The sequence below is a fragment of the Microbispora sitophila genome (assembly GCF_014892245.1).
Classification (GTDB): Bacteria; Actinomycetota; Actinomycetes; order Streptosporangiales; family Streptosporangiaceae; genus Microbispora; species Microbispora siamensis.
In genome coordinates this window covers 114,862-172,532 of sequence record NZ_JADBGC010000001.1, presented here as the reverse complement: position 1 = coordinate 172,532, position 57,671 = coordinate 114,862, and the positions used below count along the sequence as shown (strand labels likewise).

At 70.7% G+C, this 57,671-nt stretch carries 46 protein-coding genes, 3 tRNA genes and 1 pseudogene (2 of these 50 only partly in view); 18 read left to right on the top strand and 32 right to left on the bottom strand.

Annotation, left to right across the window (positions count from 1 at the left end; all coding sequences use genetic code 11):
- On the top strand, positions 1–744 hold the 3' portion of the coding sequence (locus tag IL992_RS00735) for an AAA family ATPase (RefSeq protein ID WP_193201359.1). It extends 9 nt beyond the left edge of the window; the window shows 744 of its 753 coding nt (coding positions 10–753); its start codon lies beyond the left edge, outside the window; its stop codon occupies positions 742–744.
- A 3-nt stretch (positions 745–747) separates the two neighbouring features.
- Here IL992_RS00735 and IL992_RS00730 read toward each other — a convergent pair.
- The 4 genes and pseudogenes from IL992_RS00730 to IL992_RS00715 all read right to left on the bottom strand — a co-directional run.
- Positions 748–1,155, bottom strand: a pseudogene (locus tag IL992_RS00730) (ester cyclase); the annotation flags it as partial.
- 246 nt (positions 1,156–1,401) lie between these two features.
- Positions 1,402–1,474 (bottom strand) — tRNA-Glu (locus tag IL992_RS00725).
- Positions 1,475–1,487: 13 nt separating this feature from the next.
- A tRNA-Glu gene (locus IL992_RS00720) sits at positions 1,488–1,560 on the bottom strand.
- Between the two features lie 43 nt (positions 1,561–1,603).
- Positions 1,604–1,675 (bottom strand) — tRNA-Gln (locus tag IL992_RS00715).
- A gap of 228 nt (positions 1,676–1,903) precedes the next feature.
- Between IL992_RS00715 and IL992_RS00710 the strand changes: the two genes are divergently transcribed.
- Positions 1,904–3,886 (top strand): M3 family metallopeptidase, encoded by a 1,983-nt coding sequence (locus tag IL992_RS00710; protein ID WP_193201357.1) that lies wholly within the window; start codon positions 1,904–1,906, stop codon positions 3,884–3,886.
- 3 nt (positions 3,887–3,889) lie between these two features.
- On the opposite strand, the gene IL992_RS00705 is transcribed toward IL992_RS00710, so the two are convergent.
- Positions 3,890–4,429, bottom strand: coding sequence for a PadR family transcriptional regulator (locus IL992_RS00705; protein ID WP_193201356.1), 540 nt, complete (start codon positions 4,427–4,429; stop codon positions 3,890–3,892).
- 55 nt (positions 4,430–4,484) lie between these two features.
- Here IL992_RS00705 and IL992_RS00700 point away from each other — a divergent pair, with 55 nt between their 5' ends.
- Positions 4,485–5,822 (top strand): MATE family efflux transporter, encoded by a 1,338-nt coding sequence (locus IL992_RS00700; protein ID WP_193201355.1) that lies wholly within the window; start codon positions 4,485–4,487, stop codon positions 5,820–5,822.
- Here IL992_RS00700 and gltX read toward each other — a convergent pair.
- Both gltX and IL992_RS00690 read right to left on the bottom strand, forming a co-directional pair.
- A complete protein-coding gene (gene gltX / locus IL992_RS00695; protein ID WP_193201354.1) occupies positions 5,719–7,083 on the bottom strand; it encodes a glutamate--tRNA ligase in 1,365 nt (454 codons plus the stop codon). The genes IL992_RS00700 and gltX overlap by 104 nt on opposite strands.
- Positions 7,076–7,846: a fumarylacetoacetate hydrolase family protein gene (locus tag IL992_RS00690; RefSeq protein WP_193201353.1), complete on the bottom strand. Its 771-nt coding sequence runs from the start codon at positions 7,844–7,846 to the stop codon at positions 7,076–7,078. Before IL992_RS00690 ends, gltX begins: the two co-directional genes overlap by 8 nt.
- 82 nt (positions 7,847–7,928) lie before the next feature.
- Here IL992_RS00690 and IL992_RS00685 point away from each other — a divergent pair, with 82 nt between their 5' ends.
- Entirely contained in the window at positions 7,929–8,309 is a 381-nt protein-coding gene (locus tag IL992_RS00685) for an antibiotic biosynthesis monooxygenase family protein (protein WP_319018238.1), read from the top strand.
- A gap of 59 nt (positions 8,310–8,368) precedes the next feature.
- Here IL992_RS00685 and IL992_RS00680 read toward each other — a convergent pair whose 3' ends face one another.
- Positions 8,369–8,968: an HD domain-containing protein gene (locus IL992_RS00680; RefSeq protein WP_193201352.1), complete on the bottom strand. Its 600-nt coding sequence runs from the start codon at positions 8,966–8,968 to the stop codon at positions 8,369–8,371.
- 277 nt (positions 8,969–9,245) lie between these two features.
- Here IL992_RS00680 and IL992_RS00675 point away from each other — a divergent pair, with 277 nt between their 5' ends.
- Positions 9,246–10,916, top strand: coding sequence for a heparinase II/III family protein (locus IL992_RS00675; RefSeq protein WP_193201351.1), 1,671 nt, complete (start codon positions 9,246–9,248; stop codon positions 10,914–10,916).
- A 34-nt stretch (positions 10,917–10,950) separates the two neighbouring features.
- Here IL992_RS00675 and IL992_RS00670 read toward each other — a convergent pair whose 3' ends face one another.
- From IL992_RS00670 to cimA, 4 genes are all read right to left on the bottom strand, one after another.
- Positions 10,951–11,619 carry a DivIVA domain-containing protein gene (locus tag IL992_RS00670; RefSeq protein ID WP_193201350.1) on the bottom strand — a complete coding sequence of 223 codons (669 nt, stop codon included), beginning with the start codon at positions 11,617–11,619 and terminating at the stop codon, positions 10,951–10,953.
- Positions 11,616–12,737 (bottom strand): globin domain-containing protein, encoded by a 1,122-nt coding sequence (locus tag IL992_RS48145; RefSeq protein ID WP_193201349.1) that lies wholly within the window; start codon positions 12,735–12,737, stop codon positions 11,616–11,618. Before IL992_RS48145 ends, IL992_RS00670 begins: the two co-directional genes overlap by 4 nt.
- On the bottom strand, positions 12,738–13,208 hold the full coding sequence (locus IL992_RS00660) for a group I truncated hemoglobin (protein WP_226872041.1): 471 nt from the start codon (positions 13,206–13,208) through the stop codon (positions 12,738–12,740).
- Positions 13,209–13,512: 304 nt separating this feature from the next.
- Positions 13,513–15,087: a citramalate synthase gene (gene cimA, locus IL992_RS00655; protein WP_193201348.1), complete on the bottom strand. Its 1,575-nt coding sequence runs from the start codon at positions 15,085–15,087 to the stop codon at positions 13,513–13,515.
- Positions 15,088–15,341: 254 nt separating this feature from the next.
- On the opposite strand from cimA, the gene IL992_RS00650 reads away from it, so the two are divergent.
- Entirely contained in the window at positions 15,342–15,995 is a 654-nt protein-coding gene (locus IL992_RS00650; protein ID WP_193201347.1) for an O-methyltransferase, read from the top strand.
- Positions 15,996–16,189: 194 nt separating this feature from the next.
- On the top strand, positions 16,190–16,852 hold the full coding sequence (locus IL992_RS00645) for a hypothetical protein (RefSeq protein WP_193201346.1): 663 nt from the start codon (positions 16,190–16,192) through the stop codon (positions 16,850–16,852).
- 29 nt (positions 16,853–16,881) lie between these two features.
- On the opposite strand, the gene IL992_RS00640 is transcribed toward IL992_RS00645, so the two are convergent.
- The 5 genes from IL992_RS00640 to IL992_RS00620 all read right to left on the bottom strand — a co-directional run bounded on the left by IL992_RS00640 (position 16,882) and on the right by IL992_RS00620 (position 22,996).
- Entirely contained in the window at positions 16,882–17,973 is a 1,092-nt protein-coding gene (locus IL992_RS00640) for a branched-chain amino acid aminotransferase (RefSeq protein WP_193201345.1), read from the bottom strand.
- A gap of 144 nt (positions 17,974–18,117) precedes the next feature.
- A complete protein-coding gene (locus IL992_RS00635; RefSeq protein ID WP_193201344.1) occupies positions 18,118–19,164 on the bottom strand; it encodes a 3-isopropylmalate dehydrogenase in 1,047 nt (348 codons plus the stop codon).
- Between the two features lie 76 nt (positions 19,165–19,240).
- The gene (locus tag IL992_RS00630) at positions 19,241–20,449 is read right to left on the bottom strand and encodes an ROK family transcriptional regulator (RefSeq protein WP_319018237.1); all 1,209 of its coding nucleotides are present in this window, start codon (positions 20,447–20,449) and stop codon (positions 19,241–19,243) included.
- Between the two features lie 525 nt (positions 20,450–20,974).
- A complete protein-coding gene (gene serA / locus IL992_RS00625; protein ID WP_193201343.1) occupies positions 20,975–22,564 on the bottom strand; it encodes a phosphoglycerate dehydrogenase in 1,590 nt (529 codons plus the stop codon).
- Between the two features lie 135 nt (positions 22,565–22,699).
- Positions 22,700–22,996: a hypothetical protein gene (locus tag IL992_RS00620; RefSeq protein ID WP_193201342.1), complete on the bottom strand. Its 297-nt coding sequence runs from the start codon at positions 22,994–22,996 to the stop codon at positions 22,700–22,702.
- A gap of 271 nt (positions 22,997–23,267) precedes the next feature.
- Here IL992_RS00620 and IL992_RS00615 point away from each other — a divergent pair, with 271 nt between their 5' ends.
- Complete coding sequence (locus IL992_RS00615; RefSeq protein ID WP_193201341.1) at positions 23,268–24,155, top strand: hypothetical protein; 888 nt, start codon at positions 23,268–23,270, stop codon at positions 24,153–24,155.
- Between the two features lie 139 nt (positions 24,156–24,294).
- Complete coding sequence (locus IL992_RS00610; RefSeq protein ID WP_193201340.1) at positions 24,295–25,773, top strand: MFS transporter; 1,479 nt, start codon at positions 24,295–24,297, stop codon at positions 25,771–25,773.
- Here the strand turns inward: IL992_RS00610 and IL992_RS00605 are convergent.
- On the bottom strand, positions 25,666–26,742 hold the full coding sequence (locus IL992_RS00605; protein ID WP_193201339.1) for a sigma-70 family RNA polymerase sigma factor: 1,077 nt from the start codon (positions 26,740–26,742) through the stop codon (positions 25,666–25,668). The two genes, IL992_RS00610 and IL992_RS00605, sit on opposite strands and share 108 nt — an antisense overlap.
- An 89-nt stretch (positions 26,743–26,831) precedes the next feature.
- Here IL992_RS00605 and IL992_RS00600 point away from each other — a divergent pair, with 89 nt between their 5' ends.
- From IL992_RS00600 to dacB, 4 genes are all read left to right on the top strand, one after another.
- The gene (locus tag IL992_RS00600) at positions 26,832–27,470 is read left to right on the top strand and encodes a DinB family protein (protein ID WP_193201338.1); all 639 of its coding nucleotides are present in this window, start codon (positions 26,832–26,834) and stop codon (positions 27,468–27,470) included.
- A gap of 171 nt (positions 27,471–27,641) precedes the next feature.
- On the top strand, positions 27,642–28,550 hold the full coding sequence (locus tag IL992_RS45630; RefSeq protein ID WP_319018236.1) for a CAP domain-containing protein: 909 nt from the start codon (positions 27,642–27,644) through the stop codon (positions 28,548–28,550).
- Positions 28,551–28,674: 124 nt separating this feature from the next.
- Entirely contained in the window at positions 28,675–29,208 is a 534-nt protein-coding gene (locus tag IL992_RS00590; RefSeq protein WP_193201337.1) for a DUF1707 and FHA domain-containing protein, read from the top strand.
- A gap of 81 nt (positions 29,209–29,289) precedes the next feature.
- Positions 29,290–30,873 carry a D-alanyl-D-alanine carboxypeptidase/D-alanyl-D-alanine endopeptidase gene (dacB, locus tag IL992_RS00585; protein WP_319018234.1) on the top strand — a complete coding sequence of 528 codons (1,584 nt, stop codon included), beginning with the start codon at positions 29,290–29,292 and terminating at the stop codon, positions 30,871–30,873.
- A 116-nt stretch (positions 30,874–30,989) separates the two neighbouring features.
- On the opposite strand, the gene ilvC is transcribed toward dacB, so the two are convergent.
- From ilvC to IL992_RS00560, 5 genes are all read right to left on the bottom strand, one after another.
- Complete coding sequence (gene ilvC, locus IL992_RS00580; RefSeq protein ID WP_079312901.1) at positions 30,990–31,982, bottom strand: ketol-acid reductoisomerase; 993 nt, start codon at positions 31,980–31,982, stop codon at positions 30,990–30,992.
- Between the two features lie 56 nt (positions 31,983–32,038).
- Positions 32,039–32,563 carry an acetolactate synthase small subunit gene (gene ilvN / locus IL992_RS00575; protein WP_030506098.1) on the bottom strand — a complete coding sequence of 175 codons (525 nt, stop codon included), beginning with the start codon at positions 32,561–32,563 and terminating at the stop codon, positions 32,039–32,041.
- A 126-nt stretch (positions 32,564–32,689) separates the two neighbouring features.
- Entirely contained in the window at positions 32,690–34,504 is a 1,815-nt protein-coding gene (locus tag IL992_RS00570) for an acetolactate synthase large subunit (protein WP_193201758.1), read from the bottom strand.
- A 404-nt stretch (positions 34,505–34,908) separates the two neighbouring features.
- Entirely contained in the window at positions 34,909–37,545 is a 2,637-nt protein-coding gene (locus IL992_RS00565; protein WP_319018233.1) for a putative bifunctional diguanylate cyclase/phosphodiesterase, read from the bottom strand.
- 300 nt (positions 37,546–37,845) lie between these two features.
- Positions 37,846–38,766 (bottom strand): 2-hydroxyacid dehydrogenase, encoded by a 921-nt coding sequence (locus tag IL992_RS00560; protein ID WP_193201335.1) that lies wholly within the window; start codon positions 38,764–38,766, stop codon positions 37,846–37,848.
- Between the two features lie 64 nt (positions 38,767–38,830).
- Between IL992_RS00560 and IL992_RS00555 the strand changes: the two genes are divergently transcribed.
- Entirely contained in the window at positions 38,831–40,009 is a 1,179-nt protein-coding gene (locus IL992_RS00555; RefSeq protein ID WP_193201334.1) for a PQQ-dependent sugar dehydrogenase, read from the top strand.
- 16 nt (positions 40,010–40,025) lie between these two features.
- Here IL992_RS00555 and IL992_RS00550 read toward each other — a convergent pair whose 3' ends face one another.
- From IL992_RS00550 to IL992_RS00525, 6 genes are all read right to left on the bottom strand, one after another.
- Complete coding sequence (locus tag IL992_RS00550) at positions 40,026–41,990, bottom strand: VanW family protein (protein ID WP_193201333.1); 1,965 nt, start codon at positions 41,988–41,990, stop codon at positions 40,026–40,028.
- A gap of 306 nt (positions 41,991–42,296) precedes the next feature.
- Entirely contained in the window at positions 42,297–43,805 is a 1,509-nt protein-coding gene (gene gatB, locus IL992_RS00545) for an Asp-tRNA(Asn)/Glu-tRNA(Gln) amidotransferase subunit GatB (RefSeq protein WP_193201332.1), read from the bottom strand.
- Complete coding sequence (locus tag IL992_RS00540) at positions 43,798–44,988, bottom strand: AAA family ATPase (RefSeq protein ID WP_193201331.1); 1,191 nt, start codon at positions 44,986–44,988, stop codon at positions 43,798–43,800. The genes gatB and IL992_RS00540 overlap by 8 nt, the downstream gene beginning before the upstream one ends.
- Before the next feature lie 25 nt (positions 44,989–45,013).
- Positions 45,014–46,504 (bottom strand): Asp-tRNA(Asn)/Glu-tRNA(Gln) amidotransferase subunit GatA, encoded by a 1,491-nt coding sequence (gene gatA / locus IL992_RS00535; protein WP_193201330.1) that lies wholly within the window; start codon positions 46,502–46,504, stop codon positions 45,014–45,016.
- Positions 46,501–46,800 (bottom strand): Asp-tRNA(Asn)/Glu-tRNA(Gln) amidotransferase subunit GatC, encoded by a 300-nt coding sequence (gatC, locus tag IL992_RS00530; protein ID WP_030506108.1) that lies wholly within the window; start codon positions 46,798–46,800, stop codon positions 46,501–46,503. Before gatC ends, gatA begins: the two co-directional genes overlap by 4 nt.
- Before the next feature lie 96 nt (positions 46,801–46,896).
- On the bottom strand, positions 46,897–48,993 hold the full coding sequence (locus IL992_RS00525) for a putative bifunctional diguanylate cyclase/phosphodiesterase (protein WP_193201757.1): 2,097 nt from the start codon (positions 48,991–48,993) through the stop codon (positions 46,897–46,899).
- A 362-nt stretch (positions 48,994–49,355) separates the two neighbouring features.
- Between IL992_RS00525 and IL992_RS00520 the strand changes: the two genes are divergently transcribed.
- The 3 genes from IL992_RS00520 (at position 49,356) to IL992_RS00510 (ending at position 53,217) form a co-directional block, all read left to right on the top strand.
- Complete coding sequence (locus IL992_RS00520) at positions 49,356–50,759, top strand: glycoside hydrolase family 6 protein (RefSeq protein WP_193201329.1); 1,404 nt, start codon at positions 49,356–49,358, stop codon at positions 50,757–50,759.
- A 228-nt stretch (positions 50,760–50,987) separates the two neighbouring features.
- Positions 50,988–51,443, top strand: coding sequence for a hypothetical protein (locus tag IL992_RS00515; protein WP_193201328.1), 456 nt, complete (start codon positions 50,988–50,990; stop codon positions 51,441–51,443).
- 340 nt (positions 51,444–51,783) lie between these two features.
- Positions 51,784–53,217: an ATP-binding protein gene (locus IL992_RS00510; RefSeq protein ID WP_193201327.1), complete on the top strand. Its 1,434-nt coding sequence runs from the start codon at positions 51,784–51,786 to the stop codon at positions 53,215–53,217.
- A 92-nt stretch (positions 53,218–53,309) separates the two neighbouring features.
- On the opposite strand, the gene ligA is transcribed toward IL992_RS00510, so the two are convergent.
- From ligA to IL992_RS00495, 3 genes are all read right to left on the bottom strand, one after another.
- Positions 53,310–55,655 carry an NAD-dependent DNA ligase LigA gene (gene ligA / locus IL992_RS00505; RefSeq protein WP_319018232.1) on the bottom strand — a complete coding sequence of 782 codons (2,346 nt, stop codon included), beginning with the start codon at positions 55,653–55,655 and terminating at the stop codon, positions 53,310–53,312.
- 264 nt (positions 55,656–55,919) lie between these two features.
- Positions 55,920–56,375, bottom strand: a complete 456-nt coding sequence (locus tag IL992_RS00500) for a hypothetical protein (RefSeq protein ID WP_193201326.1) — start codon at positions 56,373–56,375, stop codon at positions 55,920–55,922.
- Between the two features lie 139 nt (positions 56,376–56,514).
- Complete coding sequence (locus tag IL992_RS00495; protein WP_193201325.1) at positions 56,515–57,519, bottom strand: methionine synthase; 1,005 nt, start codon at positions 57,517–57,519, stop codon at positions 56,515–56,517.
- 19 nt (positions 57,520–57,538) lie between these two features.
- Here IL992_RS00495 and IL992_RS00490 point away from each other — a divergent pair, with 19 nt between their 5' ends.
- A protein-coding gene (locus IL992_RS00490; RefSeq protein ID WP_193201324.1) for an MBL fold metallo-hydrolase crosses the window boundary here: on the top strand, positions 57,539–57,671 show its start. The gene runs 500 nt beyond the window's last position; only the first 133 of its 633 coding nucleotides appear in the window; the start codon lies at positions 57,539–57,541; its stop codon lies off the right edge, out of view.

Sequence of the window (57,671 nt, the reverse complement as noted above, 5' to 3'; positions counted from 1 at the left end):
ACCCGCCTGACTGTGCCGCCACCTCACCCGAACCGGTGGCCGTTCACCATCCCCGCCCTCCACCACCTCGCGAACGGGCTCGACATCACCGCCCCCGTGACGTTCCTCGTCGGCGAGAACGGCTCGGGGAAGTCCACGCTCGTCGAGGCCGTCGCCGACGTCTGCGGTATCAACGCCGAAGGGGGCAAGGCCGGCAGCCGGTACGCCTCAACCGGGGAGGCGACGCCGCTCGGCCAGGCCCTACGTGCCGAGTTCACCACCGCGGGGCTGCGCCTCATACGTGGCCCCCGCACGAAGCGGCGGGCGTTCTTCTTCCGTGCTGAGACCTTGTTCAACCTCGGGCAGAACGTGTCCGGCCTACACGGGTTCTGGGAGGAGGACCTGACCGAGCAGTCGCACGGCGAGGGGTTCTTCACCGTGCTGGACCGCATGGTCGCCGGGCCCGGCCTGTATCTGCTGGATGAGCCGGAGGCTGCGCTCTCGTTCACCTCGTGTCTGCGCCTCGTCGCTTTGATGGACCGCGTGGCCCGCGAGGGCGGGCAGATCATTTGTGCCACGCACTCGCCGATCTTGGCCAGTCTCCCGGGCGCGCAGATCCTCGAACTGGACGACGACGGGATCCACTGTGTCGCGTGGAAGGAACTCCACCTGGTGGACCACTGGCGGCGGTTCTTGGAGACGCCTGACGCCTATCTGCGGCACGTGCTCGACCGCGACGCGACGCGGCGCCGGGAGTTGCCGTAGGCGTCACACCGGGAAACGCCGGTCCACAGGACCGGGCGGGTAGAGCCCGAGCTGCGCGAGCAGCTCCAACTGGTCGAAGTAGACCTGGTAGCTGACCACGAGCCCGTCCTGGACGGTGATGATCTCGCAGGAGCGCACGACAATGCGCCGCCCGGTCGCCTGGGCCTCCTCGCCGTCCGGCAGCAGCAGCGGGCCCTTGTGCGTGCCGGTGAGCGTGACCTCGTCCACCGCGCAGTCGCCGACGTCGATGGTGCGCCAGGTTGATCTGCGGTAGTCCGGGAAGGCGCCGAAGAACCGCGTCAGGTAGGACCCGATCTCCTCACGCCCGTCCGCCGTGCCCTCGGGGCCGACGAGCGCGCATCTCGGGTCGAACAGCCGCATCGCCCCGTCCACGTCGTGGGCGTCGAAAGAGACGGCCCATCTGGTCCATGACCTCCCGTGCCTGTGTCACCGCGTCCATCACCCCCGTCCGGTCAGTTCCCAGCGTAGGCGGCGGTGTTCGAGCGGCGTCGGCTCGCTCAGCCCGCTGCGCCATGTTGAACGCGGGCATGGGCGGGGTGCGGATTCGCGCCCGCGCGGCGGGCCATGGGCAGGGTGCGGCGTCCCGTAACGGCGAGAACCCCCGGCACGGGGAAGTGCCGAGGGTTCTCGATGATGTAGCCCCGACCGGATTCGAACCGGCGCTACCGCCTTGAGAGGGCGGCGTCCTAGGCCACTAGACGACGGAGCCGAGTGCAGTGAAGTAGTCCCGAGCGGATTCGAACCGCCGTTACCGCCTTGAGAGGGCGGCGTCCTAGGCCACTAGACGACGGGACCTTGCACTGCGCTGTTTCCAGCAGAATCCCTTGGGGGGATCCAGCTGGGGTACCAGGACTCGAACCTAGACTAACGGAGCCAGAATCCGTCGGGCTGCCAATTACCCCATACCCCATCTGCTTGCGGGGGCCTCGCGGCTCCCGCTTGCGACTCCGAAAGGATAGCCCAGCTTGCGACCCACTACCAAAACGATTGCGGCGCGCCTCGCGATCTCGTGATCCGATCGCCCGTACGGAGGGTCCGATCCTCCCGTGCGGAGGGTGTCGGTCCTCCTGCGCGCAAGGCCCTGTCCTCCTGTGCGAGGCTGGGACAAACGCCAGCACCACGTGAGGAGCCGCCAGCCATGACCTCGGCCGCGAACCCCTTCCTCAGCCCGAGCACCCTGCCCTACGGGCTGCCTCCCTTCCAGGAGATCAGGGAGGAGCACTACGCGCCGGCGTTCGAGCAGGGCATGGCCGAACACCTCGCGGAGGTCGAGGCGATCGCCGAGAACCCGGAGCCTCCGACCTTCGAGAACACGATCGAGGCACTGGAGAAGTCCGGCGCTCTGCTCGAACGCGTCTCCGCGGTGTTCTTCAACCAGACGTCCTCCGACACGACGCCCGGCGTCCAGGAGATCCAGAAGGACGTGACGCCGAAGCTCGCCAAGCACGCCGACGCGATCCACCTCAACGCCACGCTCTTCGCGCGCATCCAGGCGGTCGAGGCGGCCGACGAGGAGCAGCGGTGGCTGCTGAAGCGCTACCTCACCGACTTCACCCGCGCGGGCGCCACGCTGGGCCCGCAGGACCAGGCCAGGCTCAGGGAGATCAACGAGCGGCTGTCGGCCCTGGGGACGGCGTTCCAGCAGAACCTGCTCGCCGACACCAACGAGCGGGCGGTGGTGGTCGAGGACGCGGCCGAACTCGACGGGCTGTCGCAGGACGCGATCCAGGGGTTCGCCGATCAGGCCAGGGAGCGCGGGCTGGAGGGCAAGTATCTGATCACGCTGGTCCTGCCCACCGGCCAGCCCACCCTGGCCGAGCTGACCAACCGCTCCCTGCGTGAGCGGATCCACCGGGCCTCGGTCGGGCGGGGCGCGGCGAACGCCGAACTGATCAAGGAGATCGCGATCCTGCGCCGGGAGCGCGCACGGCTGCTGGGCTACGAGAACCACGCGGAGTACGTCCTGGCCGACCAGACGGCGGGCACGACCCGGGCGGTCACCGAGATGCTCGACCGGCTCGTGCCGCCCGCCGTGGCCAACGCGCGCAAGGAGCAGGCGGACCTGGAGGAGATCGCCGGCCACCCGATCCAGCCGTGGGACTGGGCGTTCTACTCGGAGAAGGTGCGCAAGGCCCGCTACGACATCGACAGCCGGCGCATGCGGCCGTACTTCGAGCTGAACACCGTGCTGGAGAAGGGCGTCTTCAACGCGGCGTCGCGCCTGTACGGCGTCACCTTCCACGAGCGGTCCGACCTGTACGGCTACCACCCGGAGGCGCGGGTCTTCGAGGTGCGCGACGAGGACGGCTCCCCGCTGGGCCTGTTCCTCGGCGACTTCCACGCCAGGGCCTCCAAGCGGGGCGGGGCGTGGATGAACAGCCTGGTGAAGCAGTCGGGCCTGGAGGGCACCAGGCCGGTGGTGGTCAACAACCTCAACATCGTCAAGGGCGAGCCGACCCTGATGACGTTCGACGAGGTCAACACCATGTTCCACGAGTTCGGGCACGCGCTGCACGGGTTGTTCTCCGACGTGCGCTACCCCCGGTTCTCCGGCACGGCCGTGCCGCGCGACTTCGTCGAGTACCCCTCCCAGGTGAACGAGATGTGGGCGACCCATCCGGAGATCCTGGCCGAGTACGCCAGGCACCACGAGACGGGCGAGCCGATGCCGCAGGACCTCGTCGACCGGATGCTGGAGACGCAGAAGTTCAATCAGGGCTTCGCCACGCTGGAGTACCTGGCCGCCACCCTGCTCGACTGGGCGTGGCACACGGCGTACGACGGCGAGGAGGACGTGGAGGAGTTCGAGAGGCGGGCGCTGCGGGAGGCCGGGGTGGACCTGCCGGCCGTCCCGCCGCGATACCGCAGCACGTACTTCGCCCACATCTGGGCGAGCGGCTACAGCGCCGGTTACTACTCCTACATCTGGAGCGAGGTCCTCGACGCCGACACCGTCGAGTGGTTCAACGAGAACGGCGGGCTGCGCCGGGAGAACGGCGACACCTTCCGCCGGGCCCTGCTGTCCCGGGGCGGCAGCGTGGACTCCATGGCGGCGTTCCGCGACTTCCGCGGCCGCGACCCGGAGATCACTCCCCTGCTGGACCGCCGCGGACTGCTGTAACGGTCACGACCGGGTGAGCGCGGAGATGGCCTGCCTGAGCCAGTCCTTCTCCGCGGCGCTTACGGCCCGGGCGACGAGCACCATGCCGCGGCGGAAGGGATCGGGCATCTCCTCGGCCCTGAGGGGCCTTCCGCCGCGGTAGAAGAAGCTCGCCGGCGTCTCCAGGAAGGCCAGACGCCGGCGCAGCACCCGCACCTGGTCCTCGGCGTCGGGGAGCCGGGACAGGAACGCCAGCAGCGTGAAGAACCTCGCCTGGTCGCTGATCTCGACATCCGACGGCTCACGCAGCCGCCTGAACAGTTCCTCCCGGCCCCGGGCGGTGATCGAGAGCACCTGGCGCCGGGCGGCGCCGGAGCCCTCCTCCTCGTGCCGCTCCAGGAGGCCGGCCGCCTCCATCCGGGCGATGGCCGGGTAGAGCGCGCCGTCGCTGACCGGCCGGACGTGCCCGCTCAGCCCGGCGATGCGCTGCTTGAGCTCGTATCCGTGCATCGGCTCCTCGTCCAGGAAACCGAGGATCGTCAACGCCAGGTCACCGCTTGCCACGGTGGCATCGTATCGTTATACCTCTAATCGATATAGCTCGATTCGAGGTAAGCACATGAGACTGATCAGGCTCGCCCTGCCCGTCTACGTCGAACTCCTGACGGCCGTCGTGGCCGTCGGCCTGATCGACACGCTGTGGGTCTCCGGACTGGGCAGCGAGGCCGTCGCCGCGGTCACGGTCGCCACCACGACCGAGAACCTGGCCCTCGGCGTGATCCTCTGTGTCGGGACGGGCACGACCGTCCTGATCGGACGGCGGGACGGCCGCGCCCCGCTGGCCCCGGTCATCCGTACGGCCTGGCTGCTGCTGGGCGCCTTCGCCCTGGCCGTGGCGGTGCCCGGCCTACTGCTGCGCGAGCCGGTCGCCCGCCTGTTCACCGACGATCCCGTCACGGTGGGGCTGGCCGCGGGCTACTACGCGGTGGCGTTCGCCGGGATCCCCGTCTTCTTCGCCCAGAACCTCGTCGACGGGATCTTCAAGGGCCTCGGCGACACCCGGACGCCGATGCGGGCCGCCCTGCTCTGCAACGCCCTGGTGATCGGCCTGGACCCGCTGCTGATCTACGGGCTCGGCCTGGGCGTCCGGGGAGCCGCGCTGGCCACCGTGGCGGCCCGCCTGGCCGCGCTGGCCGTCTCCGTCCTCCTGCTGGCCCGGCGGCTGCCCACGGAGAGGGGGACGGCGAAGGTCTCGGCGAACCGCGCGGACGCGGCGGCGATCCTGCGCACCGGGCTGCCCATGTCCGGCGACTTCCTCGCGCGTGCCCTGGTGGGCATGGCGCTGGCCGGCGTCGTCGGCCGGCACGGCGTGGCCGCGCTCGCGGGGTACGGCATCGGCCTGAAGATCATGATGGCCGGGGTGATGTCCTTCTACGCCCTCCGCCAGGCGGCGATGATCCGCACCTCGCGCGCAGGCGAGGCGGACGGCCCGTCTTCACGGCGTGATGACGCCGTCGCCGTGCTGCGGTACGGCCTGGCCGCGGGACTGGCCGCCTCGCTCGTGCTCAACGCGCTCGCCCCGGCGGCCGTGGGCCCGTTCACCGCCGACCCGGCGGTTGCCGCGGAGGCCGTGTGGTTCCTGCGCTGCATGCCGCTCTATCTCGTGCCCTTCGGCGGCCTGATCGCCGTCGGCGGCGTCCTGCAGGCCGGCGGGCGGGGCGCCGGCCTGCTCGCGGCCACGCTGGCGGGCTTCGCCGTCCAGTTGCCACTGGCCTTCCTGCTCGGCTCCCGGATGGGAACCACGGGGGTCTGGCTGGCCATGGCCGCCGGCGCCGCGCTGTCGCTCGCCCTGCTCAGGCCAGCCTGGCAAGGGCCGCGCGCACCCGGCCGAGCGAGCGCTCACGGCCGAGCACCTCGATCGACTCGAACAGCGGCAGGCCCACGGTCCGGCCGGTGATCGCCACCCGGACGGGGGCCTGCGCCTTGCCGAGCTTGAGCCCGTGGGCGAGGCCGACCTCCTCCAGGGCGGTCTTGAGCGAGTCGGGGTCCCAGCTGACCGTCTCCAGCCGATCGGCGTACCCGGCCAGGATCTCGGCCGCCCCCGCCTTCATCGCCTTGTCCCACGACGCCTGGTCGAAGACGGGCTCGTCGAGGAACAGGAAGTCGACGTTGGCGGTGACCTCGGACAGCACGGCGACGCGGGTCTGCACCAGGTCGGCCACGCGGTCGAACACCGAGCGGTCCCAGGACGGGTCGAGCCACGGCTCGCAGCGGGCGATGAACACCTCGCGGGGCAGCGCCCGGATGTACTCGCCGTTGAAGGCCCGCAGCTTCTTCTCGTCGAAGAACGCCGGGGCCTGGTTCACGTCCTCCAGCCGGAACAGCGGCATCATCTCCGACCACGGCATGATCTCGCGGTCGTCGCCGGGCCCCCAGCCGAGCAGCATGAGGTAGTTGACCATCGCCTCGGCGAGGTAGCCCTCGTCGCGGTAGGACTCCAGGGCCACCTTGTCGCGGCGCTTGGACAACTTCTGCCGCTTCTCGTTGACGATCACCGGCACGTGCGCCCAGACCGGCGGCTCCGCGCCGAGCGCCTTCCACAGAAGCTGCTGCTTCGGCGTGTTCGACAGGTGCTCCTCGGCCCGTACGACATGGTCGATCCGCATCTCCATGTCGTCCACGACGTTGGCGAGGATGAACAGCGGCGAGCCGTCCCCCCGGACGATGACGAAGTCCTCCATCGCCGAGTTGGGGAACTCCACCCGCCCGCGGACCTTGTCGTCCACGACCGTCACGCCCTCGTCGGGCGTACGGAACCGCACCGCGCCCTCGGTCAGGCCGCGGTCGCGGCAGTGGCCGTCGTAGCCCTGGTGCTCCGAGCCGGTCCTGGCCTTGACGTCGTCGCGCGTGCAGGTGCAGTGGTAGGCCTTGCCGTCCTTGAGCAGCTTCGCCGCGGCCTCGCGGTGCTGCTGCTCGTAGGCGGACTGGAAGTAGGGCCCCTCGAAGTGCGGCGAGTCGCCGTTGATGCCGATCCAGGCGAGGGCCGAGATGATGCCCTCGGTCCATTCGGGCCGGTTGCGTGCCGCGTCCGTGTCCTCGATGCGCAGCACGAACGTGCCGCCGGACTGCTCGGCGATCGCCCAGTTGAACAGCGCCGAGCGGGCGCCGCCGACGTGGAACATGCCGGTGGGCGAAGGGGCGAAGCGCACCCTAGTCACGTGAGATCACCCGGTTAGTGAGAGTTCCGATTCCTTCGATGGAGACGCCGACCTCGTCGCCCACGGACATCGGGCCCACCCCGGCGGGCGTGCCGGTCAGGATGACGTCGCCGGGCAGCAGGGTCATGACCGCGCTCACGTACGCGATGAGCGCGGGGATGTCGTGCAGCAGGAGGGAGGTGCGGGCGCTCTGCCTGACCTCGCCGTTGAGCGTGGTGGTGATCGCCAGGTCGGCCGGGTCGAGTTCGGTCTCGATCCAGGGACCGAGCGGGCAGAACGTGTCGAAGCCCTTGGCCCGGGTCCACTGGCCGTCCCTGGCCTGCAGGTCGCGCGCGGTCACGTCGTTGGCGCAGGTGTATCCGAAGACGACCTCGCCCGCTCGCTCCGCGGGGACGTCACGGCACAGCCGGCCGATCACCACGGCCAGTTCGCCCTCGTAGTCGACGCGCTCCGACAGCTTCCCCGGGTACGCGATCGCCTCCGACGGCCCGATCACGGTCGTGTTGGGCTTGAGGAACACGACCGGCTCCGCCGGGGGCTCTCCGCCCATCTCCCTGGCGTGGTCGGCGTAGTTCTTGCCGATAGCGATGATCTTGCTGGGCAGCATGGGGGCGATCAGGCGGACCTCGGCCACCGGGAACCGCTCGCCGGTGAACTCCACCCCGTGGAAGGGGTGGCCGCCGACGCGGGCGATGACCTGCCCGCCCTCTTCCACCACGCCGAAGGCGACCTGGTCGCCCATCGAGAACCTCGCGATACGCACGTCACGAGCCTAGTGGGGGACGCCGGGTGGGCGTACGTAAGGTGGTCTGGTATCAGCTGGAGTCAAGCGTACGGGAGTCGATGTGCCTTCGGTCGTGAAGATCAACGTGCTGACGGTGCCCGAGGAGATGCGGCGCGAACTGGAGAAGCGGTTCGCCAACCGGGCCGGGATGGTGGAGTCGGCCGACGGGTTCGAGTGGTTCGAGCTGTTGCGGCCGGTGGAGGGCAGCGACCGCTACCTCGTCTACACCCGTTGGCGCAGCGAGGAGGACTTCCGGCGCTGGCAGGAGAGCCGGGCGTTCCAGGCGGGACACGCGCAGGCCGCCGCCGAGGCCGCCGCGCAGGGCCACGGACACGGGCAGGGCCACGGACACGGGCACGGGCAGGGCGGCCCGGCCGCGACCGACTCCGAGCTGTGGACGTTCGAGGTCGTGGAGAGCACCGGCCCCAAGCAGGAAGGCTGAGCCGGGCCCGTCGAAGACGCGCCGGCCCCGGTCACGCACCGCCGGGGCCGGTCGGCGGTTCAGGCGTCGAGCGGGTTGGCGGCGATGCGGGCGCCGATGCCGTCCACGACGGAAACGGCCGCCCTACAGCCGGGCTTGCGCCGGGCCTGCTCCTCGAACACGGCGAGGAACTCCGCGCCGAACCCGAGCCGGGGATGCCGCGCGAGCACGGCGGCCCGGGCGTCCGCGGGGAACTCCTCGGGCCGCTGTCCCGACACGTCCCACGACGTGGCCACCTGCAGCAGGTGCGACTCCGGGTCCTCGGACGCGGCGACCCCGTCGCGCATGTGGACCACGATGATCTTCTCGGCCCGCGCGCACCTGTCGGGCGACCATCCGGCCGCCGTGCAGAAGACCCAGGCGAGGCGTCCTCCCGCCTCCTCGAACGGCACCGTGTGGCTGTCGAAGGTCTCGGTCAGCCCGATGTCGTGGAGCAGGGAGGACACGTAGTACAGCTCGTCGTCGAAGCCGATCCCGTGCGCCCGGGCGTACCCGGCGCCCCACAGGTAGGACCTGATCGAGTGGTTGAGCAGCGCGGGCGAGCAGAAGCGAGTCGCGACGGCGAGCGCGGCCGACGCGGCGGGCGTCTCGGGGAACGTCTCTGAGAACGGAGCCGGCATGGCCCCAGGCTGGCAGAGCCGGGAGGCCGGGCGCGAGCGGCCGTACGGCCACTTCCCGCACGATTCGGGCCAGCGCTACGGGCGCAGGCCGTCCAGAAAAGGTAAGCCGCCGGAGGAAGGGAAGGAACGCCGGCCCGGCCCGGTCGGCCGCACCTGGATTCGGATGACAAGCTCACGTATGTGAGCAGTTGTGCAGTTGTAACCAGAGTGACTTGACCAGATCACCAGAATTCGGACAGCATGAGCGGCTCCCATTCGATCTCGGAAGGAATCCGGCGTGTTCCGCCGCCTCTCAGCCCTCTCCCTGGTGGCCGCCCTCCCGCTGACCGCGCTCACCGTGGCCGCGCCCGCCGAGGCACGGGCCCCGCACCGCACACCGGAGTGCCAGGGCGACTGGCTGCCCGCCACCCCCACCTCCGGTGACGTCATGAGCGGCAAGCTGTCCTTCCTCGGCCTGCCTGCGGTCACGGTCGGCAAGGACGTCGACTGGCGCATGGACCCGTACAGGAACAGGTCCTGGCAGATGGTGTTCCAGTCGCTGCGGTGGATGGGCAGGCTGGTGGCCGACTACGAGTCGACCGGCGAGGAGGACTACCTCAGCCGGGCCGTGGAGATCGCCAAGGACTGGGTCACAGACAACCCCTACGGCGGGCGCACGACCAGCCCGTACGCCTGGGCCGAGCACCCGATCGCGCTGCGCGCCCCGGCCCTGGTGTGCCTGAGCAGGTACGTGAAGGCCGACTGGCTGAAGGACAGCCTGGCCCTGCACGCGAAGCTGCTGTCGAACCCCAAGAACTACGAGCTCGGCCACAATCACGGGCTCGACCAGGACATCGGCCTGCTGCGCATCGGCTGCCGCTACGGGAACCCGAAGTGGAAGAACCTCGCCGTCAGCCGCATGGTGAAGTCGATGAAGCTCGACATCGACGGGCAGGGCGCGCTGCGCGAGCAGGCGCCGCGTTACGCCATCTACGTGCACGACCGGCTCAGGGTGGCGGTCGACACGATCAAGGACTGCAAGATGAAGGTCCCCGCGGCGCTGGCCACCCGCTGGGAGAGCCTGCCGCGACACATCAGCGCCGCCACCCAGCCCAACGGCTACATGGTGCCGATCGGCGACGGTCCCGCCGACGTCCAGCCGGCCGCCTTCGACCACGCGGACTCGACCGTGCAGGTCTTCAACGCCGGATACGTCTTCGGCCGCACCGCCTGGGACGACCCCAAGTCGGCCTACTACTCGATCCGCTTCGGGCCCGCGCTGAAGTTCCACGGCCACGAGGACCATATGGGCGTGACCTACTACGCCCAGGGCCGCTCGATCCTCACCGAGGCGGGCTTCGTCTCGTACGAGAACACGCCCTACCGGCGGTGGACGCTCAGTCCTGAGGCCCACAACGTGCCGATCCTCGTGGGCAGGAAGTTCCGCGGGCACACTCCCACGGCGCTGGTGGCCAAGTCCGTGCGCAAGGACCGGCAGACGTTCACGTTCACCGACAGGGCGTACGGCGTGCCGCGCAAGCGGTCGGTGCTGGTGAACCACCGCGAGGACGTGATGGCGGTGCTCGACAGCGGCGGCGGGAAGCTCCAGAACCTGTGGCACCTCGATCCCGGGCTGAAGGTCGTGTCCAACTCGGGCGGGCAGGTCGTGGTGGGCGACGGCGGGTGGAAGGCGTCGATCGTCCAGCTCGCGATGCCGTCGTGCAAGCCGGTCGGCGGCCAGCGGGTGGTGCGCGGGCAGACCTCGCCCTACCAGGGCTGGATCTCGCCGGGCTACATGCGCAAGGAGCCGGCCCCGGTGATCGTCTCGCCCGTGGCGGGGTCGTTGCTGACCGTGGTGGTGCCCGGGACCGACCGGCCGGAGGTCACCTGCTCAGGACGCACTCTGATCGTTCACACCCCGGCCGGTTCTGTCACGCTGCGCGCAAGCTCCTCCGGCAACCTGTCGTAGTCTCCTCCTCCCCCGGCAGGAGGGCGGCGGGCGGTTACCCGTACACCGAGGGTGACGGAGAGCCGCCCGCCAGGGAGCCGCCCGCCAGCTGCTTGGCCTGGTCGGGCACGTGGCCGAGCTTGTCGACCTCGTGGGCCAGTCCCTCCAGGACGGCGCGCAACTGCACCTGTGTGACGTCCGCGAACGTACGCAGGTAGGCGATGCGGCGCTCCAGCTCCTCGGCCTCGGCGCTCTGCAGCCCGTTGCCCGAGGCACGGTAGGCGCCGACCGCCTGGTTGGCGGCCTCCTCCGCCTGCCGCTGCGCCTCCATAAGGAGTTCCTCGTACTGCTGGCGGGCCTGGCTGACGATGCGCCGGGCGTAGTCCTCCGCCTCCGCGATCTGGGCGTCGGCGGTCTGCTGGGCGCGGGACAGGATGTTGATGGCGTCGACGTTCAGGGTCTGGGACGCGGCGGCCTGTTCCGGGTTCATGCCGTGTTCCTTGTACCACTGCTTCATGCGGTCGATGTACGCCCGCAGGTCGGCCTTCTCCTTGTCGCTGGCCGCCATGTCCTCCGCGACGCGGTAGAGGAACGAGCGCACCTCGTCCTCGCTGTAGCCGCGGCGCCCGAGCGATGTGCGGGTGAACTCCTGCTTGCGTACCCGATCCGGGGTGAGGGGCTGGCGCTCGCCCGCCGGGCTTCCCCAAGGCATCTCCGCCGTCATGACTCCCGACCTTTGTCGCTCGTGAACTCGTCGAAGTGGATCTGCTCGGTTGGCACGCCGGCGTCAAGCAGCCGTCCGACGGTCGCCTGCGCCATCTCCTCCGAGCCGCAGACGTAGACGTGCTGGCCACGCCATCCCTGCAGCGCGACGTCCACGGCGTAGCCGCGGGTGCCCCGGTAGAAGGGGTCGTGGGAGACGACCGGCACGACGTTGAGCCAGGGGTGCTCTGCGGCCATCTTGGCCAGCGCCTCGTAGTCGTACAGTTCCCTGGTGTTCCGGGCGCCGACGACGAGGTCCACCCTGCGCGTCGGGCCCTCGTAGGCGATCTGCTCCACGAGCGCCTTGAGCGGCGCGAGGCCGGTGCCGCCCGCGATCATGAGCAGGTCGCCCTGGACGTCCGGGGACAGCGTCAGCCGTTCCCCCACCGCCGCGCCCACGCGCAGCATGTCGCCCCGCCGCGCGCCCATGACGAGCGCGGAGCTGAGCACGCCGCCGTCGACCATGCGTACGTGCAGGTCGATGGTGTTGTCCTGGCGGGGCGCGTTGGCGAACGAGTAGTACCGCCACACGCGCGGCCGCATGGCGTAGGAGATCGACGCCGACTGGCCGGGGCGGAAGGGGTATTGGTAGTTCAGCCGGGCGCGGATGACGGCGATGCCGAGGGTGCGCATCTCGTGACTGACGATCTCCGCTTCCCACCAGGGCGGGGAGACCTTCGACGAGTCGTTCGCGGCCTCGACCATCACCTGGGCGACCAGGTTGTACGCCTGCGTCCAGTCGTGCGCGAGCGCGGGGGTCCACCGGTCGCCCAGGAAGTGCTCGAGCGTGGCGAGCAGCGCCTGGCCGACGGCGGGGTAGTGGGTGGCGGTCACCCCGAACTTGCGGTGGTCGCGGCCGAGTTGCTGGAGGAACGGGACGACTTCCTCCACCCGGTCGACGTTGCTGACGACGCGCCCCAGTGCGCCCACGAGCTTGTCACGCTGGCGCGCCATCGACACGGGGAACATGTCCCGCACGTCCGGGTTCATCAGGAAAAGAACCGAGTAGAAGTACAGCGGCACCTGGTCGCCCGATCGGGAAACGAGGTGCCAGCTGTCCTTGAGAGCCTGCGTATCCACTCAGTCGGCCGTTTCCACGGGCTCGGCGACGATGGACGACTTCACCTTGCCGAGGACGAGGCCGACGTCACGCAGGATGTCCTCACCGACACCGCCGGCCTGCAGGACCGCGAAGAGGTGCTCGCCCACCTTGTCGTAATGCTCCGACGTGACGCCCATGCCGGCGTGGGCCTCGCCCAGGTCACGGCCCTCGTACGGCTCGGGGCCGCCGAGGACCGAGCACAGCAGCATGACCATGTGCCGCTTCAGCCTAGGCATGTCGATACCGGTGAAGTACGGCTTCAGATCGTCGTCACCGAGCACACGCTCGTAGAAGCGCTCGACGACGTCGCGCACCACTGGTGCGCCGCCGATCTGGTCATAATAAGACGGCGAGGTGATCACAAGACCCTCCCATTCCGGGTGCACCAGCGAGGGGAATGACTGCGAGCCGAAAGTTTTCGAACTCCACGCAGTCACGCGGCTGGTCATGGTGACAGTAGGTCGCTCGGCTCCCACGGCGCCGGCCGCCTCCGACAGAAAGATCAGAAGCCGCCAGCAGGCGCCGCGACAGCACGGGGTTCGGTGCGCAGATACTTCTTGCCTTCACCCTCCGTTGAGCCAGAGCGGGGCGCTGAGGCTGGAACCGCGGCCGGGGTCGCCGATCGTGGCGAAGACCGCCTCAGGAGCTTCGCCTATCTAAGCACCAACTAGACTAAATGTCACTAAAACCACAGTATCCACGAGCGCAACGTGAGCACCGCTCGTACCACCCCTGGGAGGGCTCACCGGCTGGTCAGGCGCTGTGCCCGGCCCGCAGCAGACCGTACGTCACCGCCTGCTCAAGCGCCTGCCAGGACGCCTCGATGACGTTCTCGCCCACCCCGACCGTGGCCCACTCGCCGGTCGCGTCGCTCGAGGTGATCAGCACTCGGGTCACCGCGTCCGTGCCGTGCGTGCCCTCCAGGATCCGGACCTTGAAGTCGATCAGCTCGACCCCGGCCAGCTCGGGGTAGAGCTTCTCCAGCGCCAGCCGCACCGCCCGGTCGAGCGCGTTGACCGGGCCGTTCCCCTCGCCGGTCGCGATGATCCGCTCGCCCTTCGCGTGGAGCTTGACGGTCGCCTCGCTGACCACGTCGCCACCGGGGCGACGCTCGACGATCACCCGCCACGATTCGACGGTGAAGTAACGCCGGTGCTCGCCGTCGACCGTGTCGCGCAGCAGCAACTCGAACGACGCGTCGGCGGCCTCGAACGTATGCCCCCTGGCCTCCAGCTCCTTGACCCGCTCGACCAGCAGCCTGGACTGCTCGCCGGTGAGCTCGTAGCCCAGCTCGCGGCCCTTCAGCTCGACCGAGGCGCGGCCGGCCATGTCGGAGACCAGCATGCGCATGTCGTTGCCGACCTCGGCGGGGTCGATGTGCTGGTAGAGGTTCGGGTCCACCTTGATCGCCGACGCGTGCAGGCCCGCCTTGTGCGCGAAGGCCGACGTCCCGACGTACGGCTGGTGGGAGTTCGGCGTGACGTTGGTGACCTCGGTGATCGCGTGGGCGATGCGGGTCATCTCGCGCAGCGACTGCGGCGGCACGAGGTCGAATCCCCGCTTGAGCTGGAGGTTCGCGACCACCGTGAACAGGTTGGCGTTGCCGGAGCGCTCGCCGTACCCGTTGGCGCAGCCCTGCACGTGCGTGGCGCCGGCCTTCACCGCGGCCAGCGTGTTGGCGACCGCGCAGCCGGTGTCGTCGTGGCAGTGGATGCCGATGCGGGCCCCGGTGCCGGCCGCCTCGTGCACCACGTCGGCCAGCTCGTCGGGGAGCATGCCGCCGTTGGTGTCGCACAGCGCGACCACCGACGCCCCGGCCTCCGCGGCCGTGCGCAGCACCTCCAGCGCGTACGCGGGGTTGGAGCGGTAGCCGTCGAAGAAGTGCTCGGCGTCGAGGAAGACGCGCCGGCCCTCCGCGGTCAGGTGGGAGACCGTGTCGCGGATCATCGCGAGGTTCTCCTCCAGCGTGGTGCGGAGGGCCAGTTCCACGTGGCGGTCGTGGCTCTTCGCCACGAGCGTCACGATCGGCGCGCCGGATTCGCGCAGCGCGGCCACCAAGGGGTCGTCGGCGGCCTTCACGCCCGCCCGGCGGGTCGCGCCGAACGCGGCGAGCTGCGCGTGCTTCAGGTCGAGCTCGGTCTGAGCCCGCCGGAAGAACTCGGTGTCCTTGGGGTTCGCGCCCGGCCAGCCGCCCTCGATGAAGCCGACGCCGAGGCCGTCCAGGTGACGTGCGATGGCCAGCTTGTCGGCGACCGTGAGGTTCAGCCCCTCCTGCTGGGCGCCATCGCGGAGCGTCGTGTCGTACACGTGGAAACGATCGTCGGCCATCTCTGTGTCTCCTTCGCGGGGTTGCGTCTCGCCGCGCGCTTATCGGCCCAAACAAAAAGACCCCTCACGGACGTGAGAGGTCTGCGCGCCGGCGATGTCCTTCAGCCGGCGCGCCTGCCGATAATGAGCAGACCGTAGTGCATGGTGCTGAGCAGTTTGCCACAGCCGGTCACCCTCTGGCACATCGATCTCATAGTACGAGATATCGGAGAGTGTTCACGCAGGTCAGGGGGTCGACATCTAGTGTGATGACCATGAAGGCTGCCAATTTCATCGAACCGGCCGTCGCCGCGTACGCCGCGGCGCACACGAGCCCGCCCGACGACCTGCTCGCCGGCCTGGCGGAGGAGACCCGCCGGCTGGTGGGCGACCGGATCAGCATGCAGATCGCACCGGAGCAGGGCACCCTGCTCACCATGCTGGTCCGGCTCAGCGGCGCCCGGCGAGCGGTCGAGGTCGGGACCTTCACCGGCTACTCGTCGATCTGCATCGCCAGGGGCCTGCTCGCCGACGGGCGGCTGATCGCCTGTGACGTGAGCGAGGAGTGGACCGCGGTGGCCCGCCGCTACTGGGAGAAGGCGGGCCTCGACGAGCGCATCGACCTGCGCCTCGGCCCGGCCGCGGACACGCTGCGGGCCATGCCGCCGGGAGAGAGCTTCGACTTCGCCTTCATCGACGCCGACAAGGCGAGCTACCCGGTCTACTACGAGGAGATCCTGCGCCGGCTGAGGTCCGGCGGCCTGATCGCCGTGGACAACACACTCCAGCACGGCGACATCACCGATCCCGCCGCCGGAGGCAACGTGCCCGCGATGCGGGAGTTCAACGACCTCGTCACACGCGACTCCCGGGTGACGAGCGTGCTCCTGACCGTCGCCGACGGGCTCACTCTGATCAGGAAGAACTGAACCCGGGGTCTCAATGGACGTGCGGCAATGATCAGGTAATAACCCGTCATAGAGGCGCGGGACACACGATCGGCGCCCCCTCGGTGAGTACGCTCGCGAAGCGATTCGCATCAGCGGATCGCTTTGCCCGGGGCTCGTCTTTATCACGCAGCGTCTGATGCAACCAGGCGTCTGATCGGAACAGGGGGCGGCGAATGACATGTCGGCGCGGCGGCGGGGCGTTTCTCACCGGCAGGATCGCCGGTCTCCTTCTCGCCGGAACTTCGGCTTCGACCGCGTTCATCACCGGCGTCGCCCCGCTCGGGGCCGCCGCGGACAACGGGCACGGCCGCGCCGACCGCGCGGTACGCAACGTCGCGACCACCCAGGGGCAGGACCCACGGGACCGGCCCGGGGACAAGCTCTCGGTGGCCGGGGCCACGCGCAACCGCGGCTACCAGCACACGTCCACCAACACCGCGGGCGGCTCCTCGAACGTGCAGAACGCGCTGTGCCGGCGCGCCCGGGTCTGCAACATCACCCAGCACGTGACCATCGCCGGCCCGCGTGTGACCGTGACCCCGGCGCCGCCGGTGAAGACGCCGAGTGCCAGGCCCACTCCGGTGCCCACGGTCACCGTCACGGTGACCGCGACACCCACGCCGTCTCCCGCCGCGCCCCCGAGCGCCGCTCCGGCGGCGCCCCGCGCCGCGGCGGAGCCGGCGCCGTGCCCGGCCCCGCGGCCTCTGCTCAGGATCGACAACAGGGCCGACCGCAGAAATGGCGCGGGCGCCTGCGGGTGCACCGGCCTGCTCGAAGGGCTGCTGTCGCTGTCCGTCCTCGCGACGGACACGGCCTGCCCGGGCGCGTCCGGCTGACGGCCCCAGGGCAGGCCCTGTCCGGACCGTCAGCAGATCTTGTGAATCCAGTGGTGGGCGTCGGGGCGGCTGCCGTACTGGATGCCCACGAGCTCCTCGCGGATCTTCATCGTGACCGGCCCGGGGGTGCCGTCGCCGACGGTCCAGCTCCGGTCGACGCCCTTGACCGAGCCGACGGGGGTGACGACGGCGGCGGTGCCGCAGGCGAAGACCTCGGTGAGCTCGCCGGACTCGCAGCCCGCCTGCCACTCCTCGATGGAGATCTTGCCCTCCTCGACCGTGTAACCCAGCTCGCCGGCGAGGCTGAGGATCGAGTCACGGGTGATGCCGGGCAGCAGCGTCCCGGTGAGCGCCGGGGTGACGAGGCGGTCGCCGAAGACGAAGAACAGGTTCATCCCGCCCATCTCCTCGACCCACCGGTGCTCGAAGGCGTCGAGCCAGACGACCTGGTCGCAGCCCTCCTCGACGGCCTGCCGCTGGGCCACGAACGCCGCCGCGTAGTTGCCGCCGCACTTGGCGAAGCCCGTGCCGCCGGGGGCCGCGCGGGTGTACTCGGTGGACAGCCAGACCGAGACCGGCTTGAGGCCGCCGGTGAAGTACGACGCGGCGGGCGAGGCGATCACCATGTACTTGTAGCTGCGCGAGGGGTGGTTCACCCCGAGTGCGGGCTGCGTTGCGATCATGAAGGGCCGAAGGTAGAGGCTGTGGCCCTCCGTGGTCGGCACCCAGTCGCGGTCGGTCTGCACGAGGAGTTCGAGCGACTCGACGAACGTCTCCTCGGGAAGCTCCGGCATCGCCATCCGCAGCGCCGACTGGTTGAACCGCGTGGCGTTCGCATACGGCCGGAAGGCGACGATCGAACCGTTCGACTGCCGGTAGGCCTTGAGTCCCTCGAACAGCTCCTGGGCGTAGTGGAACACCGACGTGGCCGGGTCGAGGACGAGCGGGCCGTACGGCTGGAGCTTCGCGTCGTGCCAGCCCTCCCCCTCGCTCCAGTCGATGGAGATCATGTGGTCGGTGAAGACCTGACCGAAGCCGGGGCTCGCCAGCACCTGCTCACGCTCGGCCGCACTGCGGGCCTGCGGGTTGAGCTGCACGTCGAACCGGAGGTGGGTGGTCATGGCGAGGTCCTTCTCTCTTCGTCGTCGTAGTAATTGTGCGACGAGTCGGCTAAGGGAAAACTAGGGCATTTGGCAGGTATGAAAAAGCGCATGGCGGCCCATACCGGGCCGCCATGCGCGTGATGTCGGGATGAGCGGCCGGGATCAGCCGGCTACTCGGGCGGCGATGTCGTCGCCGATCTCGCGGGTGGAGCGCGCCGTCCACGCACTCTGGCGCTCGATCAGGTCGTCGGCCACGGCCTGCTCGACGCGGGCCGACGCCTCGGCGTGGCCGAGGTGGTCGAGGAGCATGGCGACCGACAGGATCGTGGCGGTCGGGTCGGCCTTGCCCTGGCCCGCGATGTCCGGCGCGCTGCCGTGGACGGGCTCGAACATGGACGGCGCCGTGCGCGCCGGGTTGACGTTGCCGCTGGCCGCAAGGCCGATGCCGCCGGCGACCGCCGCGCCGATGTCGGTCAGGATGTCGCCGAACAGGTTGTCGGTGACGATCACGTCGAACCGCTGCGGCTGCGTGATGAAGAACATGGAGGCCGCGTCGACGTGGCAGTAGTCGGTCTCGACCTCGGGGAACTCCAGGCTGAGCCGGTCGACGGTGCGCGCCCACAGGTCGCCCGCGTACGTCAGCACGTTGGTCTTGTGGACCAGCGTCAGCTTGCGGCGCGGCCGGCTCAGGGCCTTCTCGAAGGCATAGCGCACGACGCGCTCGACGCCGTAGGCCGTGTTCAGGGACTCCTGCGTGGCGATCTCCTGCGGCGTGCCGCGGCGCATCACGCCGCCGGCGCCGGCGTACGGGCCCTCGGTGCCCTCACGGACGACGATCATGTCGATGTCCTCGGGGCGGGCCTGTCCGAGCGGGGTCGTCACGCCGGGGAACAGCTTGACCGGGCGGAGGTTCACGTAGTGGTCGAGCTCGAAGCGCAGGCGCAGCAGCAGGTCGCGCTCCAGGACGCCGGGCGGCACGCTCGGGTCGCCGACGGCGCCCAGCAGGATCGCGTCGTAGCCGCGCAGCTCGTCGAGCACCTCGTCGGGAAGCGTCTGCCCGGTCGCGTGGTAGCGCTTGGCACCGAGGTCGTACTCGGTGGTCTCGGACTTGACGCCCGCGGCGTTGAGGACCTTGAGGCCTTCGGCGACGACCTCCGTGCCGATACCGTCACCGGGGATCACTGCCAGGCGGATGTTGCTCGACTCCATGCGTGTACCTTACCGGTTGTCTCGGAGATCGAAACACGATCTCACCATTCGGTCCATACCCGGGCGTACGTGCTCGTCAGGCGGGTCCCGCCGCGACGGCACGCTCGAAGACGAGGTCGCGCGCCGTCGACAGCCCGACCGCCAGCGCCCCGAGGATCACGGCGTCCGGCCCGAGCGTGGACACCTCGATCCGCGGCGGCGTGAGGGCCACCAGCGTCTCCAGCCGCTCCGCCACCGGACCGGCGAGCAGGTCGCCGGCCTGTGCGCCGATGCCTCCGCCGAGCACGACCAGCTCGGGATCGAGCACGGCGATCACCCCGGCGAGGGCGCGGGCGACGTGATCGGCCTCGGCGTCCACCACCCTGCGCGCGACCGCGTCGCCGCCGCGCGCGGCGTCGAAGACCTCCTTGGCCGTGGCCGCCGTCATGCCGAGACGCGCCGCCGCCGCGACGACGCCGTCGGCGGACGCGACCGACTCGAACTCACCGCGCCTTCGGTCGAAGCGCGGGCCGTCCTCGCCCTCCGGCAGGCCCACCGGCAGGTAAGAGATCTCGCCGGCCGCTCCCCGGGCGCCCCGGTAGAGACCGCCGTCGATGACCACGCCCATGCCGACGCCCGTCCCGATGGACACGAGGACGAAGTGGGACACCCCCTTGCCCAGGCCGTAGGCGCCCTCCCCCACCGCCGCGAGGTCGACGTCGTTCTCCACCGTGTAGGGCGAGCCCGTCACGCCGGCCAGCGCGTCCACCGCGCCCGGACGTTCCCAGCCGGGCAGGTTCGGCGCGAGCCGGAGCGCCCCGCTCTCCTTGTCGTGGATTCCGGGGGTGCCGAACACGGTGACGGTGACGTCGCCGGGCTCCAGGCCGGCCTCGGCGACGACCTCGGCCGCCATGCGCACCAGTTGCTCCAGCAGGCCGTCGTACGACAGCGCCGAGGAGGGCTCCTGCCTGCGGGCGACGACGTCGCCCACGAGGTCGGCGAGGGCGAGCCGCACGGTGGTGCGGCCGATGTCGGCGGCGAGCACCCAGCCCGCCTCCGGCCTGATCTCGTAGAGCAGTGCGGCACGGCCGGTGCCACCGGTGCGCAGTCCGACCGGGCGGACGAGCCTGGCACGCTCCAGGTCGGCCAGCGCCATCGAGATGGTCGGCTTCGACAGTCCGGTCACCTGGGCGAGCTCGGGGCGCGAGGCCTTGCCCAGGCGGAAGATCTCGGTGAACACCACCCGCTGGTTGATCGACCGGAGCAGGCTGGTCGTGTTCGCGGCCCCACCGCCGATGCTCACCACGCACTCAAGATTGGCACATCCGGAGGGTGGCCGGTCCCGCCGATCTCGACCAGGTCAGCGCTGCGGTACGCCCCCGTTGTCGCGACGGTCGAGCGCGATCTGCAGCGCCGCGGCCGCCTCGTCCTCAGCGTCCTCGGAACGGCCCCAGGGATACATGTCGTACATGGCGATTCTCACTTCGACGGAGGAATGCTGAGAACGGATCCGCCTGTCGCGGATCCGGAACGCCGGCCACCGGTGGAACGCGGGTCACGCGTCACGGGCGAGCCGAAGGCCGTCGGCGCGGCGCTCCGCGACGGGCCGGCCTGCCCTGATCAGGCCCCGTCGCGGCAGGTAGAAGTGCGGGGCGCCTCGTCATCGCAAGAGTACCCCACAATCTCGTAGGACGACCTAGTATCTCACTTCGTGAGACGCGGCCCACGGGACGGAAAAGCGGGAAACACGGTGCCGGAAACGCGGCACGGGAAAACGCGAACGGCCCGGCGCGCGGTGCGCCGGGCCGTCCGATGAGCGGATGCCGGAGTGTCAGTCCTCCAGGTCGACCGTACGGCCGCTGTCGGCGCCGATCTCCGCCGCGATCTGCTCGACGACGTCGGACGGGATCGCCGTGTCGACCGTCAGCGCGATGAGCGCCTTGCCGCCCTTCACGTCCCGGGAGACCTGCATGGAGGCGATGTTCACGCTGTGCTCGCCGAGCAGGCGGCCGACGATGCCGACGATGCCGGGGCGGTCGGCGTAGGTGAAGAACGCCAGGTGCTCGGTCGGCTCGATCTCCATCGCGAAGCCGTTGACCTCGACGATCTTGGTGATCTGCCGCGGGCCGGACAGGGTGCCGGAGACCGAGACCGTGCGGCCGTCGGCGAGCACGCCGCGCACCGTGATGACGTTGCGCCAGTCAGGGCTCTCCGCGCTGGTGACCAGCTCGACCACGACCCCGCGGTCCTTGGCCAGCAGCGGCGCGTTGACGTAGGTCACCGCGTCCTCGACGACGTCGGTGAAAACGCCCTTGAGCGCGGCCAGCTCCAGGACCCGGACGTCCTGGGCGGAGATCTCGCCGCGTACCTCGACGTCCAGGCGGGTGGCCACCTCGCCCGCGAGCGCGGTGAAGATGCGGCCCAGCTTCTCGGTGAGCGGCAGGCCCGGCTTGACGTCCTCGGCGACCGCGCCGCCCTGGACGTTCACCGCGTCGGGCACGAACTCGCCGGCGAGCGCCAGCTTCACGCTGCGGGCGACCTGGGTGCCGGCCTTCTCCTGGGCCTCGTGGGTGGAGGCGCCGAGGTGCGGCGTCACCACGACCTGGTCGAACTCGAACAGCGGGCTGTCGGTGCAGGGCTCCTTGGCGAACACGTCGATGCCCGCGCCGGCGACACGGCCCTCCTTGAGGGCGGAGTAGAGGGCGTTCTCGTCGATGATCCCGCCGCGGGCGACGTTGATCAGCCGGACGGTCGGCTTGACCATGTGCAGCTCGCGGTCGCCGATGAGGCCGATGGTCTCCTTCGACTTCGGCAGGTGCACCGTGATGAAGTCGGCCTGCTGGAGCACCTCCTCCAGCGACGCCAGCCGCACGCCCATCGCCGCCGCGCGAGCCGGCTGCAGGTAGGGGTCGTACGCGATGATCTCGACGCCGAACGGCTGCAGGCGCTGCGCGACGAGCTGGCCGATCTTGCCGAGGCCGAGGATGCCGATGACCTTCTCGTCGAGCTCGACACCGGTGTACTTCGAGCGCTTCCACTCGCCGTCCTTGAGCGCGGAGTGCGCCTGGGCGACGTTGCGGGCGCTGGCGAGGATCAGCGCGACCGTGTGCTCGGCGGCGCTGGTGATGTTGGAGGTCGGGGCGTTCACGACCATGACGCCGGCCTTGGTCGCGGCCTCGACATCGACGTTGTCGAGGCCGACGCCGGCGCGGGCGACGACGCGCAGCTTGGGCGCCGCCGCGATGGCCTCCGCGTCCACCTGGGTGGCGCTGCGTACGATCAGGGCGTCCACGTCGGCGAGGGCGGGCAGCAGCTGCGACCGGTCGGCGCCGTCGGTGTGCCGGACCTCGAAATCCGCGCCGAGCACGGCGAGACCCGCTTCTGAGAGCTCTTCTGCGACAAGTACGACGGGCTTGTTCACTGGGTTGAGTCCTTCGTGAAGTGCGACAGCGCGGACGACGTGAGTCTATCCGGGCCTTGTGAAAGCTCTCACGAGCGCCCGGCATGCGAGACACCCAAGGTCTCGGCCGCGTCGCGACGGCACGACGACCCGGTCTCAAATCGCGCGCAGCGCCTCGACGGCCTCCTCCTCGATCCGTACGGCTTGCGCCGCCAACGCGGCCAGGTCGTCCAGCGTCGCGAGCCGCGCGGCCTCGTCCAGCGGCCCTTCCCAAGAGTCGGCGACGGCGATCTCACTCAGCCGCCCCGCCGCCCGGGCCCCTTCGCTCAGCAGCAGTCCGGTCCGCTCCTCGGCCAGAGCGCGGTAGGCGGGCAGATCGGCGACCGCGCGCCCTGCGACCCGCGACCAGGTCTCACCGGCACGCCGGTACGGCACCGCTCGTCCCGAGGACATCGATCCCCTTCGCCTCCGCGACGGCACGCGGCGCGGGCACGAGCTCAGGAGGTCGGGCGCGGAACGGCGCCGCGAGAAGCGTAGCGCGCCGATGCGCAGGGGCCTGCCGGGACAGCCGGGGTTCATGAGACTCGCTCATGTACGCGCCCAGCCGGTCGATGTACCCCGCCTACGCGTGATCCATACGGGCTGCCACCCATCTCGGTATTGATCGCACCTAATCTTCGGGATTAGCCTGATTCGCCATGGTCCAGTCCCTATCGTTCAGGCTATGAGCATCGGGAACCCCTCCCTGGGCGACGTTCTCGCGCGGCATGGCAGCCCCCGGCAACTCCTGGCGGCTCTCGCGGAGTGGGGCATCCTGGTGGCGGTCCGCCCCGACCGCTCCGTGGTGCTCGGCACGACGCAGAACGGCGAACGCGTTCTGCTGGGCTACACGGGGCCGGCGACCTACGCCCGGCACCGTGGCAGCCACTCGCTGTCGGCGTGCGACGCCGACACCATCCTCGACATCCAGCGCGTCACGGGCGTGCGCGAGATCGTGATCGACGCGGCCGGTCCCGCTGCCGCCGCCGTGCCGATCGACGACCTGCGGCGCTATCTGGAGCAGACCCGCATCGGTCCCGCTCCCGCGCTGTCGGCCATGGGCTCGGCCGCCCCCACGGCGTACGCCACGGGCGCGATGGCGACCGTGACCCGTGCGCAGGCCACGCGGCAGGCTCCCGCGCCGCCCGTGCCCGCCCCGGTCCCGGCCGCGCCCTCCGCACTTCCGTCGCAGTGGGTTCCCGCCCCCCGCCAGCACCTGTCGGGGGCGATGCAGGTCGTGGACCCCGGCTACCGCAGGACGCGTCATCCGATCCTGCCGGCGCTGCGGGTGGCGGTCGCCGAACTGCTGCCGGAGTATCCCTACGTCCACCACGTCTGGATCTCCGAGGCACGGACGGCCGCCGGGCTGTGGGGGATCATGCTGCACGTCAAGGTGCACACCCTCGCCGCCGACGACATCGTCAAGGAACTGCACCGGCGGGTGCGCGCCCGGCTGCCGCAGCTGGCGGCCAGCGAGGCCCCGGTGCTCATGGCCCGGGTCGCCGACGCGCACACCGAACGCCGCCTGATCGAGGTTGGCGCGCACGTCGTCTGCCCCGACGTGCGCGACTGAGCCCGAGCCCCGTCGCCGATCTCCGCCGGCGTCGTCCGGCGGAGATCGGCAAGACAGAGATCGACAAGACACCGGGCAGCCGCCGAACCGTTGCCGGAGACCGCTTCCGAACGGACGCTTGCTCGGCTTGAATGTCGCCATGGTTTCCACGGCGGCGACGCCCTCCCCGTCGAAGGTCTCCCTCGGGGTTCGCCTCGGGTACGCCGTCGGCTCGTTCTGCACGGCCAACTTCTCCACGATCCCCGGGCTGCTGCTGCTCTTCTACATGACGAACGTGCTCGCGGTGCCGGCCGCGTTCGCGGGCGTCGTGCTCTTCCTGCCCAAGGCCTGGGACCTGATCGCCAACACCCTGGTCGGCCGATGGTCGGACCGCACGGTCTCACGCTGGGGGCCGCGCCGGCCCTGGCTGCTCGCCGGCGCCCTCGTGCTGCCGGTGTCGTTCGTCCTCATGTTCGCCGGGCCGCCGCTCACCGGCGTGCCCGCCGCCCTGTACGTGGGCGTCACCTTCCTGGCCGCCGCGACCGGATACGCCCTCTACGAGGTGCCGTACAAGGCGATGCCCGCGGAGATGACCACGGACTACCACGAGCGGACCTCTCTGCTGCAGTGGCGCATGGTCCTCATCGCGGTCGGGATCGCGATGAGCGGCATCCTCGCCCCGATGATCGCCGGCGAGACGGCCGACGGGTATCGCACCATGGGCGTCGCCTTCGGCGCGATCCTGCTCGTCGCGATGCTGGGCTCGTTCTTCGGCACCGCCCGCGCCCCCTTCACCGGCCAGCAGAAGTCCGAGGGGACGCTGCGGGAGCAACTTGCCGCCGCCCGCACGAGCAAGCAGTTCCTGTGGCTGCTCGGGCTCAGCTCCGCGCAGACGCTCGGGGCCGGCGTGATGCTCGCCGGGGCGCCCTACTTCGCCGCCTACGCGCTCGACGACACCTCCGCCACCACCACGCTCTTCGCGGCGCTCGTGGGGCCGATGCTGGTCACGATGCCGTTGTGGGTATGGCTGGCCCGCAAGCTCGACAAGCGCGGCGCGATGATCCTGTCCGGCACGCTGTTCACGGCCGGCGCGCTGCTGATCCTCGCGACGCCCGCCCTCGGCGAGCTGTACGCGCACCTGTGCGTGATGATCGTGGGCGTCGGCTACGCGGGCCTGCAACTGCTGCAGTTCTCCATGCTCGCCGACGTCATCGCGTACGACGGCGCGGTGAGCGGCGAGCGCAGGGGCGGGATCTTCACCGGTCTGTGGACCGCGGTGGAGAACGCGGTGGCGGCGCTCGGGGCGACCGCGTACGGGTGGGTGCTGGGCGTGGGAGGCTTCGTCTCCTCCGATCCCGAGCATCCGGTGACCCAGCCGGACAGCGCCCACGTCGCCGTGGTGATCGGCGTGACCGTGGTGCCCGCCCTGATCACGTTCGCGGGCGTGCTGATGACCCTCAAATACAACCTGACCGCCGACCGCCTCGCCGCCGTCGCCGGTGCGGCCGGGACCGGACCCCAGCCCACGGCCTCAGCGACCGCTGTCTCCGGCGGTGAGAGCACCGTCTCCGGTGGTGCGGACCGCGGGAAGGACGGCGGGCAGCCCGAACCCGGCGAAGTGCTCCGCGCCGAGGAATGAGGTGATCTCGCAGATCCGCTCGTCCCGCAGGGTCAGCACGGTGATCGACCAGGCGGTGTGCGGGAGGGCGGCGCCCTCGCCGACGTAGAAGGCCACGGCCGGCTGGCTGTTCGCGCCGGTCAGCACATACCGCCAGCTCGGGCAGCGGGTGAGCGGCACCCGCACGGCGAAGTCGGCGACCGCCGCGATGCCGCGATACCAGTGCGGCAGCGGCGGCATCGACCAGGTGACGTCGTCGGTGAGCAGCGCGATCAGGGCGTCGGCGTCCCCGCGTTCGAGGGCGGACGCGAATCCGAGCGCGATCTCCCGCACCCGGGGGTCGCCGATCGTGCGCGGCGCCCGCTGCCGGTCGAGGGAGGGCGCCTTCTCCGCGAGGATTCTGCGGGCCCGCGCCAGAGCCGAGTTCACGGAGGCGGCCGAGGTCTTCATCATCGCGGCGATCTCGGCGGCGGAGAAGCCGAGCACCTCGAAGAGCAGCAGCGCCGCACGCTGGTTGCCCGGCAGGTGCTGCAGAGCGGCGACGAAGGCGAGCTCCACGGCCTCGCGCCGCTCGTAGCGCCCCGCCGGGCCGTCCGTCGGGCCCGCGTCGGGATAGGGGCCCAGCCAGGCGACGTCACCGAACGGATCCTGCCCGTCCACGACAGCGCGCTCGCTCGACGGGCCCAAGTCCATCGGCAACGCCCGCCTGCCCCGGCTCTCCACGAGGTCCAGGCAGGCGCGGGTGGTCACGGCGTACAGCCACGAGCGCAGCGAGGAGCGGCCCTCGAAGCGGGCGAGCCCCCGCCAGGCCCGCAGCAGAGCGTCCTGGAGGGCGTCGTCGGCGTCGTGGACCGAGCCGAGCATGCGGTAGCAGTGGGCGTGCAGCTCCGGGCGCAGCGGCCGGACCAGCCTGGTGAACGCGGCCTCGTCCCCGTCTCGCGCCCGCGCCAGGTCGCCGTCCGCCGCCGTCGGGGAAAAAACCTCACCCACGAGCGACGATTCTGCCTCACATCGGGAGTCTCCCCTCCCGGGGAGCACGACCGGCTCCCGACCGTTCCTTCCCGAACAGGAGACACGCCATGATCACCGAGGCGGATCTGAAGGCCGACCTGCGCCGCTATCTGCAGGACGCTCGCGACGCCCTGCTGTGGAAGCTGGACGGACTCTCGGAATACGACGTCCGCCGCCCGCTGACGCCGACGGGCACCAACCTGCTGGGGCTGGTCAAGCATCTGGCCGGCGTCGAGCTGCTGTATCTGGGGTTCGTGTTCGGCCGTCACTTCGACGAGCCCGTGCCCTGGTTCCGTCCTGATCTCGGGCCCGCCGCCTTCGCCAGGAACGCGGACATGTGGGCCACCGCCGAGGAGTCCCGCGAGTACGTCACCGGGGTGTACCGGCGCGCCTGGGGACACGCGGACGCCACGATCGCGGCGCTGCCGCTGGAGTCGGCCGCCGACATCGTGTGGTGGCCCGAGGAGCACCGGCGGGCGACCCTGCACCGCGTGCTGGTCCACATGATCGCCGAAACCCACCGGCACGCCGGCCACGCCGACATCGTCCGGGAGTCGATCGACGGCGCCGCCGGATACCGGGCCGGCGACGACGTGATGACGGCCGGCGATCCGTCCTGGTGGGAGAGCTACCGGGAGGAACTGGAACGCGTGGCACGGGAGGCCGCGAACGACCTTAAGCGCCCCTCAAGGCGATCCCCTCGCTGATCACGCGGCCGACCTGCGGATTATCGGACATCTCGGGCTCTGAGCAGCCTAAGGCATGTTTAAGAGAAGGTAGATACTTTCGGGATTGGACCGATTTATCACCACATGTCGGTCTCTGGCGCACCATAATGACGACTTCCCCAGCGTCTAACCCCCACTGGAGGAATGATCGTGAACAGAGCGCTCGGAGCGGTCCTGTGCCTCGGGAGCGTCGCGGCCGTCGGCATGGCGGCAGGACCCGCTCAGGCCGAGGCCCAGCACGCGGGCTGCCGGGTCGCCGCCGCGAAGCCCTACGTCACCGTGGACGGCAAGATCCGCGCGGCGGGCTCGCGGGCCGGTTGCCTCGAAAACGCCCGTTTCCGGGTCCGGATCGTGAAGAGCACGCCGGGCCCCGACCGCGTGGTCAAGAGCGGCTCCAAGGTGGTCAGGAACGCCCGCGTCGTCGTCGCCCTGACCTGCGCGGACGGTGCGTACTACAGCGTCGTCACCGACTACCGCGGCCACCTGTCGCGATCCAGGCCGGTGCGCCTCGACTGCGACGTCCCCACCCCGGTTCCCACGGCCACCTCTTCTCCAAGCCCCACCGCCGTCCCCACCACCAGCCCCTCCGCCGTCCCCAGCACGGCCCCTGCCACGAGTCCCACCGCGAGCGCCCCCGCCTCCACCACTCCCAGCGCCTCTCCCACGAGTGGCTCGGCCGTGGGCACCGCCATCGAGAACGAGGTCGTGCGCCTCACCAACGCCGAGCGGGCGAAGGCGGGCTGCGGCCCGCTGAAGCACGACCCGCGCCTGCGCGCCGCCGCGTACGCCCACTCGGCCAACATGTCCGCCCAGAACAAGATGGAACACGTATTGGACGGCCGCGACCCCGGCTACCGCATCACGCTCGCCGGCTACACCTGGCGCGCATACGGGGAGAACATCGCCAAGGGCTACGGCACGGCCCAGGCGGTGGTCCAGGGCTGGATGAACAGCCCCGGACACCGGCAGAACATCCTCAACTGCAACTACACCGACATCGGGGTCGGGTACGTCGCCGCCGGCGGCCCGTACTGGACCCAGGACTTCGGTCGGCAGTAGAAACGCGCCGACCCGGCGCGGGAGCGGGGACGCCACGCCCGGCGGCCCCGCTCCCACGCCGGGATTGGCGGGGAATACGGCGGTCTTCTGGACACCTCGGACCACTGCGGCGGATACTCCAATCATGAGCTCTCCCCCGGTTCGCGCCTCGGACGGGGACCGCGAGCGCGCGCTCAGCGAGCTCCGCGACCGGGCCGCCGAAGGACGCCTGTCCATGGAGACCTTCGTCGGCCGGGTGGACCTGGCGCTTCGTGCTCGCAACCGCAACGAGCTGGACGAGCTGGTTGCCGACCTCCCGCACCGCGGGCGCTGGCGCAGGCGGATCACCGACGCCGTCGCCTCGGTGTCGGAGCTGAGCAGCCGGATCGAGTCCGCCTGGCGGCGTCCCCGGCTGCCCCGGCTCGCCCTGCCCGCCGACGGCCGGGCCCGCTACCTGGTCGGCCGCGGCTCCTCCTGCGACCTCGTCCTCGCCGACCTGACCGTCTCGCGGGTGCACGCGGAGCTGCGGCGCGAGCACGACTCCTGGCTCCTCGTCGACCTCGGCTCGATGAACGGCACCCGGTTGAACGGCTGGCGCCTGGTCGGCCCCGCGGCCGTGCGGGCCGGCGACGAGGTGGCCTTCGGCGACTGCGTGTTCCTGGTCGCGATGCCGGCCTGATCGCTATACGTACATTTTCGTATTGATGCCCCGGCGTGGCTCACCGACGATCGCGGAAAGCCACTCACCCGGGAGCGGACTGTGCGGTTGTCACGACGTATCACGATCATGCTGGCCGGTGCCGTTCTGGCCACCGGGATCGCGGGCTCCGGCGTCCCCGCCGGAGCGCGGGACCCGGCCCCCGGCGTCGCGGACCTGACCCGCGACCTCGACCAGATCCTCGCCGACTCCCGGCTGGCCCCCGCGCGGGCGGGCGTCGCCGTGCGCGTCGCGGCCACCGGCGAGGACCTCTACTCTCTCGACGCGAACAAGCTGTTCGCCCCCGCCTCCAACACCAAGCTCCTCACCTCGGCCGCCGCCCTCGACACGCTCGGCACCGACTTCCGGTTCACAACGGACGTGCTCGCCGCGTCCGGGGTGGGCCGCACGGTCGTCGGGGACCTCACGCTGCGGGGCACGGGCGACCCCACCATGCTCGCCGCCGACTACGACGCGCTCGCCGCCAAGGTCGCGGCGGCCGGGGTCAAAGTCGTCACGGGACGGCTGGTCGCCGACGACACCTGGTTCGACGACGTGCGGCTCGGCACCGACTGGGCCTGGGACGACGAGCCGTACTACTACGCCGGGCAGATCTCCGCGCTGACCGCGGCGCCCGACACCGACTACGACGCGGGCTCGGTGATCGTCTCGGTCGCGCCCGGAGACGGCCCCGGCAAGGCCGCCAAGGTGTCCACCACGCCGGCGACCGGCTACGTGAAGATCGTGAACAGGGCCGTCACCGGCGACGAGACGGACGTGCTCGTCGAGCGGCAGCACGGCACCAACACCGTCGTGATCACCGGCACGGTCTCCGAGCCGTACGACGAGTGGGTCGCCGTGTGGGACCCCGCGCTCTACGCGGCCACCCTGTTCCGGGAGGGGCTGACCCGGCACGGCGTGAAGGTGCTCGGGCCGACCGTACGCGGGACCGCCCCGGCCAAGGCGGCCACGGTCGCCTCACTCCAGTCGATGACCCTCGGCGACCTGCTCGTGCCGTTCCTGAAGCTGAGCAACAACATGCACGCGGAGATCCTCACCAAGACGATGGGACGCAAGGTCTCCGGCGCGGGGACGTGGGCGGCCGGGCTCGCCGTGACGACCGCGTTCGCGCAGGCGAACGGCGTGAAGACGCTGCGGCTGCGGGACGGCTCCGGCCTGTCCAGGATGGACGCCCTGACCCCCGCCGGAATCACGGCCCTGCTCGCGGCGGTGCGCGGCAAGCCCTGGTTCCCCACCTGGTACGCCGCCCTGCCGATCGCGGGAGAGGCGGACCGGATGGTCGGCGGCACGCTGCGCAGCAGGATGCGCGGCACGGCGGCCGCCGGGAACGTGCACGCCAAGACCGGCTCGCTGACCGGTGTGACCGCGCTGTCGGGCTACGTGACCAGCGCGGACGGCGAGCCGCTGGTCTTCTCGGTCGTCAGCAACGGCTACCTGTCCGGCGCGCCGAGGGACCTGGAGGACCGGATCGCCGTCAGGCTGGCCCAGTTCACCAGGAAGGCCGTGGTGGACGAGACGGCGGCCGCGCGCAGCCTGACTCCCGGGTCGTCCCCCCAGGAGGCCGCCGGGCCGGCTCCTTTCGCCGGTGATCTCGAGTGCTCCTGGCTCAAGCCCGCCCAGTGCTGATCCCTCTGGCCCTGGTGTCTTACCGGCGACGACGGGGTCCGTGAAACGCGACGCGGCGCCGCTCCCCACCTCATCGGCGGGGCGCGGCGCCGCGGTCACGCAGCGGTTCGTGAGCCTCAGGCCTGCTCGCCCTTGAGCCAGCTCATCATCGGGCGGAGCTTGCCGCCGGTCTGCTCGATCGAGTGGCCCGCCAGCTCCTCGCGGTAGCGCTTGAAGTTGGTCTGGCCGGAGTCGAACTCCTCGACCAGCTCGCGGGCGAAGCGGCCGTCCTGAATCTCGTCCAGGATGCGCCGCATCTCCTTCTTGGTCTCCTCGTTGACCACACGCGGGCCGCGGGTGTAGCCGCCGTACTCGGCGGTGTCGGACACCGACCAGTACATCTTGGAGATGCCGCCCTCGTACATCAGGTCCACGATCAGCTTCATCTCGTGGAGGCACTCGAAGTAGGCGACCTCCGGCTGGTAGCCGGCCTCGATCAGGGTCTCGAACCCGGCCTTGATCAGCTCGGAGACGCCGCCGCACAGCACGGCCTGCTCGCCGAACAGGTCGGTCTCGGTCTCCTCGGTGAAGGTCGTCTTCAGCGCGCCGGCGCGGGTGCCGCCGATGCCCTTGGCGTACGACAGCACGAGCGGCCAGGCGTTGCCGGTGGCGTCACGCTCGACGGCGACAAGGCAGGGCACGCCGCGACCGGCGGAGTACTGGCGGCGGACGAGGTGACCCGGGCCCTTCGGCGCGACCATGGCCACGTCGACGCCCGCCGGGGCCTCGATCAGCCCGTAGCGGATGTTGAGGCCGTGGCCGAAGAACAGCGCGTCGCCCTCGACGAGGTTCGGCGCGACGTGCTCGGCGTACAGGTGCCGCTGGATGTGGTCCGGCGCGAGGATCATCGTGAGGTCGGCCTCTTCGACGGCCTCGCCCGGCGACAGCACGCGCAGGCCGTCGGCCTCGGCCTTCTCCCGGCTCTTGGAGCCCTCGGGCAGGCCGACCCGGACGTCCACGCCCGAGTCACGCAGGCTCAGCGCGTGCGCGTGGCCCTGGCTGCCGTAACCCAGCACCGCGACGTGGCGGCCCTGGATGATCGACAGGTCGGCGTCGTCGTCGTAGAAGATCTCAGTCACTTGCTTGCCTTTCACGGGTTGTCCGTCGCGACGTGCCTGCCATAGGACTATGCGCTGCGGTCGAGGGCGCGAAGCGAGCGGTCGGTGATGGAACGGGCACCGCGGCCGATGGCCACCATGCCCGACTGCACGAGCTCCTTGATGCCGTACGGCTCAAGGACCCGGACGAACGCCTCCAGCTTGTCGGTCGTCCCGGTGACCTCGATCGTGACCGCGTCCGGTGCCACGTCAACGCAGCGCGCCCGGAAGAGGTTCACGAGTTCGAGAACGTGCGACCGGCTCTCGGAGTCGGTCCGCACCTTGATCAACATCAGCTCGCGCTGCACCGACTGGCTGTTGTCGAGCTCGACGATCTTGATGACGTTGACCAGCTTGTTGAGCTGCTTGGTGACCTGCTCCAGCGGGAGGTCCTCCACGTTGACGACGATGGTCATCCGCGAGATGTCGTCGTGCTCCGTGGGCCCGACCGCCAGCGAGTCGATGTTGAACCCGCGGCGGCTGAACAGGGCGGCGACCCGGGCCAGCACGCCCGGCTTGTTCTCCACCAGGACGGACAGCGTGTGGCGGCTCATGCCATCTCCTCGCCTTCGGCTCGGAGCGGCATTCGCCAGGCGCTGTGCTTGCTGATTCGCTCGCTGCGCTCGCTCATGCCATCTCCTCGCGATGCTGGTCGTGATCGGGTCGGGCCGGGGCGGGGCTCATTCTCCACCCTCCCAGTTCGGCGCCATGTCGCGGGCGTACTTGATGTCGTCGTTGCTGGTGCCCGCGGCGACCATCGGCCAGACCATCGCGTCCTGGTGCACGACGAAGTCGACCACCACCGGCACGTCGTTGATCTCCATGGCCTTGCGGATCGTCTCGTCCACGTCCTCCGGACGCTCACACCGCAGGCCGACACAACCGTACGCCTCGGCGAGCTTCACGAAGTCGGGAATCCGCTTGACCCGCTGAAGATCGGTGTTGGAATACCGCTCGTCGTAGAACAGCGTCTGCCACTGGCGGACCATGCCGAGGTTGCCGTTGTTGATGACCGCCACCTTGATCGGCACGCCCTCGATGGCGCAGGTCGCCAGCTCCTGGTTGGTCATCTGGAAACAACCGTCGCCGTCGATCGCCCACACGACCTTGTCCGGGCAGCCCATTTTGGCGCCCATCGCGGCCGGGACGGAAAAGCCCATCGTGCCCGCACCGCCGGAGTTGATGAACGTCCCCGGGTGCTCGTACTTGACGAACTGCGCCGCCCACATCTGGTGCTGGCCCACACCCGCGGTGTAGATCGCCTCCGGGCCCACCAGCGCGCTCAGCCGCTCGATCACGTACTGCGGGGCCAGCGACCCGTCGGCGAACTCCTCATACCCCAGCGGGTAGGTCTCCTTGTAGCCGTTGAGGATCCGCCACCACTCGGCGTAGTCGCCCTTGCGGCCGTCGGCCTGCTCGGCCCGCACCGCCGTGATCAGATCCCCGATCACCTCACGGCAGTCGCCCACGATCGGCACATCGGCATGCCGGTTCTTGGAGATCTCCGCCGGGTCGATGTCGGCGTGGATCACCTTCGCGTTCGGCGCGAAGCTGGACAGCTCACCGGTGACCCGGTCGTCGAAGCGGGTGCCGAGCGCGATCAGCAGGTCGGAGCGCTGCAGCGCGCCGACCGCGGCCACGCTGCCGTGCATGCCGGGCATCCCCATGTGCTGGGGGTGGCTGTCGGGGAAGGTGCCCCGCGCCATCAGCGTGGTCACCACCGGGATACCGGTCAGCTCGGCCAGCTCCAGCAGCTCGGCCGAGGCCCGCGCCTTGTGCACGCCGCCGCCGACGTAGAACACCGGCCGCTTCGCCTCGGTCATCAGCCGGGCCGCCTCGCGGATCTGCTTGGAATGCGGCCGGGTCACCGGGCGGTAGCCGGGCAGCTGCATGACCGGCGGCCAGGAGAAGGTGGTCGTGGCCTGCAGGGCGTCCTTGGAGATGTCCACCAGGACCGGCCCCGGGCGCCCGGTGGCGGCGACGTGGAACGCCTCGGCGATGGTCCGCGGAATGTCATCGGCGTTGGTGACCAGGAAGTTGTGCTTGGTGATCGGCATCGTGATGCCGGAGATGTCGGCCTCCTGGAAGGCGTCGGTCCCGATCAGCGGCGAGGCCACCTGCCCCGTGATCGCCACGATCGGCACCGAGTCCATGTAGGCGTCGGCGATCGGAGTGACCAGGTTGGTCGCTCCCGGGCCGCTGGTGGCCATGCACACCCCGACCCTGCCGGTCGCCTGCGCGTACCCCTCGGCCGCGTGGCCGGCGCCCTGCTCGTGCCGTACAAGCACGTGCCGGACCTTGGTCGAGTCGTAGAGGGGATCGTAGGCGGGGAGAATGGCCCCGCCCGGGATCCCGAACACCGTGTCGACCCCGACCTGCTCCAGCGCCCGCACGAGGGCCTGGGCACCTGTCATTTTCTCGGTCATCGGCTCGTTCCTTGTGGCTGAGCTTGCTTCTTGGCTGGGCTGCTTGGCGTGACTCCTGGCATAAAAAATGCCCCATCCGCTGGGCGGAGCTGGGGCGCGCGCAGGACCGAGTGCTTCGTCAGGCTGCGCGCCTGCGAAGTACTACGAGAATCCCACCGCTATGCATGGCTACAACGATGTCCGATGGAGCGCCTCCACGTCAAATCATCTGGGACGCTCGTCTCGCCATCCAAGACACCCACAACGGACTCCCAGGTTATGCCACCCGGCGCCCCTCCGGCACGACCAGCGGTTCAGAGCGCCCATACGAGCGACGCGGGTAACGCCGAGCGAGCCGGATGGGCGCGCCGCCGGTCTGGACTGAGGAGCGCGCGGGAGCGAAGCGACCAAGCGCGACGAGGGCTGTGCCCCTGCGCGCCTCCGGCACGGCCCGGCGGATCTAAGCGCCCATACGAGCGACGCGGGGAACACAGCTACGCGGTGTTCTGGAGGGTGGTGGTGGGCATCAGGGAGTCGACGCCGCGTGCGGTCATGGGGCGGGCCACCAGATAGCCCTGGCCGCGCGTGCAGCCCATCTTGCGCAGCAGGTCGAGTTGCTCGGGACGCTCGATCCCCTCGGCGACGACGATCAGGCCGAGGTCGTTGCCGAGTTGCACGATCGTCTTCGTCAGCAGGGTCAGCGTGTCGTCGCGGCCGAGGCCGGAGACGAACGACGGGTCGATCTTGATCATGTCGACCGGCAACTGACGCAGGAACGCGAGCGACGCGTAGCCGGTGCCGAAGTCGTCGATGGCCAGCCGTACGCCGAGGGTCCTCAGCTCCGAGAGCCTGCTGATCATCTCCCCGGCGTCCTCGACCAGCATCTCCTCGATGACCTCGAGGGTCAGCGCGCTGGCGGGCAGCCCGCTCTCGCTCAGCGCCTCCGCCACGGTCTCCACGAAGCGCGGGGCCATGATCTGCCGTGCGGACAGGTTCAGCGCCAGCCCGATGTCCCAGGACGACGCGCGCCAGGCGGCCACCTCCCGGCACGCCTCGCGCAGGATCCACTCGCTGAGCGGCACGATGATCCCGGTGTCCTCGGCCGGCCCGAGGAACTGCTCCGGCGGCACGAACGTGCTGCCCCGCCACCAGCGCACCAGCGCCTCGACGGCGGTCACCCGCGACGTGGCCAGGTCGACCACGGGCTGGTATTCGATCGCGAACTGGTTCTCCAGCAGCGCCCGCTGCAGGTCGGAGGCGATCTCCAGGCGGCGCAGGACGTCGGCGTGCATGTGGGTGGCGAAGACCTCAACCCGGCGCCCGCCGAGCTCCTTGGCGCGGGACATCGCCACGTCGGCGTTGCGCAGCAGGTCACCTGGGGGCAGGTCCTCCTCGGCGAACGCCACACCGACGCTGGCCGTCAGCGCGACGTCCCGGTCCGCGACCCGGAACGGCTCGTTCGAGACCGCGCGTACGAGCCGCTCAGCCAGGTCGATGGCGGTCTGCGCGTCGGCGCCGCCGGACGCGCCGCCCTCAAGCAGCACCGCGAACTCGTCCCCGCCCCACCGGGCGAGCGTGTCGTCGGCCCGTACGGCCGAGCGCAGGCGGCGGGCGGCCTGGCCGAGCAGGTGGTCGCCGCTGGCGTGGCCGACGGAGTCGTTGACGGAGGTGAAGCCGTCGAGGTCCAGGAAGATCACCGCGGTCCCACCGGCGCCGCGGCGGGAGAGCACGTCCCTGGCGCGTTCCTCGAAGTAGGCCCGGTTGGGCAGCCCGGTGACCCCGTCGTGGAAGGTCAGGTGGGTGACCTGGTTGCGCAGGGCCACCTGGTCGCTGAGGTCGCGGATCGTGACCAGGACGAGGTCGTCGTCGCGTACATGCCGGGCGGCGACCGACTCGGTGGGACGCCACGTGCCGTCGGAGGCGCGGAACCGGCAGGAGATGCGGGTGCCGCCCTCCTGCTCGGGCCCGTCGTCCTCGTCCGTCATACGGTCGAGCAGGGCCTGTACGGCCGGCAGGTCCTCGGGGTGGATGTAGTCGAAGATCGGCCGGCAGGTGAGGTCTTCGGGGCGGTAGCCGTACGTCGTCTCGAGGCCGGGGCCCACCTCCTGGATGACGCCGCCGGGGTCGCACACGAGCACGACGTCGCCGGTGTTCTCGGCGAGCCTGCGCAGTTGCTGCTCGCCGACGTCGACGAGGCGGCGCATGCCCGCGGTCTCGACCAGGAGCACGAACAGCCGGCCGAGCAGGACGAGGACGACCGAGGCGGCCACGACCACCAGGGCGGCGTCGTGACTGCTCCCGATCGCGTACAGGGTGGCGACCAGCGTGGCGGCGGCGACCAGCACGAGCGGGGTGGCGGCCGTCAGCGCGGCGGGCAGCGGCCTGGCCGGCCGGTCCTCCTGCACCCACGGGGCGACGGCGAGGACCAGCAGCATGGCCGGGACGACGAGCCCTGCCGCGAGCGGCGCGGTGTCGCCGTCGAGCCGGGCGAGGGCCGTGGCCATCTCCGCCACCGTTATCGCGGTGAGCACCCCTACGCCGGTGAGCCCGACCACCCGGTTGCCCGACCGGGACGCCGCCACGGCCGGCGTGATCGCGCACGTCGCGAGCAGGCAGACCACGGGCAGCGCGAGCGCGACGAAGAACGCTCCGGTGTCCTCCGCCTTCCTGAACGCCGGGCCGAGCACCGCGACCCAGGCCACGGTGAAAACCGACGCCGCGCCCAGGTAGGCGTCGGCCGCCTGGCGTATCACCCCGCGCGTGAACGCGGGTGGTTTCACCGACAGGCCGCAGCCGATCGCGAGCAGCACTGATCCGACGAGCAGGAGCAGGTCGGCGAACGTGAGCACGAACGGCGTGCCGTCGGCCACGGGACGTACGCCGACGCCGAGGAGCCAGGTCAGCGACCCGGCGGCCATCCACCGCCACGCGCCTGGCTGGCGCCGGTGGGCCGGGACGACGCGGGAGGCGGCCATGATCAGCGAGATGGCCGCGAGCAGGCCGGTGACGACCCCCGCGATCGCGGTCACGACCGGCGCCGAGCCTCCGGTGACCAAGGCCACGACGACCGCCACCGCGCCGAGCCCGGCCGCGGTGGTGAGTGGGACCCGGGGGTCACGCCTGACTTTCACGCGCGTCGCCTCTGCACCTGTCGCCGCTTCACCGCCGGCCGTCGTGTCCTCCGGGGTTTCGGCGGAGGCCGGAGTCGCATAAGCGTCGCCGGGCCCGGTGGGGTGTGTCGTCACTGCCCCTCCCGTTCTCGACTCGGCTTTACTCTCCCTGTCACATGGCCAGTGTGCGCACAGCCGCTGATCGAGAGGGGGACAACGAGCGAGTCGTCACCGATCTGATAACCAGCCGTGCACGCTGAGCTTCACCGTACGCACCCCAGGTCACGAGGCAGCCACGTTCCGGAATCCTTAATGGAGCGGTCAGTAATGCCCGGTGATCATGTTATCGAGTGGACGGCCCGTCAGATGACGGATGACCTGTTCCCGCACCAGCCTTCGTGTACGCCGTACGGACGCGGGCGTGCTGCCGGCGACGTGCGGGGTGATGAAGACCCCCGGCGCGGTCCAGAGCGGGTGATCGGACGGCAGCGGTTCGACGGGGGTGACGTCGAGCGCCGCCCGCAGCCTGCCCGCCCGCAACTCGGCCAGCAGCGCGTCGGTGTCCACGACCGACCCGCGCGCGGCGTTCACCAGCACCGCGCCGTCCTTCATCCGGGCGAGGAACCGGGCGTCCACCAGACCGGCCGTCCCCGCCGTGGCGGGCACCAGCAGCACGACCACGTCCGCGGCGGGCAGCAGCGCCGGCAGTTCGTCCTGGCCGTGGACGTTGTCCCTGGCCGTGCGCGCCACCCGGACGATGTCCACCTCGAATCCGGCGAGACGCCGTTCGAGCGCCTCGCCGATCGAGCCGTACCCGACGATCAGCACGGTGGAGTCGGCGAGGACGCCGGTGTGGTGGTAGGTCCACTCGCGTCTGGCCTGGGCGGCCGCGAAGCCGGGGAACTCCCGCAGCATCGCGATCATCGCGCCCACGGCCCACTCGGCCGTGCCCGCGTCGTGGACGCCCCGAGCGTTGCACAGGACCGCCTTCGGCGGCACGTGCGGCAGATAGGGCTCGACCCCCGCCGTCACGGTCTGCAGCAGGCGGAGGTTTGTCATGCGGCCCAGAAGGCCGGGGGTGTCCGGCACCGGGACCAGCGGCGGCACCCAGATCTCCACCTCTTCGGGCGGGCCGGGCGGCGGCGTCTTCCCGTCGTACACGGCGCAGTCGAGGGCGGGGAGCCCTTCGGGCAGTTCCGTGAGCGCGTCGGCGATGTCCTGTGATGCGACCCAGATCTTCACAAGAACAACCTAGGGAACCATCGCCCCCGCCAGCGAGTATGGGTACGTGAGGAGGTCATCGGGGATGGCGAACAGGCATGGCGTGGCCGCGGCGCTCCTGGGGGCGGCCCTTCTGACGGCGACCGCGGCGTGCGCGCCGGGTGAGGAGGGCGGGGGCAGGACTCCCCCGCCGCCGCCCACCGCGAGCGACGTCACGGGTGCCACCACGGGCGCGACTCCGGGTGCCGCCACAGGAGCGACTTCGGGCGCGACTCCGGGCGGCGGTGAGACGAACGTCACGCCGGGCCGGCCGCGCACACTGGTCACCGATCTTGCGGTGCCCTGGGCGATCGCGTTCCTGCCCGGCGGCGACGCGCTGGTGACCGAACGCGAGTCGGCGCGGCTGCTGCGGGTCACCCCGCGCGGCGAGGTCCGCGAGGTCGCCGTGATCGAGGGGGTGTCCGCGAGCGGCGAGGGCGGCCTGCTGGGCGTGGCCGTATCGCCCCGCTACGCCAGTGACCACTTCGTCTTCGTCTACTTCACCGCCGAGAAGGACAACCGGATCGTCCGCTACCGCTACGACGGGCGGCTCTCCGACCGCCGGGTGATCGTCGACGGCATCCCTAAGGGGGCCATCCACAACGGGGGTCGCCTCGCCTTCGGCCCCGACGGCTACCTGTACGCCTCTACCGGGGAGACCGGCGAACGCGGCATGGCCCAGGACAGGAACTCGCTGGGCGGCAAGATCCTGCGCATGACGGCCGACGGCCGGCCCGCACCCGGCAACCCCTTCGGCACCCTCGTGTGGACCTATGGGCACCGCAACGTGCAGGGCCTGGCCTGGGACGACCGGGGGCACATGTACGCCACCGAGTTCGGCCAGAACACCTACGACGAGATCAACCTCATCGAGAAGGGCCGCAACTACGGCTGGCCGGAGGTCGAGGGGGTGGGCGGCCGGCCCGGATACACCGACCCGCTGCTCACCTGGTCGCCCGCCGAGGCGTCGCCGTCCGGCCTCGCGTACGCCCGGGGGGCGCTGTGGGCCGCGGCGCTGCGCGGCGAGCGCCTGTGGCGCGTGCCGGTGGACGCATCGGGCCGCGTCGGCCGTCCCGCCGCCCTGTACACGGGCGAGTACGGCAGGCTGCGCGCGGTGGCCGCCGCGCCCGACGGCACGCTGTGGGTGAGCACCAGCAACCGGGACGGGCGCGGCTCCCCCAGGAAGGGCGACGACCGGATCCTGGTGGTGCGGCCCTCCTCCTGATCGGCGCACCTCTTGGTCAGCCGCAGACGACCCCGGCCCGGGCGACGTAGGAGGTGCGGAAGGTCTGCCGGGAGACCACCTCACCGTCCTGCCGCAGCACCCGCGTCACCGCGGCGGTGAAGCCAGGCTGCCCCTGCGTCGCCACGCAGCCGGACCCGTGACCGGTCACGGCGGGCAGCGACACCCGCTGCCCGACGACCGGCCCCTGCAGGTCCACGTCGTACCGCTTGGTGCTCCACAGCGTCACGGTCAGCGAGGTGCCCGTGGCGGACGCCTGGACGAGCACGCCGTACGGCGAGTCGTTCTTCCACCGCAGGTCCGGGCCGGGGAACGACACGGCGGCCTCGGTGCCGATCGGCAGGTGAGAGGCGTGGAACTCCGGCGGGGTGTGCTCGGCCACTCGAAGCCCCGCGCGGATCACGGCGTTCATCAGGGTGGTCGCCACCTGGGTCATCCCCGCCGCCTCCGTGCCGGCCCGGCCGCGGATCATGGTGGGGCCGATGCCGTCGAAGCCCGCCGCCGCGGTGCGCGGGCCGACGACCTCGTTGAACGAGAACGTCTCCCCCGGTTCCACCAGGCGGCCGTCGAGAAGCGCGGCGGCCGCGCGGATGTTGCCCGCGCTCTGGGGGCAGCAGGCGTAGGAGGTGGTGAAACGGCCGATCTCCTCCCGGACCCCCATCCGCTGCGCCGCGTCGTCGGTGACCCGCGGCGGCCCGTTCACGACCGACACGGCCACCGCACGGCCGCCGCCGTCGAGGGCGGTCAGCACGTCAGCGGCGAGGCGGTCGGTGTCCACCCGGTCGCCCGGCCTGCCGGGCACCAGGACCGGCCGGCCGGCCTTGATCGTGAAAGTGGCGTCGCGGGCCGCCCGCGCGGTGCCGACCAGCGCGGGCTCGACGCCGGCGACCGCCGCCTCGGCGTCGAAGCGCGGCCGCAGGACCGCGCCGTCGGGCGCGAACGTCAGGTGCCGCGCCAGTGTGGCCGGCGACAGGCTGACGGAGGTGGTCCCGTTGGTCAGCGTGAGCGGCGCGGCCACCGCACGTCTCGCCCAGCGCAGGGCGCGCCGCACCTCGGCACGGGTGATGTGCGGCAGATCTCGCGACGTCGGCACCACGACGACGGCCTCGGGGTCGAGGTATCCCCTGACGATCTGGTCGGCCGTCGCTCTCCTGTCGATGACGCGGCCCACCCGCGGATACGTCGGGACCGGGATGACCCCGTCGAACGAGACGTCGCCCTCGCGCCCCGGGTGCTCCAGTGGCGCGGCGATGTCCCTGGCCACCGCCTCGTCGAGTTTGCGGCGGTCCACCGACACGACGGGCTTCACCTCGCGAGTGCCGGTCAGCGCGCTCCACACCTCCAGCGGGCTGGGGAAACCTCCCGGCGCGGCGAGGGCCGTGGCCTCGGCGTCGAGCATCAGACCGGCCTGCTGCGGGTCCACGGTCAGCCGCCGCGTGCCCTGCCGTACGATCAGCGGCGTCCTGGCCTGGGCGTACAGCCGTTCGCGCAGCGTGGCGGCGGCCTCGGCCCTGCTCTGCCCGCCGATGTCCACGCCGAGCACCATCGTGCCGGGCAGGACCTTCCCCGCCATCGAGGCGGCCGGCACGAGATAGAGCGCCAGGAGCAGCACCGCCAGGCCGATCAGCGCGCGGCGGAGCGTACGGCTCTGGGGAACGGGGTCCAGCAGTTCGAGGTCCGGCGGCGGGACGACAACGGGTTCCTCGGACGCCGGGCGCTCCGGGACCCGCCACGGCTCGACCGGCGGAGCCGGCGGCGGGAGGTTCCCGTTGCCGGACGGCTTGACGGCCGGAGCGGCGGGAGCGGGAGGCTCGGCGAAGATGTCGGCCGACACCCCTCGCGGGAGGGCCGAGACCCCGCGGGGCAGCGAGGTGACGCGGCGCACCGGGTGTTTGTGCGGAGGAGCGGACGCCGCCCCGGACGGATCCGTGGGCGGGTCGACGGACGCTCCGGCGTTACGCACGCCTCGGTCTCCTCCGGCTCAAGGTCAACTCCGATCAGTTAACCCTAAAACACCCTCTGCTGGATATGTCCTGAAGCAACACCTTCCGCGCTCGCGTCGGAAGCGATCCGGCCTTTCCATGACCGGGCCGGGCCGGCACAGGGCGGGATAGGCGACGACTGCCGCACCTTCCGGTGCACAAACCACCCGGAACAGGACGACGGCCGACCACGCGGAACCGTGGCCGGCCGTCCTCAACCCTGCTGCGGGTGGACCTGACGCCGCCCCACCGGATCCTTACGGCGAGGCGGCGCTCGTCAGGCATTCCTAGCCCTGGACGCCGAGCTTCTCCAGGATCAGCTCACGGGCCCGGCCCGCGTCCGCCTTGCCCCGGCTGGCCTTCATCACGCCGCCGACCAGCGCGCCCACGGCGGCGATCTTCCCGCCGCGCACCTTCTCCGCGGCGTCGGCGTTGTCCGCCAGCACCTGATCGATGATCGCCGAGAGCTCGCCCTCGTCGCTGACCACCTGGAGACCGCGCTTCTCCACGACCTCGTCCGGGCCGCCCTCGCCGGCGAGCACGCCCTCCAGCACCTGGCGGGCCAGCTTGTCGTTCAGCGCGCCGGAGGCGACCAGCTCGGTCACCCGGGCGACCTGCGCCGGGGTGATCGGCAGGTCGGCGAGCGCCGTGGCCGACTCGTTGGCCCGCCTGGCCAGCTCGCCCATCCACCACTTGCGCGCGTCGGCGGCGGGAGCGCCCGCGACCACCGTCGCCTCGACCAGGTCGATCGCGTCGGCGTTGTGCATGGCGGCCATGTCCAGGTCGGACACGCCCCACTCCTGCTGGAGCCGCTTGCGCCGCGCAGACGGAAGCTCGGGCAGCGCCGCCTTCAGCGACTCGACCCAGGCCGGGTCGGGCGCGATCGGCAGCAGATCGGGCTCGGGGAAGTAGCGGTAGTCCTGCGCCTCCTCCTTCGACCGCCCGGAGGTCGTCTGCCCGGTGTCCTCGTGGAAGTGGCGGGTCTCCTGCACGATCCGGCCGCCCTCGGCAAGGATGGCCGCCTGGCGCTCGATCTCCCCGCGGACCGCCCGCTCGACGCTGCGCAGCGAGTTGACGTTCTTGGTCTCCGTACGGGTGCCCCACTCGGCCGAGCCGCGCGGCATCAGCGAGACGTTCACGTCGCAGCGCAGCGAGCCCTGCTCCATCCGCACGTCGGACACACCGAGCGAGCGCATCACCTCGCGCAGCTCGGTGACGTACGCGCGGGCGACCTCCGGGGCGAGCCGGTCGGTGCCCGCGATCGGCTTGGTCACGATCTCGACGAGCGGGATGCCGGCCCGGTTGTAGTCGACGATCGAGTAGTCCGCGCCGTGGATCCGCCCGGTCGCGCCCCCGACGTGGGTCGACTTGCCGGTGTCCTCCTCCAGGTGCACCCGCTCGATCTCCACGCGGACGGTCTTCCCGTCCACCTCGACGTCCAGGTAGCCGTCCGTGCACAGCGGCTCGTCGTACTGGCTGATCTGGTAGTTCTTCGGCATGTCCGGATAGAAGTAGTTCTTCCGGGCCATCCTGCACCACTTCGCGATGGTGCAGTTCAGCGCGAGGCCGATCCGGATCGTCGACTCGATCGCCTTCTCGTTGGCCACCGGCAGCGAGCCGGGCAGCGCCAGGCACACCGGGCAGACCTGCGTGTTCGGCGGCGCACCGAAGGTCGTCGGGCAGCCGCAGAACATCTTCGAGGCGGTGCCCAGCTCGACGTGCGTCTCCAGCCCCAGCACCGGCTCGAAGCGCTCCAGCGCCTCGTCGTACGGCATGAGCGTCGCGGTATCAGCCATGCTGGTAACCCAGTCCTTCCAATGCTTCGATCATGTCATTCCACCATTGCTGGAAGGCGGGCACCTTCCGCAGTTCAGCGATGCCGGCGGTCTCCGCCACCGACACATAGAAGTTCTGGAGCACGCCGCTCCCGTTCGGGTTGAGACCGGCCCCACCGAGCAGCGCGTCGATAACCGCCTTCGGCTCGGGACTCCGGTTTCCCGCCTTCGGCAGGCTGCGCACCTCCTGCACCTCCCGGCAGGCAGGGAAGGACTCGATCACAAGGTCCTCCAGGGCCCGCCGCAGCAGGATCGTCAGGAACCAGTCATCCGACGGCCCCTCCCTGATGAGAACGCAGCTCAGGCTCCGCATCAGACCGGTTCCTCCGCCCCGGCCCGGAACCTGTCGAGCTCCGAGTCCGTGACCCGCGGCCATCGCTCGCCGTCCACGCGCACCGCACCCGCATCCTCGCGCAGCCGCCGCACCCGGCTTACCCGGCTGGCGACACCGCCCTCCAGGACGGTGGTCATATCGAGGAACGCGATGTTCTCGCGGGGCACCGCGTCGAGCACCACCGGAGAGTGGCTCGTGAAGATCGTGGGAAGGACCACCCAACTCGCTCGCCCGGCGCAGGCTTCCCGCCTCCAGGTGCAGGAAGCGCATCCTCGCGAATTCGTCCCACAGGTGGCGCGGGACGAGCCGGTCATTCGCCGCCACCGGACCGGCGTTCTTGTGGAACAGCACGAGCTCCAGCAGACCCGGCTCCTTCTTGAGAAAGCGGGTCTGCAGTTCAGGCGCGACCTCCAGGGCGATCTCCTCCCCGTGCGGCCCTCGGAGTCGCTGCGTGAGGGCGACGATTCCCTCGAGCGCGCCCTCCGGTTCCGCCCAAGCGAGATCCATCTCGTAGCGCCATCGAACCGGCACGCCCTTGGGTAGTTCGGCGAGAGAGAACTCCAGGGCGAAGGTCATCCGATCGGCCCGCGTGCCGTCTCCGCGCCTGCGGAACAGGCCACGAGGATCGCCACGTACTTCGGCCACTGCCGGGTCCAGGCCGCGGGTGGCGGCCGCCGAGACGAAGTTCAACGCGTCGAGCAGGTTCGATTTGCCGCTGGCGTCGGTGCCGATGAGCACGAGGAACGGGGGCAGATCCAGCGCGAAGTTCTCGAACGACTTGAAGCCGTCGATCTCGATGCGGGTGATCATGCCGCCGTTCCCCTCCCCTCGGCGACTAGAGCGCGGGCGCGCGGGACAGCAGCGGGCCGCCCCACCGGCTCTCGAAGGCCTTCTCCACGGCGGCGCCGACCCGGTAGCAGCGGTCGTCGGCCAGGACCGGGGCCATTACCTGCAGTCCGACCGGCAGGCCGTCCTCGTCGGCCAGGCCGCACGGCACCGAGATCGCCGCGTTGCCGGCCAGGTTGGTCGGGATCGTGCACAGGTCGGCGAGGTACATCGCCATCGGGTCGTCGGCCCGCTCCCCGATCGGGAACGCGGTGGTCGGCGTGGTCGGCGAGACCAGCACGTCCACCTGCTGGAAGGCCGCCTCGAAGTCGCGCATGATCAGCGTGCGGACCTTCTGGGCCTGCCCGTAGTAGGCGTCGTAGTAGCCGGACGACAGGGCGTACGTGCCGAGCATGATGCGCCGCTTGACCTCGGGCCCGAAGCCGGCCGCCCGGGTCAGGGCCATGACCTCCTCGGCGCTGCGGGTGCCGTCGTCGCCGACGCGCAGGCCGTACCGCATCGCGTCGAAGCGGGCCAGGTTGGACGAGCACTCCGACGGCGCGATCAGGTAGTACGCGGGCAGCGCGTAGGTGAAGGTCGGGCACGAGACCTCGACGACCTTGGCCCCGAGCGACTCCAGCAGTTCGACGGCATCGTTGAACCGGGCGAGGACGCCGGGCTGGTAACCCTCCCCGCCGAACTCCTTGACCACGCCGACCCGCATGCCCGCCACGTCGGCGTGCCGCGCGGCCTCGACGACCGGCGGGACCGGCGCGTCGATCGAGGTCGAGTCGAGCGGGTCGTGGCCGGAGAACGCCTCGTGCAGCAGCGCCGCGTCGAGCACGTTGCGAGCGAACGGACCGGGCGTGTCGAGCGAGGACGCGAACGCGATCAGCCCGTAGCGGGACGAGCCGCCGTACGTCGGCTTCATGCCGACGATGCCGGTCACCGCGGCGGGCTGGCGGATCGAGCCGCCGGTGTCGGTGCCGGTGGACAGCGGCGCCTCGTAGGCGGACACCGCGGCCGACGAACCGCCGGAAGAACCGCCGGGGATCCTGTCCAGGTCCCAGGGGTTGTGGGTCGGGCCGTACGCCGAGTTCTCCGTGGACGACCCCATGGCGAACTCGTCCAGATTGGTCTTGCCGAGGATCACCAGGCCGGCCTCGCGCAGGCGGCGGGTCACGGTCGCGTCGTACGGCGGGCGCCAGCCTTCAAGGATCTTCGAGCCGGCGGTCGTCGGCATGCCGGTCGTGGTGAACACGTCCTTGTGCGCGATCGGCACCCCGGCGAGCGGCCCGAGCGTCTCACCGGCGGCGATGCGCTCGTCGACCGCGCGGGCCTGCGCCAGCGCGGACTCCGCGTCCACGTGCAGGAATGCGTTGACCCGGCCGTCGACCTCGGCGATCCGGTCGAGGTGGGCCTGGGCGACCTCGACGGCGGTGACCTCTCGGGAGGCGACCAGCGCGCCGAGCTCGGCGGCGGTCTTGCGAATCAGGCTCATTCTTCCTCCCCGAGGATCCGCGGCACGCGGAAGCGGTCGTCCTCCACGGCGGGCGCGCCGGACAGGGCGCCCTCGGGCGTGAGGCCGGGCCGTACGTCGTCGGGCCGGAACACGTTGGTCAGCGGAAGCGCGTGCGAGGACGGCGGAATGTCGTCGGCCGCCACCTCCGCGACGCGGGCGACGGCGCCGACGATCTGGTCGAGCTGGGCGGCGAAGTGGTCGAGCTCGTCGTCGGCCAGTGCCAGCCGGGACAGCCGGGCGAGGTGAGCGACCTCATCGCGGGTTATGGCGGACATGAGTCGTCGAACCCGTTTCATGATGGAGATTGGACCTACCCATCCTAGGGCTCGCCACCGAGCGCGGCCGACCCGACGACGCCGCGTCACATGGTCTTAATGTGGCCCCTTGATCGTGGCCGGTTCAGTGCGGCGCGAGACGGGCGCGCCGCTCTCGCGGTCCCGGAAGGCGGCGCTGAGCCGGCCGCGCAACCAGGTGGTCGCCTCGCTCGCGGGCATGGGCTTGGCCAGCCACCACCCCTGGCCCGCGTGGCAGCCCATCTCCCGCAGCCGCGTCGCGACCTCCGTTGACTCGACCCCCTCGGCGACCGACCTCAGCCCGAGGGACCGTACGAGGTCGATGATCGAGCGGACGATCCGCTCGTCGTCCGGCGACTCGCCGAGCCGGCGTACGAACGACGCGTCGATCTTGACCTCGGAGACCGGGAGCCGCTGGAGCCGGACCAGAGAGGAGTAGCCGGTGCCGAAGTCGTCCAGGGCCAGCTGGATGCCGAGACCGGCCAGGGTGCGGATGGCCTCGGCGCTGTAGGCCTGGTCGGTCATGAGGATGCGCTCGGTGACCTCCAGCCGGATGGCCTCGGGAGGCAGATCCAGCTTCTCCAGTCCGGACTCCAGTTGCTCTGGCAGGCTCGAATCCAGCAGATCGCGGGCCGACACGTTGACCGAGACCGGCACGTCGACGCCCGCGTGCCACCATCGGGCCGCCTGCCGCAGCGCGTGGCCGATGACGTGCTGGGTGAGCTCGCGCATCAGGTACGACTGCTCGGCCAGCGGGATGAACTCGGCGGGCGAGATCGGCCCGCGCACCGGGTGCCACCAGCGCAGCAGCGCCTCGACGCCCTCGACCCTCCCGTCCTCCAGGCTTACCTTGGGCTGATAGTGGAGCTCCAGCTCGTCGGCGTCGATCGCCCGGCGCAGGTCGCCGAGCAGGCTCAGCCGTTCCGGCGAGTTGCGGTCCTTGCCCGGCAGGTAGAACTCGACACCGGTACGGCCCTCCTTGGCCAGGTACATCGCCACGTCCGAACGTTGCATGAGCAGCTCGAAGTCCGGCGCGTGGTCGGGGTAGAGCGCGATGCCGATCGACGCGTCGAGGTCGAAGGTCATGCCCTCGAGGCGTACCGGCTCGGTCAGTGCGACCCGCAGCCGCGAGGCGACCTCCTTGGCCGCGTGGGCGTCCCTGATCGACGGCAGCAGCACCGCGAACTCGTCCCCGCCGAGGCGGGCCACCACGTCGCCGGGCCGCACGCTGTGGGTGAGCCGGTGGGCCACGATCTGCAGCAGCCGGTCGCCGACAGGATGGCCGAGCGTGTCGTTGACCTCCTTGAAGCGGTCGAGGTCGAGCAGCAGCAGCCCCACCCGCTCGTGCTCGCGCGCCTCGGCGAGGGCCTCTTCCGTGCGCAGGATGAGCATCTTGCGGTTCGGCAGGCCGGTGAGCCCGTCGTGGGTCGCCTGGTGGTCGCGACGCAACGAGAGCGTCGCGGTGAAGTAGACCGCGGTCAGCGGCGCGACGAACAGCGGCACCAGGGCCGTGGAGTGCGCCATGACGACCACGACCAGGGGCGCGAGGCCGAGCAGCGCCCCGTAGACGAGGGCCTGCGGGCCGATCGACGCCTTCATCACCCGGGCCAGCGGCCGGCGCTCGTGCAGCGCCACCGCCTGGCAGACCAGGATCGCGCGGACCGCGAAGTACGCCGCCGCGGCCAGCGCGATGGCGGGGATGTCCCCGCCGTCGGGCGTCCAGGGCGCGCGGGGCGCCGGATGCGCGCCGAACGCGGCGAAGGCCGCCGCGGCCGCCGTGCAGGCGAGGGTCACCTGGGCGAGGTTGAACAGCACCCGGTGCCAGGCCCTGCGGTGCACCAGCCCGCTGACCACCACGGCGACCGCCTGCATCAGCGCCGCCGTCGGCAGGCCCTGGTACATCAGCACGGCGAAGGTGAACATCGTGGAGGTCGGCGTGCCCCCGACCAGCGTCGAGGAGCTGAACATGACCGGGCGCAGCTCGCCCAGCACCACCAGGACGGTCAGCATCCAGAACAGCGGAGTGCGGGCCACCTCGCCCAGCTCGCCGAAGCCGAGCCGTACCTGTGCGATCACCAGCGTGGTGACGCCGACGGCGGTGACCGCCGTGAGGTAGGCCCACAGGGGCGAGCCGGGGCGCGGTCCGGTGTCCCGGGTGTCGACGGGCGTGGACATTTCGCCCAGGTCGACGGCGGGCAGGAGGACGCGTGGCACCCCGGCAAGCGGCATAAGACCGCGTGAAAGCGTCATCGGTAAGAAACCCCCCAAGAGGTCACTATGGGAGGGTACGGCCTCTGGGCCACTTCGCGAAACCGCTTGGGCACACTGCGTCACCATGATTTCTGGAGATATCACGGCCTGGCCGGACTTGCGGTGAAAGTTTCAAATGCTCCACAGGTCCGATCCCCCGCCCGCCTGCGCCTATTAGGTTGGACGCCCAGACAAACCCCAAGCGGCCCTTCTTGGACCCGCCATCGGCTCCCTACCATCCGAGAGAACTGTGGGAGCGCTCCCACATTACCGGACGGAGTATTTCCATGTCTCGCAGATTGACGGCGGCTGTGCTCACAGCGGTCGCCACGGCCGCGGTGGGAGCGTCCGTGCTCTCCTCCTCCGCCGCACAGGCCGCCGACTCCGCCTTCTACGTGGATCCGACGACCAACGCCGCCAAGTGGGTGGCCGCCAACCCCGGTGACAGCAAGACCCCGGTGATCAGGGACCGTATCGCCGCCGTCCCACAGGGCCGGTGGTTCGCCAGCTACAACCCCTCGACGGTGCGCGGCCAGGTCGACGCCTACGTCGGCGCCGCAGCGGCGGCCGGCAAGATTCCGATCATGGTCGTGTACGAGATGCCGAACCGCGACTGCGGCGGCGCGAGCGCCGGCGGGGCGCCCGACCACGCGTCGTACCGCGCCTGGATCGACCAGGTCGCCGCGGGTCTCGGCGGGCGGCCGGCCTACATCGTCCTGGAGCCCGACGCCCTGTCGATCATGCCGAACTGCATGAACTCCTCGCAGCAGGCCGAGGTCCAGGCCTCCATGGCGTACGCCGGCAAGAAGTTCAAGGCCACCTCCCCGAACGTCAAGGTCTTCTTCGACGCGGGCAACGACGCGTGGGTGGGCGCCTCCGACATGGCCAACCGGCTGCGGGGTGCCGACGTCGCCAACAGCGCGGACGGCATCGCGCTCAACGTCTCCAACTACCGGTACACCTCCGGCACTGTCTCCTACGCCAAGAACGTAATCGCGGCCACCGGCGTGTCCTGGCTGAAGGCCGTGATCGACACCAGCCGCAACGGCAACGGCCCGGTCGGCACCGAGTGGTGCGACCCGGCCGGCCGTGCCACCGGCACCTGGAGCACCACGAACACCGGCGACTCGGCGATCGCCGCGTACCTGTGGGTCAAGCCTCCGGGCGAGTCCGACGGCTGCATCGCCCCTGCGGGCCAGTTCGTGCCGCAGCGGGCCTACGACCTGGCGATGGCCGCCCCGTACACCCCCTCGCCGTCCCCGTCGCCGACCCGGTCCCCGTCGCCCTCGCCGTCCCCGTCCCCCTCGGCTTCGCCGTCGCCGTCCCCGTCTCCGTCGGCCTCGCCCTCCGCGTCGCCGTCGCCGTCGCCGACCTTCACCGGCAACCGGGGTTGTACGGCGGTCTACAAGGTCGTCAGCTCGTGGCAGGGCGGCTTCCAGGGTGAGGTCACAGTGACCAGCGCGGGCACCTCGGCGATCAACAACTGGACCGTGAAGTGGACGATGCCCGGCGGGCAGTCCATCAGCCAGTCGTGGAACGCCAACCTCACCGGCAGCAGCGGCAGCATCACCGCCACGAACCTGAGCTGGAACGGCAACATCGCTCCCGGCGCGAGCGCCACGTTCGGCTTCCTCGGCAGCTCCAGCGGGACCCCGTCCACCCCGTCCCCGCTGGTCTGCACCACCTCCTGACCCTCACCGCATAGTCCAGGCGTGCCGTACGGCTCCCCAGCCGTACGGCACGCCTTTTGGATTAGGCGGGCGAGGCCGGCGGGAGCTCCATGCGGGCGAGAGCGGCCAGGCCGATGAGGTGCGTCCCGGCACTTCGTGGGTGGGGCACCACCTCGGCCAGACTACAGCGATCAGATCGCGAGGGACCCGGACGTGGTCCCGGCACCCACGTGCCCGGACAAGGTAGCCGTGGCGGAGATCGACAATCGACCGGACCTGGAGTTTCCCGAGGATGGCATGGCCGGCAACCGGGGCCGTACGGATGGGTTCCTGCCCAGCCCGCTCGCGGTGATCACAGCCTGCCGCTACCGGGCGGACGGTGACGATCTACGACTGCGTGCCCGTCGTGTCCTGCGAGACGACCTCGAACCCGTCCGGGGGCTCCTCAACACCGCAGCCGCCATACAGAGCGTGACCGACAGCCAGGGAGGCATCACCGACTTCGTCAACGGCGCCGACTGCGGCATGCCGCACCCGACGCGGGCCGCGGTGCCGGTCAGCCGTCTCGACGTCGTGGGGGCGGCCGACACGACCGGGGCAGTCGCGGAGATGCGGATCTGGCGTGCCCCCTGCCAGGCTGTGTTCAGCGGCACCGCCGCGGGGCTGAAGGCCGAGCCCGCGCTGCTGAGACGGCTCGACTCCTGACTGAGCCGCTGACGCTTCCGGCGAGCGGGTCATTCTTCGTGGGCGTCATCGTAGGCGAGCCGGATCTCGGGGCGTAGCCTGCACACGCTCCGACACATCGAAGCCGCCTCGCGGGCCCAGCGCCGGACCTCGGCAGTGGTAGGTCCGTCGATGCCGCTCCCCCGCGGCAACCGCTCGGCAACAGTGACGCCCGATCGACAGAGGATCGGGGCGCGTGTTCGCTCAACACACCGCGAAGCAACGCAGACGCCGGCTCCGGAGGCGGCGCTGTCACGACTGGACGGCACAATGTAAGATCACATCTACGTTAGATTGTTTCTACGTATGGTCGAGGCGACTGATGGAGTTCAAGGGGAGAGCCGCGGATCTTGAGCTACTTGATCGGCAGTTGCGACAGGTAGCGGAAGGGCGAGGCGGCACTCGCGGACGTGCGGTGATCATGACCGGCCGACGCCGGGTGGGGAAATCGCGACTGGTTCAGGAGTTCTGCGACCGTAGCGGCATGCCGTATGTGGTCTTCCAGGCCACCAGGGGACGAAATCCCGTGGCCGAGCGTGCCGACTTCACCGGCATGCTCGCGCAGTCCGCGCTGCCGGATGCCGAGTTGGTCGCCGGGGTGCAGGCCGGGGACTGGAACCAGGCTCTGCGCGCCCTGGCCGTGGCTGTGCCCGACCAGACGCCGAGCATCGCGGTCATCGACGAGGTGCCGTGGCTGGTGGAACAGGACCGCGAGTTCGAAGGGGCGTTGCAGACGGTCTGGGATCGGCACCTGTCCGCAAAGCCGGTGCTGCTCATCCTGGTCGGCAGTGACCTGTCGGTGATGGAGGCGCTGCAGTCCTATGGCCGCCCCTTCTTCGGCCGCGCCGCGAAGATGACCGTCCAGCCACTCCACCCCGCGGATGTGGCCGTCATGACCAGACTGGATGCCGCCGACGCCATCGACGCCTATCTGATCACCGGTGGTTTTCCCGAGGTGGTCCAGGCCTGGCAGCCAGGCATGAACCGCGTCGACTACCTGCGGGAGTCGTTGACCAATCCGCTGTCCGCGCTGCTGATGGCCGGTGAACTGTCGTTGCTCGGGGAGTTTCCCGAAACCTCCCACTCGCGTGCGATCCTGTCGGCGGTGGGGAGCGGGGAGCGTACGTTCTCCGCCATCGCCACAGAGGCGGGTGGCGCCTCTCCCCTGGCCTCCGGCACGCTTTCCCCGCTGCTGTCCACCCTCATCGGCAAGCGGGTGCTGGCGGTCGACACCCCGCTGTCGACCAAGCCGGACACGAAGAACAAGCGCTATCGCATCGCCGATCCGTATCTGCGATTCTGGCTCGCCTTCCTCGACCGGGGCATTCCGCTGGTCGAGCGCGGCCGGGGCGAACGTGTCCTGGCCTCCATCGAACGTTCCTGGACCTCCTGGCGTGGCCGCGCCGTCGAGCCCGTCGTCCGTGAGGCACTGCTGCGGCTGTTGCCCGACGACCGATGGCCCGGGACCGAGGCCATCGGCGGATGGTGGAACCGCCGGAACAATCCCGAGATCGATCTCGTCGGGGCAGACCGCGAGCCGGTCGCGCGGCACGTCCACTTCCTCGGCTCGATCAAATGGCTGGAGAACGGGTCCTTTGGCCGGCATGAGTACGAGAGCCTGGTGCGCGACATGCTCGCCGTTCCGGGCGCCGACACCGGGACCCCGCTGGTGGCCGTTTCCCGCTCCGGTGTCGACGACGGCCTGCCGCTCGCGGCGCATTGGGGCCCCGAAGACCTGCTGGCCGCCTGGCGGTGACGGCGTCGGCATGTTCCTCGACTTCGACAGCCCGGAGCCGAACCGCGATCACCGCGTGCCCATGGGTGAGCCGGCCGGCTGAGCGGCCGGGGTCACTCCTCGGGGGTGACGGCGACGGCGCGGGCGGCGTCGGGGCCCTTGTCGAGGAGAGCGTGGAAACCTTCCTCGTTGAGGATCGGGACGCCGGCCTTGACCGCCTTGTCGTACTTCGAACCGGGATTGTCCCCCACCACCAGGAAGCTCGTCTTCTTTGACACCGACGAGGTGACCTTGCCGCCCCTGGCGCTGATGGCCTCGCCGGCCTCGTCGCGGCTGAAGTCGGTCAGCGTCCCGGTGACGACGAAGGTGAGCCCCTCCAGCGGACGCGGCCCCTCGTCGGCGGGCGACTCGTCGGCCATCCGGACCCCGGCGGCCCGCCACTTCTCGATGATCTCCCGGTGCCAGTCGACCGCGAACCATTCCTTGATGGTCGCGGCGACCCTCGGGCCGATGCCCTCCACCGCCGCCAGTTCTTCCTCGGACGCCTGGGCGATGGCGTCGATCGAGCGGAACTCCGCGGCGAGCGCGCGGGCCGTGGGCGGCCCGATGTGCCGGATCGTCAGCGCGACGAGCACCCGCCACAGCGGCTGGTCCTTCTTCTCCTTCAACTGCTGGAGGATCAGTTCGGCGTTCTTGCTCGGCTCACCGGAGATGTTGGCGAAGAAGGAGACGACCTTCGGCTCGCCGGTCTCCGGATCGGTCTTCGGCAGGCCGGTGTCGGGGTCGCGGACCACCGACCTGATCGGCAGCAGCTTCTCGATGGTCAGGTCGAACAGGTCGGCTTCCGTGCGGACCGGCGGCTCCTGCGGCGGCAGCGGCTGGGTCAGCGCGGTCGCCGCGACGTAGCCCAGCCCGTCGATGTCGAACGCGTTGCGCCCGGCCGCGAAGTAGATGCGCTCACGGAGTTGCGCGGGGCAGGAACGGGCGTTCGGGCAGCGCAGATCGGCGTCGCCCTCCCGCTCGTAGGCCAGTTCTGTGCCGCATTCGGGGCAGTGCGTGGGCATGACGAACTCCCGCTCGCCGCCCTGCCGCAGGTCCACCACCGGACCGACGATCTCGGGGATGACGTCGCCCGCCTTGCGCAGCACCACGGTGTCGCCGATGAGCACGCCCTTGCGCGCGACCTCGGAGGCGTTGTGCAGCGTCGCGCGCTCCACGGTGGACCCTGCCACCACCACCGGCTTCATCACACCGAACGGCGTGACCCGGCCCGTCCTGCCCACTCCGACCTGGATGTCGAGGAGCTTGGTGGTGACCTCCTCGGGCGGGTATTTGAACGCGATGGCCCAGCGCGGCGCCCGGCTGGTCGAACCGAGCTGCCGCTGCACCGGGATGCGGTCGACCTTGACCACCACGCCGTCGATCTCGTACTCCGGGTCGTGGCGATGGTCGTTGTAGTAGGTGATGAACTCGCGGATCTCGTCGAGGCTCTTGACCACCTTGTAGCGGTCGCTGACCGGGAGTCCGAAGTCACGCAGCCGCTCGTAGACGGCCGACTGGGTCGCGGGCAGCGGGCCGCCGCCCTCCCACTTGCCGACGCCGTGGACGATCATCCGTAGCGGCCGCTGCGCGGTGACGCGCGGGTCCTTCTGCCGCAGCGAACCGGCGGCCGAGTTGCGCGGGTTCGCGAACGGCGGCTTGCCCGCGTCCATGAGCTGCTCGTTGAGCTTCTTGAAGCCCTCGACCGGCAGGAAGACCTCGCCGCGCACCTCCAGCAGGTCGGGCACGTCGTCCCCGTTGAGCCGATGCGGCACGTCGCCGAGCGTGCGGATGTTGGGGGTGATGTCGTCGCCGGTGCGCCCGTCGCCACGGGTCGCGCCCCGCACCAGGCGGCCCTTCTCGTACACGAGTGCCACGGCCAGGCCGTCGATCTTCAGCTCGCACAGGTAGGGCCCGGGGTCGACCTCGATCAGTCGCTCGGCCCTGGCCTGCCAGCCGGCGAGGTCGGCGTCGTTGAAGGCGTTGTCGAGGCTCTCCATGCGCTGGAGATGGGTGACGGGGGCGAACTCCGTGGAGACCGGCGCTCCCACCTTCTGGGTGGGCGAGTCCGGCGTGCGCAGGTCGGGATGCGCCTCCTCCAGCGCGAGGACCTCCCGCATCCAGCCGTCGTACTCGGCGTCGCTCACCGTGGGCGAGTCGAGCACGTAGTAGCGCCAGTTGGCGTCCTCGATCAGCTCCGCGAGCTCGGCGTGCCGCTCCCGCGCCTCGGCCGGCGCGCTCTGGGCTTCTCCGCCGGCGCTCTGTGCTCCTCCGGTGGCGCTTCCGGTGGTCTCGGCGGCGCCCGTCACGCTCTCGACCTCGCTCGCGGCCTCCGCGTGCCCGGTCGCCTCATCCACGAGCTCGGTGTCATCGAGCCCGGTGCCGTCGAGCCCGTCAGTCTCGTCAGCCCTGTCGGTCACGTCGCCCGTCTCCCCTCGTCAGACACCCAGGGCAACCGTATCTCCGGCGACCGACAGTTCGCGAAGGACGGGGCGGGAGCCGCACCGAGGACGTGGGCGACTCCCGCCGGACCGCTCCGGCGAGAGGGCCGCTCCAGACCGCGCGGCCCCTCGTCTCAGGAGCGATCGAGAATTACGGTAGACCGCTTGCAGCCCACTTTCATTCCTTTTTGTCCGGGTGTACTCGGGCCGGTCGCCGTGGATGGAGAGAGACCGGCCCGAGGGTCAACCTCCCTGGGTCCAGACCCGTTCCCAGCGAGAGCACTTGCCGGTGATCCGGGTCGCGCTGCCTCGGCAGACCATGGCCTTGGCCAGCAGCATGTACCCGGCGTTCACCGTGAACGTCCGCGGAGTGGACTGGGAGCAGTTGCGGTAGGTCGCCGTCCGGTACTTCCCACGGTCGGTCAGCCACTTGATCTTCACCCACGAGCAGGTCCTGGCCCCGCCCGCGTCATAGAGATCGCCGACGATGCGCAGGCCCGACGAGCCCGACCGGACGTACCCGTTCGCCCAGCCCTTGGTGTCGGTGGACGCCGTCGGTCCCCACTCCCAGGTCTCCGCCGCCGACGCGGGCGATGCCGCGGACGAGGCCGCCGCGGGAGCCGCGACGAGACCGGCGGCCAGAGCGGCGGACAGCCCGGCGGCGGCGAGAGGGAGCAGAAGGCGCGCAGCGCTTCGCATGGTCTTTCTCCTGAACGTCTGAACTTCCAGCACGTCAAGAGATAGGTCACCGGGCTTGTGAATCACTTGGGGATGAGCTGGGAGGCCGCTTGGATCACCAGCGGCGGCCCCTCTCGCGACACCCCCACTCCCGGCGGCCTCACTCCCCGGGGTCCTCGCGCAGCACGCGGGCCGCCTCCCGGCACCGGGCCAGCGCCGCCTTGGCGTACCTGGGTGAGGCCCCGGCCAGGCCACAGGCGGGGGTGAGCACGACCTGCTCGGCGAGCCGGGCGGGCGGGAACCCGAGGCGACGCCACAGCTCGACCGCCGGCTTGGCCACCACGCCGACGTCCGGCAGCCGGGTGTCGACCCCGGGCACGACGCCCAGCAGCAGCGCGAGTCCCTTCTCGATCGTCTCGCCCAGCTCGTCCTCGTCGCGGCGGCGCAGCAGTGCCGCGTCCACCGACGCGCCCCGCGCTCCCGCCGTGCGGATCACCTCGTACGGCACGCCCGGCGCGCAGCAGTGGACGACCGGGAAGGCGGGCGCGAGCGCGGAGAGCACGGTCTTCAGCCGCTCGGCCGCGATCGGGGACTCGACGGCGGGCAGCCGCCCGAAGCCGGACGCGGTCGGCACCGTGCCCGCCAGCACCCCGGGCAGCCCCGGCTCGTCGATCTGGACGACGAGGTCGGCTCCCGGGATCCGGCGCCGGACCTCCGCCACGTGCTGCGCCAGCCCCTCGGCCAGCGACTCGGTCAGGTCGCGTACGGCTCCCGCGTCGGCGAGCACCTTGTCGCCGTGCCTGAGCTCGATCGCCCCGGCGAGCGTCCACGGCCCGCATGCCTGGATCTTGAACGGCCCCTCGTAGCCCTGGGAGACCTCCTCCAGGCCGTCGAGGTCGCGGGTGAGGTGATCCCTGGCCCGCTTGAAGTCCCGTCCCGGCCGGTCGGCGAGCCGCCAGCCGGACGGCTGCACCTCCACGGGCAGCTCGACCAGCAGTGACGCCGTACGCCCGATCATGTCGGCGCCCACGCCCCGGGCGGGCAGCTCGGGCAGGTAGGGCATGGGCAGTTCACCGAAGGCCGTCCTGACCGCCTCCAGATGGTCCTCGCCCGGATAGGACCCCACGCCGGTGGCCGTGGCCTCGCTCCACGGATAGTCGCTCACGGTCACTAGCTTAGGGAGTATGAAACTCACCAAACTCGGTCACGCGTGCTGGCGGCTGGAGAAGAACGGGCGGACGCTCGTCATCGACCCCGGCTCGTTCAGCGGCGAGGGGCTCCTCGACGGCGCGGACGCCGTGCTCGTCACCCACGAGC

Coding starts and splice junctions, on each gene's coding strand:
- IL992_RS00710 (WP_193201357.1), top strand. CDS start 1,904: ATGACCTCGGCCGCGAACCCCTTCCTCAGCCCGAGCACCCTGCCCTAC.
- IL992_RS00700 (WP_193201355.1), top strand. CDS start 4,485: ATGAGACTGATCAGGCTCGCCCTGCCCGTCTACGTCGAACTCCTGACG.
- IL992_RS00680 (WP_193201352.1), bottom strand. CDS start 8,968: ATGCCGGCTCCGTTCTCAGAGACGTTCCCCGAGACGCCCGCCGCGTCG.
- IL992_RS00670 (WP_193201350.1), bottom strand. CDS start 11,619: ATGACGGCGGAGATGCCTTGGGGAAGCCCGGCGGGCGAGCGCCAGCCC.
- IL992_RS00660 (WP_226872041.1), bottom strand. CDS start 13,208: ATGACCAGCCGCGTGACTGCGTGGAGTTCGAAAACTTTCGGCTCGCAG.
- cimA (WP_193201348.1), bottom strand. CDS start 15,087: ATGGCCGACGATCGTTTCCACGTGTACGACACGACGCTCCGCGATGGC.
- IL992_RS00650 (WP_193201347.1), top strand. CDS start 15,342: ATGAAGGCTGCCAATTTCATCGAACCGGCCGTCGCCGCGTACGCCGCG.
- IL992_RS00645 (WP_193201346.1), top strand. CDS start 16,190: ATGACATGTCGGCGCGGCGGCGGGGCGTTTCTCACCGGCAGGATCGCC.
- IL992_RS00640 (WP_193201345.1), bottom strand. CDS start 17,973: ATGACCACCCACCTCCGGTTCGACGTGCAGCTCAACCCGCAGGCCCGC.
- IL992_RS00635 (WP_193201344.1), bottom strand. CDS start 19,164: ATGGAGTCGAGCAACATCCGCCTGGCAGTGATCCCCGGTGACGGTATC.
- IL992_RS00620 (WP_193201342.1), bottom strand. CDS start 22,996: ATGTCCTCGGGACGAGCGGTGCCGTACCGGCGTGCCGGTGAGACCTGG.
- IL992_RS00615 (WP_193201341.1), top strand. CDS start 23,268: ATGAGCATCGGGAACCCCTCCCTGGGCGACGTTCTCGCGCGGCATGGC.
- IL992_RS00610 (WP_193201340.1), top strand. CDS start 24,295: ATGGTTTCCACGGCGGCGACGCCCTCCCCGTCGAAGGTCTCCCTCGGG.
- IL992_RS00600 (WP_193201338.1), top strand. CDS start 26,832: ATGATCACCGAGGCGGATCTGAAGGCCGACCTGCGCCGCTATCTGCAG.
- IL992_RS00590 (WP_193201337.1), top strand. CDS start 28,675: ATGAGCTCTCCCCCGGTTCGCGCCTCGGACGGGGACCGCGAGCGCGCG.
- ilvN (WP_030506098.1), bottom strand. CDS start 32,563: ATGAGCCGCCACACGCTGTCCGTCCTGGTGGAGAACAAGCCGGGCGTG.
- IL992_RS00555 (WP_193201334.1), top strand. CDS start 38,831: ATGGCGAACAGGCATGGCGTGGCCGCGGCGCTCCTGGGGGCGGCCCTT.
- gatB (WP_193201332.1), bottom strand. CDS start 43,805: ATGGCTGATACCGCGACGCTCATGCCGTACGACGAGGCGCTGGAGCGC.
- IL992_RS00540 (WP_193201331.1), bottom strand. CDS start 44,988: ATGATCACCCGCATCGAGATCGACGGCTTCAAGTCGTTCGAGAACTTC.
- gatA (WP_193201330.1), bottom strand. CDS start 46,504: ATGAGCCTGATTCGCAAGACCGCCGCCGAGCTCGGCGCGCTGGTCGCC.
- gatC (WP_030506108.1), bottom strand. CDS start 46,800: ATGTCCGCCATAACCCGCGATGAGGTCGCTCACCTCGCCCGGCTGTCC.
- IL992_RS00525 (WP_193201757.1), bottom strand. CDS start 48,993: ATGTCCACGCCCGTCGACACCCGGGACACCGGACCGCGCCCCGGCTCG.
- IL992_RS00520 (WP_193201329.1), top strand. CDS start 49,356: ATGTCTCGCAGATTGACGGCGGCTGTGCTCACAGCGGTCGCCACGGCC.
- IL992_RS00510 (WP_193201327.1), top strand. CDS start 51,784: ATGGAGTTCAAGGGGAGAGCCGCGGATCTTGAGCTACTTGATCGGCAG.
- IL992_RS00500 (WP_193201326.1), bottom strand. CDS start 56,375: ATGCGAAGCGCTGCGCGCCTTCTGCTCCCTCTCGCCGCCGCCGGGCTG.